The 57,671-nt window shown below is 71.5% G+C and carries 46 protein-coding genes and 3 pseudogenes (2 of these 49 cut by a window edge); 37 read left to right on the top strand and 12 right to left on the bottom strand.

The window, feature by feature from the left end:
* Positions 1 to 655, bottom strand: the 5' portion of a protein-coding gene (locus ACIO1C_RS17370; RefSeq protein WP_401864101.1) for an NADP-dependent oxidoreductase. It extends 329 nt beyond the left edge of the window; only the first 655 of its 984 coding nucleotides appear in the window; its start codon is at positions 653 to 655; the stop codon falls past the left edge of the window.
* Positions 656 to 1,014: 359 nt separating this feature from the next.
* Between ACIO1C_RS17370 and ACIO1C_RS17365 the strand changes: the two genes are divergently transcribed.
* A complete protein-coding gene (locus ACIO1C_RS17365) occupies positions 1,015 to 1,608 on the top strand; it encodes a TetR/AcrR family transcriptional regulator (protein ID WP_401864100.1) in 594 nt (197 codons plus the stop codon).
* A gap of 142 nt (positions 1,609 to 1,750) precedes the next feature.
* On the opposite strand, the gene ACIO1C_RS17360 is transcribed toward ACIO1C_RS17365, so the two are convergent.
* Together ACIO1C_RS17360 and ACIO1C_RS17355 are read right to left on the bottom strand one after the other, a co-directional pair.
* The gene (locus ACIO1C_RS17360; RefSeq protein WP_401864097.1) at positions 1,751 to 2,968 is read right to left on the bottom strand and encodes a hypothetical protein; all 1,218 of its coding nucleotides are present in this window, start codon (positions 2,966 to 2,968) and stop codon (positions 1,751 to 1,753) included.
* A 260-nt stretch (positions 2,969 to 3,228) separates the two neighbouring features.
* The gene (locus ACIO1C_RS17355) at positions 3,229 to 3,792 is read right to left on the bottom strand and encodes a TetR/AcrR family transcriptional regulator (RefSeq protein WP_401864094.1); all 564 of its coding nucleotides are present in this window, start codon (positions 3,790 to 3,792) and stop codon (positions 3,229 to 3,231) included.
* Positions 3,793 to 3,804: 12 nt separating this feature from the next.
* Between ACIO1C_RS17355 and ACIO1C_RS17350 the strand changes: the two are divergent.
* The 4 genes and pseudogenes from ACIO1C_RS17350 to ACIO1C_RS17335 all read left to right on the top strand — a co-directional run bounded on the left by ACIO1C_RS17350 (position 3,805) and on the right by ACIO1C_RS17335 (position 7,904).
* Positions 3,805 to 4,759: pseudogene (locus ACIO1C_RS17350) on the top strand (SDR family NAD(P)-dependent oxidoreductase).
* 211 nt (positions 4,760 to 4,970) lie between these two features.
* A complete protein-coding gene (locus ACIO1C_RS17345) occupies positions 4,971 to 6,215 on the top strand; it encodes a serine hydrolase domain-containing protein (protein WP_401864091.1) in 1,245 nt (414 codons plus the stop codon).
* Between the two features lie 176 nt (positions 6,216 to 6,391).
* The gene (locus tag ACIO1C_RS17340; protein WP_401864088.1) at positions 6,392 to 6,847 is read left to right on the top strand and encodes a MerR family transcriptional regulator; all 456 of its coding nucleotides are present in this window, start codon (positions 6,392 to 6,394) and stop codon (positions 6,845 to 6,847) included.
* 13 nt (positions 6,848 to 6,860) lie between these two features.
* Positions 6,861 to 7,904 carry an SDR family oxidoreductase gene (locus ACIO1C_RS17335; RefSeq protein ID WP_401864085.1) on the top strand — a complete coding sequence of 348 codons (1,044 nt, stop codon included), beginning with the start codon at positions 6,861 to 6,863 and terminating at the stop codon, positions 7,902 to 7,904.
* Between the two features lie 76 nt (positions 7,905 to 7,980).
* Here ACIO1C_RS17335 and ACIO1C_RS17330 read toward each other — a convergent pair whose 3' ends face one another.
* Positions 7,981 to 9,237 carry an SGNH/GDSL hydrolase family protein gene (locus ACIO1C_RS17330; RefSeq protein ID WP_401864082.1) on the bottom strand — a complete coding sequence of 419 codons (1,257 nt, stop codon included), beginning with the start codon at positions 9,235 to 9,237 and terminating at the stop codon, positions 7,981 to 7,983.
* Positions 9,238 to 9,380: 143 nt separating this feature from the next.
* Between ACIO1C_RS17330 and ACIO1C_RS17325 the strand changes: the two genes are divergently transcribed.
* The 3 genes and pseudogenes from ACIO1C_RS17325 (at position 9,381) to ACIO1C_RS17315 (ending at position 11,160) form a co-directional block, all read left to right on the top strand.
* Positions 9,381 to 9,680 carry a DUF4235 domain-containing protein gene (locus ACIO1C_RS17325; protein ID WP_327234021.1) on the top strand — a complete coding sequence of 100 codons (300 nt, stop codon included), beginning with the start codon at positions 9,381 to 9,383 and terminating at the stop codon, positions 9,678 to 9,680.
* A gap of 205 nt (positions 9,681 to 9,885) precedes the next feature.
* Entirely contained in the window at positions 9,886 to 10,545 is a 660-nt protein-coding gene (locus ACIO1C_RS17320) for a CatB-related O-acetyltransferase (RefSeq protein ID WP_401864159.1), read from the top strand.
* 31 nt (positions 10,546 to 10,576) lie between these two features.
* A pseudogene (locus tag ACIO1C_RS17315) lies at positions 10,577 to 11,160 on the top strand (alpha/beta fold hydrolase).
* A gap of 43 nt (positions 11,161 to 11,203) precedes the next feature.
* Here ACIO1C_RS17315 and ACIO1C_RS17310 read toward each other — a convergent pair.
* Positions 11,204 to 11,470 carry a helix-turn-helix domain-containing protein gene (locus ACIO1C_RS17310; protein WP_401864079.1) on the bottom strand — a complete coding sequence of 89 codons (267 nt, stop codon included), beginning with the start codon at positions 11,468 to 11,470 and terminating at the stop codon, positions 11,204 to 11,206.
* A gap of 107 nt (positions 11,471 to 11,577) precedes the next feature.
* On the opposite strand from ACIO1C_RS17310, the gene map reads away from it, so the two are divergent.
* Together map and ACIO1C_RS17300 are read left to right on the top strand one after the other, a co-directional pair.
* Positions 11,578 to 12,396, top strand: coding sequence for a type I methionyl aminopeptidase (map, locus tag ACIO1C_RS17305; protein WP_401864076.1), 819 nt, complete (start codon positions 11,578 to 11,580; stop codon positions 12,394 to 12,396).
* A 151-nt stretch (positions 12,397 to 12,547) separates the two neighbouring features.
* A complete protein-coding gene (locus ACIO1C_RS17300; RefSeq protein WP_401864073.1) occupies positions 12,548 to 13,651 on the top strand; it encodes an MBL fold metallo-hydrolase in 1,104 nt (367 codons plus the stop codon).
* 91 nt (positions 13,652 to 13,742) lie between these two features.
* Here ACIO1C_RS17300 and ACIO1C_RS17295 read toward each other — a convergent pair whose 3' ends face one another.
* Both ACIO1C_RS17295 and ACIO1C_RS17290 read right to left on the bottom strand, forming a co-directional pair.
* A complete protein-coding gene (locus ACIO1C_RS17295) occupies positions 13,743 to 16,544 on the bottom strand; it encodes an AAA family ATPase (RefSeq protein ID WP_401864070.1) in 2,802 nt (933 codons plus the stop codon).
* Between the two features lie 143 nt (positions 16,545 to 16,687).
* On the bottom strand, positions 16,688 to 19,579 hold the full coding sequence (locus tag ACIO1C_RS17290; protein ID WP_401864068.1) for an AAA family ATPase: 2,892 nt from the start codon (positions 19,577 to 19,579) through the stop codon (positions 16,688 to 16,690).
* A gap of 234 nt (positions 19,580 to 19,813) precedes the next feature.
* Here ACIO1C_RS17290 and ACIO1C_RS17285 point away from each other — a divergent pair, with 234 nt between their 5' ends.
* The 12 genes from ACIO1C_RS17285 (at position 19,814) to ACIO1C_RS17230 (ending at position 34,733) form a co-directional block, all read left to right on the top strand.
* Positions 19,814 to 20,611 (top strand): alpha/beta hydrolase, encoded by a 798-nt coding sequence (locus tag ACIO1C_RS17285; RefSeq protein ID WP_401864066.1) that lies wholly within the window; start codon positions 19,814 to 19,816, stop codon positions 20,609 to 20,611.
* 78 nt (positions 20,612 to 20,689) lie between these two features.
* Positions 20,690 to 21,724, top strand: a complete 1,035-nt coding sequence (locus tag ACIO1C_RS17280) for an alpha/beta fold hydrolase (RefSeq protein ID WP_401864064.1) — start codon at positions 20,690 to 20,692, stop codon at positions 21,722 to 21,724.
* A gap of 120 nt (positions 21,725 to 21,844) precedes the next feature.
* Complete coding sequence (locus ACIO1C_RS17275; RefSeq protein ID WP_401864061.1) at positions 21,845 to 22,768, top strand: alpha/beta fold hydrolase; 924 nt, start codon at positions 21,845 to 21,847, stop codon at positions 22,766 to 22,768.
* A gap of 174 nt (positions 22,769 to 22,942) precedes the next feature.
* Entirely contained in the window at positions 22,943 to 23,386 is a 444-nt protein-coding gene (locus tag ACIO1C_RS17270) for a hypothetical protein (protein ID WP_401864060.1), read from the top strand.
* 87 nt (positions 23,387 to 23,473) lie between these two features.
* Positions 23,474 to 24,484: a phosphate ABC transporter permease subunit PstC gene (gene pstC / locus ACIO1C_RS17265; RefSeq protein ID WP_401864058.1), complete on the top strand. Its 1,011-nt coding sequence runs from the start codon at positions 23,474 to 23,476 to the stop codon at positions 24,482 to 24,484.
* 12 nt (positions 24,485 to 24,496) lie between these two features.
* A complete protein-coding gene (gene pstA / locus ACIO1C_RS17260) occupies positions 24,497 to 25,726 on the top strand; it encodes a phosphate ABC transporter permease PstA (protein WP_401864056.1) in 1,230 nt (409 codons plus the stop codon).
* Complete coding sequence (locus ACIO1C_RS17255; protein ID WP_401864053.1) at positions 25,723 to 27,498, top strand: phosphate ABC transporter substrate-binding protein PstS; 1,776 nt, start codon at positions 25,723 to 25,725, stop codon at positions 27,496 to 27,498. Before pstA ends, ACIO1C_RS17255 begins: the two co-directional genes overlap by 4 nt.
* On the top strand, positions 27,495 to 30,050 hold the full coding sequence (locus tag ACIO1C_RS17250; protein ID WP_401864051.1) for a hypothetical protein: 2,556 nt from the start codon (positions 27,495 to 27,497) through the stop codon (positions 30,048 to 30,050). Before ACIO1C_RS17255 ends, ACIO1C_RS17250 begins: the two co-directional genes overlap by 4 nt.
* A gap of 248 nt (positions 30,051 to 30,298) precedes the next feature.
* A complete protein-coding gene (locus ACIO1C_RS17245) occupies positions 30,299 to 31,261 on the top strand; it encodes a hypothetical protein (RefSeq protein WP_401864049.1) in 963 nt (320 codons plus the stop codon).
* A 164-nt stretch (positions 31,262 to 31,425) separates the two neighbouring features.
* Positions 31,426 to 32,820 (top strand): hypothetical protein, encoded by a 1,395-nt coding sequence (locus ACIO1C_RS17240; RefSeq protein WP_401864047.1) that lies wholly within the window; start codon positions 31,426 to 31,428, stop codon positions 32,818 to 32,820.
* Between the two features lie 108 nt (positions 32,821 to 32,928).
* Positions 32,929 to 33,849, top strand: a complete 921-nt coding sequence (locus ACIO1C_RS17235) for a sortase (protein WP_401864044.1) — start codon at positions 32,929 to 32,931, stop codon at positions 33,847 to 33,849.
* A 41-nt stretch (positions 33,850 to 33,890) separates the two neighbouring features.
* A complete protein-coding gene (locus ACIO1C_RS17230; protein ID WP_401864041.1) occupies positions 33,891 to 34,733 on the top strand; it encodes a phosphate ABC transporter ATP-binding protein in 843 nt (280 codons plus the stop codon).
* A 102-nt stretch (positions 34,734 to 34,835) separates the two neighbouring features.
* Here the strand turns inward: ACIO1C_RS17230 and ACIO1C_RS17225 are convergent, their stop codons facing one another.
* Both ACIO1C_RS17225 and ACIO1C_RS17220 read right to left on the bottom strand, forming a co-directional pair.
* Positions 34,836 to 37,607, bottom strand: coding sequence for a molybdopterin-dependent oxidoreductase (locus ACIO1C_RS17225; RefSeq protein WP_401864039.1), 2,772 nt, complete (start codon positions 37,605 to 37,607; stop codon positions 34,836 to 34,838).
* A gap of 41 nt (positions 37,608 to 37,648) precedes the next feature.
* Positions 37,649 to 38,479, bottom strand: coding sequence for an FAD binding domain-containing protein (locus ACIO1C_RS17220; protein ID WP_401864036.1), 831 nt, complete (start codon positions 38,477 to 38,479; stop codon positions 37,649 to 37,651).
* A gap of 212 nt (positions 38,480 to 38,691) precedes the next feature.
* On the opposite strand from ACIO1C_RS17220, the gene ACIO1C_RS17215 reads away from it, so the two are divergent.
* The 4 genes from ACIO1C_RS17215 (at position 38,692) to ACIO1C_RS17200 (ending at position 42,114) form a co-directional block, all read left to right on the top strand.
* Complete coding sequence (locus ACIO1C_RS17215; RefSeq protein WP_401864034.1) at positions 38,692 to 39,597, top strand: AraC family transcriptional regulator; 906 nt, start codon at positions 38,692 to 38,694, stop codon at positions 39,595 to 39,597.
* A gap of 102 nt (positions 39,598 to 39,699) precedes the next feature.
* Positions 39,700 to 40,386, top strand: a complete 687-nt coding sequence (locus ACIO1C_RS17210; RefSeq protein WP_401864031.1) for a hemerythrin domain-containing protein — start codon at positions 39,700 to 39,702, stop codon at positions 40,384 to 40,386.
* On the top strand, positions 40,383 to 41,363 hold the full coding sequence (locus ACIO1C_RS17205; RefSeq protein ID WP_401864028.1) for an LLM class flavin-dependent oxidoreductase: 981 nt from the start codon (positions 40,383 to 40,385) through the stop codon (positions 41,361 to 41,363). Before ACIO1C_RS17210 ends, ACIO1C_RS17205 begins: the two co-directional genes overlap by 4 nt.
* 109 nt (positions 41,364 to 41,472) lie before the next feature.
* Entirely contained in the window at positions 41,473 to 42,114 is a 642-nt protein-coding gene (locus tag ACIO1C_RS17200; protein WP_401864025.1) for a CGNR zinc finger domain-containing protein, read from the top strand.
* On the opposite strand, the pseudogene ACIO1C_RS17195 reads toward ACIO1C_RS17200, so the two are convergent.
* Positions 42,068 to 42,786, bottom strand: a pseudogene (locus ACIO1C_RS17195) (poly(A) polymerase); the annotation flags it as partial. The gene ACIO1C_RS17200 and the pseudogene ACIO1C_RS17195 overlap by 47 nt on opposite strands.
* Before the next feature lie 521 nt (positions 42,787 to 43,307).
* Between ACIO1C_RS17195 and ACIO1C_RS17190 the strand changes: the two are divergent.
* A complete protein-coding gene (locus tag ACIO1C_RS17190; protein WP_401864022.1) occupies positions 43,308 to 43,925 on the top strand; it encodes a hypothetical protein in 618 nt (205 codons plus the stop codon).
* A 75-nt stretch (positions 43,926 to 44,000) separates the two neighbouring features.
* Here the strand turns inward: ACIO1C_RS17190 and ACIO1C_RS17185 are convergent, their stop codons facing one another.
* The gene (locus tag ACIO1C_RS17185; protein WP_401864019.1) at positions 44,001 to 44,618 is read right to left on the bottom strand and encodes a TetR/AcrR family transcriptional regulator; all 618 of its coding nucleotides are present in this window, start codon (positions 44,616 to 44,618) and stop codon (positions 44,001 to 44,003) included.
* Between the two features lie 430 nt (positions 44,619 to 45,048).
* Here ACIO1C_RS17185 and ACIO1C_RS17180 point away from each other — a divergent pair, with 430 nt between their 5' ends.
* The 10 genes from ACIO1C_RS17180 (at position 45,049) to ACIO1C_RS17135 (ending at position 56,980) form a co-directional block, all read left to right on the top strand.
* Complete coding sequence (locus tag ACIO1C_RS17180) at positions 45,049 to 47,340, top strand: glycoside hydrolase family 3 N-terminal domain-containing protein (protein ID WP_401864016.1); 2,292 nt, start codon at positions 45,049 to 45,051, stop codon at positions 47,338 to 47,340.
* A 266-nt stretch (positions 47,341 to 47,606) separates the two neighbouring features.
* On the top strand, positions 47,607 to 50,147 hold the full coding sequence (locus tag ACIO1C_RS17175) for a glycoside hydrolase family 3 N-terminal domain-containing protein (RefSeq protein WP_401864014.1): 2,541 nt from the start codon (positions 47,607 to 47,609) through the stop codon (positions 50,145 to 50,147).
* 72 nt (positions 50,148 to 50,219) lie between these two features.
* Positions 50,220 to 51,116, top strand: a complete 897-nt coding sequence (locus ACIO1C_RS17170) for an aminotransferase class IV (protein ID WP_401864013.1) — start codon at positions 50,220 to 50,222, stop codon at positions 51,114 to 51,116.
* 13 nt (positions 51,117 to 51,129) lie between these two features.
* Positions 51,130 to 51,663 carry an NUDIX hydrolase gene (locus ACIO1C_RS17165; protein ID WP_401864010.1) on the top strand — a complete coding sequence of 178 codons (534 nt, stop codon included), beginning with the start codon at positions 51,130 to 51,132 and terminating at the stop codon, positions 51,661 to 51,663.
* Positions 51,653 to 51,952 carry a hypothetical protein gene (locus ACIO1C_RS17160; protein ID WP_401864007.1) on the top strand — a complete coding sequence of 100 codons (300 nt, stop codon included), beginning with the start codon at positions 51,653 to 51,655 and terminating at the stop codon, positions 51,950 to 51,952. The genes ACIO1C_RS17165 and ACIO1C_RS17160 overlap by 11 nt, the downstream gene beginning before the upstream one ends.
* Positions 51,953 to 52,006: 54 nt before the next feature.
* Positions 52,007 to 53,350 (top strand): FAD-dependent oxidoreductase, encoded by a 1,344-nt coding sequence (locus ACIO1C_RS17155; protein WP_401864005.1) that lies wholly within the window; start codon positions 52,007 to 52,009, stop codon positions 53,348 to 53,350.
* Positions 53,351 to 53,401: 51 nt separating this feature from the next.
* Complete coding sequence (locus tag ACIO1C_RS17150; RefSeq protein ID WP_401864002.1) at positions 53,402 to 54,406, top strand: ATP-binding cassette domain-containing protein; 1,005 nt, start codon at positions 53,402 to 53,404, stop codon at positions 54,404 to 54,406.
* The gene (locus ACIO1C_RS17145) at positions 54,403 to 55,269 is read left to right on the top strand and encodes an ABC transporter permease (protein WP_401863999.1); all 867 of its coding nucleotides are present in this window, start codon (positions 54,403 to 54,405) and stop codon (positions 55,267 to 55,269) included. Before ACIO1C_RS17150 ends, ACIO1C_RS17145 begins: the two co-directional genes overlap by 4 nt.
* Positions 55,270 to 55,272: 3 nt before the next feature.
* On the top strand, positions 55,273 to 56,157 hold the full coding sequence (locus tag ACIO1C_RS17140) for an ABC transporter permease (RefSeq protein WP_401863997.1): 885 nt from the start codon (positions 55,273 to 55,275) through the stop codon (positions 56,155 to 56,157).
* A gap of 1 nt (position 56,158) precedes the next feature.
* The gene (locus ACIO1C_RS17135; protein ID WP_401863994.1) at positions 56,159 to 56,980 is read left to right on the top strand and encodes an HAD family hydrolase; all 822 of its coding nucleotides are present in this window, start codon (positions 56,159 to 56,161) and stop codon (positions 56,978 to 56,980) included.
* Positions 56,981 to 57,031: 51 nt separating this feature from the next.
* Here ACIO1C_RS17135 and ACIO1C_RS17130 read toward each other — a convergent pair whose 3' ends face one another.
* A protein-coding gene (locus ACIO1C_RS17130; RefSeq protein WP_401863991.1) for an alpha/beta hydrolase family protein crosses the window boundary here: on the bottom strand, positions 57,032 to 57,671 show its 3' portion. The gene runs 1,331 nt beyond the window's last position; 640 of the gene's 1,971 nt are visible here — the last part of the coding sequence; its start codon lies off the right edge, out of view; its stop codon occupies positions 57,032 to 57,034.

Raw genomic sequence — 57,671 nt, 5'->3', positions numbered from 1 at the left:
CGTTGCCCCGGCCGAAGTGGTCGAGGTACGCCGTGACCGGGTGCGGTGCCGCGCGTTGGATGCGGCCGACGAGGCCCGGGCCGTACTCGACGGGGATGGCGCCGAGGGATTTCAGGAACGGGAAGCTGCCGCGGCTCGCGGTGGCCAGGACGGTGGCGCCCCGGAGCCGGGCGAGTTGGACGGCGACGGATCCCACCCCTCCGGCCCCCGCTGACACCACCACGGTGTCCTCGCCGGACAGAGCCAGTGCTTCGAGCCCGGCATGGGCGGTCGCCCCGACGCCCGGGATGACCGCCGCCTGTTCCCAGGCAAGCCCGTGAGGTTTGCGGGCAAGCCTCGCCGGCTGTGCCAGGACGAACTCGGCCTGCGCGGCGCGTGGCTGGAAGCCCATCACCTCGTTGCCCGGCTCGAACTCCGTCACGCCGGGGCCGACGGCGTGGACGACGCCCGCGTAGTCGTTGCCCTGCCCCTCGGGGAAGTGCGCGGGCCACCGGTCCGCGAAGGCGCCTTCACGGATGCCGATCTCTCCAGGGTTGACCGCGGCCACCTCCACGGCCACGAGTACTTCGCCCGGCCAGGGCTCCGGCTGCTCGACGTCAACGACCTCCAGCACCTGAGGGCCTCCGTAGCGGCTGAAGCGCACCGCCTTGGGCATCAAGATCACCTCTCCACGATTTCGGGTGCGGCGTCGGAAACACTGTCGGCGTACGTGTCGCTTACGGGCCGGATCCGGCCCGTAAGCCACGGACCGGACCGGCGGCCGCCGGGCGGCTCAGCGGGCCGCCCCGTCCCGCAGGGCGAGGGGTCTGCCGATTGCTCCGGCTCCGATGACTCCCATGGGCATGACCCGCTCCTGAGCTGAATGGGTACGGTGGAGTAGGCGGTGACCCGAGTGAGCTGTCCATCAACTGCCACGAGGGAATGCGCCGCACTTCCGAACCGTTCGGTTACAAAGTAGAGCGCGGACCGTCTCGGCTGTATTCCGAGGCAGTGAGCTTTTTGGGGGCGTTTTCCATGGCCAGGACGGGACGGCCCCGCTCCTTTGACACCGACGACGCGCTCGACGCGGCGATGCGCCTGTTCTGGGCCGCGGGATACGAGGGGGCCTCGCTCACCGAGCTGACCGAGGCGATGGGCATAAACCGGCGCAGCGTCTATGCCACCTACGGCAACAAGGAGACCCTCTTCCGCAAGGCGGTCGACCGGTACCTGGACGGCCCGGGAGCATTTGTGGCGAAGGCACTGGAACAGGCCACCGCCCGACAGGTCGCTTCAGCGGTGTTGCACGGCTGCGCCGACGCCTACACCACACCCGGCTTCCCCAGCGGCTGCCTGCTGGTCCAGTCCGCACTCGCCTGCGGCCCGGAGGGCGAGCCGGCCCGCCGCGACCTCGCCGCCCGCCGGGAAACCGGCATCGGCGTCCTGCGCAAGCGCTTCGAACGCGCCCAGGCCGACGGCGACCTCCCACTCGAAGCGGACCCCGACAGCCTGGCGCGCTACCTCACCGCGATCGGCCAGGGCATCTCGGTTCAAGCCACCGGCGGCGCCGGCCGGGAGGACCTGCACCGAGTGGCCGACCAAGCCCTCAGCACCTGGCCGAGCGCCTGAGCGCCTGAGCGCCTGAGCGCCCGAGCGCCCGAGTGCCTGACGACGCTGGCCCGGCCCAGCGCGGTGAGGCGGGCCGGTGGAAGGCAGGTCGGCCGGGGGTGGGGGTCAGGCCCGGGGCGAGGGCCACGTGGATGCCTGTGGGTCAGCCGGGGTGTCTGCTGAGGGTGTAGGCCATCCTGGCCAGTCGGGACCGCTTCGCCTTGGACGAATAGGCGTACAGGAAGGGCCACTGCGGTCCGTCGAACGCGCTCGGTGCCCAACCCATCTGCCGGGCCAGGCCCGAGCCCAGCTGGTACGCCCCGGCCGCCATCCCGGCGATGCCCAGGGCGTTCCCGGGCGCCAGTACGAAGTCCACCGCTCCCGCCGCCAGGGCGATGCTGCCGACAGCCGTCGCCAGAGGCCGCTCGCGCAGCTCGCCGAGCGGGTCGCTGAAACGTGCTGTGCCCACCGCGCGGCGCAGTTCGCGGATGATCAGACCGTCGAGTTCACGCCGGGGATGGTGCCGATAGCGCTCGCACACCTCGGCGATCCACCGGACCAGTTCCTGGCGGCCCTCGCCGCGGAGGAACGTGTCGAGATCGCGGGGGCCGGCCTGGACGTCGAGGAGGCGGAGGACATCGAGCAGTTGCACCGCCAGTTCCGCCGCCAGATCCGGGGGAGGCGCGGTGGGCGTCGGTGCCGGAGGGCCGCCGGCCGTCCCGGCCCGGGTGATCAGCCGGACGAAACGGCGGTCCGCCCGGCTGAGCAACAGCGGAGCCCTGGCGCCCGAGAGTTCGAACGCGGCGCCGTGGTTGTAGGCGTCGCGCAGGATCAGCTTGGCGACGTCGAACGGCGCGCCGTCGGTGTGCAGCCTGGCGGCTTCGCGTGTTCCTTGGGGGATACGGTGAGCGGCGCCCGCGCCCCGGTAGGCGCCGTACCAGTACGTGACCTGCCCCGGATCGAGCGCCAGGCGCTCCGCCGCAAGCTCCGCACCCCGTTCCGGTGGCGCCGCGAGCACTCTGCGCTCGCTTTCCGGCAGCGCTTCGTCGTTGCGCAGGATGGACAGCAGCGCCGCGTCGATCTCGTTGTCCCAGCGGGCGGCCTCCCACGGGTGCCGGTCGCGGTGCGCGGGGTCGGTCAGCCACGGTTCGCGGGCCTGGACACGGATGAACCCCTGCTCGACGTAACGGACGAAGGCTTGCGCCGGGATCTGGCTCGCGTGGCGGATCAGCACGCTGGACGGGGCCCACAGGTTGAGGGGCTGGCTGAGCGCGAGCAGGCTGTGGAGGCTCCGGTACCCCGGCTCGCCGTACTCGCTGAGGTGACAGAAGGTCGGGAAGACCGAGCCGGCCGTGCCGGGGAAAGCGGCCGCGCCGGTCATGCGGCCGGCGCGGGGCGTGGGATGGCGACGTGCCGCTCCGCTGTGCGCGTGTGGTCACCCGACGCCCGCCGCCGGAGGCGCTCCGCGGCCCTGCTGCGCATGTATCCCCCTTGTAGCCGGGCCGTGTTGGTGTCTGCCCGGACTTGAGAGTACGCACGCGGCGGGGCGTACGGGCAGGGTTTCGCCCGGTTGAGGCGCTTCGACGGAGCGCCCGCCTTCGTACGGTGCCGTCCTCGGCGGAGGAGCGGATTCGCTCGGTCTCAGGAGAGGGGCCAACTGCGCAGGGTGGCGTCGGCCAAGTCCTGGAGTTCGTCGCGGTCGACGCCGCTCGCGGCTTGTACGGCGAGGCCGTAGGCGAAGGTGGTGAGGTGGCGGGCCAGGAGGGCCGGATCGGTTCGCGGAGGCAGGTCGCCCTCGTCCACGGTGCGCTGGAAACGGTCGCGGACGCTGGAGTAGCCGTTGTTGCGCCAGGTGACCAGGAGGTCACGGACCTCCTGCCCGGAGTCGCTGGTGGTCAGGGCGCCCTGGACGCCCAGGCACCCGTGGGGATGGGCCGGGCGGGTGGTGGTCCGAATGGTGCCGGCCAGGATCGCGGTGGCGACGCCGAGGGCCGTCGGCTCCTCCAAGGCCCGGGCCAGGTACGGGCTCGGGCCTTCGGTGTAGCGCTCCAGGACCTTGCGGAACAGCTTTTCCTTGTTGCCGAAGGCCGCGTACATGCTGGTGGTGGAAATGCCCATCGCGTTTGTCAGGCCGGCCGTGCCGGCCCCCTCGTAGCCGTACTTCCAGAAGAACAGCATGGCGCGGTCGAGGTGCTCAACGCCCACACGTTCGACGGTATGGACGAGTTCATCGGCGACCGGACCACGCTGAACGGTGAGCCGGCCACCCGGGACGACCTCATCGCCGTTCAGAGGCACGACGTGGACGCGGTCCCGGACCTCCACTGGGAACTCAAGGAACTGCTCTTCGACGGTGACCGCCTGGCCGCGCGTCTGGTCAACACGGGAACCCCGGTGAAGGAATGGCTCGGCGTGGCTCCCACCGGCGCCTCGTTCGAGATCGTCGAGTACGCCATCCATCAGATCCGCGACGGACGGTTCGCGCACATGACCGCCCTGCACGACGCCGGTGCGAACAAGGGCATCGGCTTCGAGACAGCCAGACAGTTTCTGGCGTTGGGCCACGTCGTCTACATCGGCGCTCGGGACGTCGAACGGGGTGAGAAGGCCGCGGCGGCGCTCGGCGCGCGATCTCTGCAACTCGACGTCACCGACGACGCGTCGGTGAACCACGCGCCGGCGGCGATCGACGCGGCCGAGGGGCGGCTCGACGTCCTGGTGAACAACGCGGGCATCCTCGGGCACGGAGTGGTCGACGGTCCCACGGCACTCCGGGCCTTCGACACCAACGCGGTGGGAATCGTGCGGGTCACGGAGGCGGCGCTTCCCCTCCTGCGCAAGTCCTCGAACCCGACCGTGGTCACTTTCCAGCAGTGCCGGGTCCTTCTGGGCGGTGACCCGTCCGGACCGGCCGGAGTTCAACCTGCCGCTGGCGCTCTACTCCGCGTCCAAGTCCGCGGCCACCATGCTCACGGTCCAGTACGCCAAGTCCCAGCCGGGCATCCGGTTCAACGCGGTCGAGCCCGGCACCACGGCGACCGACCTGACCGCGGCGTTCGGAATCGGAGAGACGCCGGAGGAGAGCGCCAGGGTCGTCGTGCGTTTCGCGACTCTCGACGCGGACGGTCCGACCGGGACCTTCCAGGACGAGAACGGCGAAGTGCCCTGGTAGCCGTGTGGGCTCGTTCCTCCCGGTACGGGCCCCGCACCGGACCCTGCGACCGGTACGGCCGGGCGGCTCCGACCGTCCTCCGAGCGGCGGCGCCCCCGTGCGGCGCCGAACGGGTGGATTCGCCGGAACACATTCGGATGCGGGGCGCTCGTGAGGGGTGCCGGTGGTGGTGTGGGGCCCTCCGAGCCCTGACTGGAAGAGGTGCCACGGTATGCGACGTACTTCCCGCCGCCGGCTGCTCGCCGCGACGTTGTTCGTGGCGTCCGTTCTGATTCCGTTGACGGCGGCTCCCGCCGCGACCGTCCACGCCGTGAGCGCCGACCGGCACGAGGGGGACCTGTACGAGAGGGAGCGGCACGAGAAGGAGCGGCACGAGGGGGAGCGGCACCCGGCCGGTGGTCTCGGGCCCGAGCTGACCGCCCGGCTCGACAAGGCGATCGAGGACACCCGTCGGCAGGCGGGCATTCCCGGGGTTGTTGTCGGCCTGTGGATGCCGGGCAGGGGCAGCTACGTCCGCGCGACCGGCGTCGCCGACACCGTCACCCACGAGCCGATGACCGTCGACCCCTTCGTACGGATCGGCAGCGAGACCAAGACCTTCACCGTCACCGCGCTGCTCCAGCTCGTGGACGACCACCGGATCCGACTGGACGACCCGATCTCCCGCTACGTCCACGGGGTGCCGGACGGTGACCGGATCACGCTCCGCCAGCTCGCCGAGATGCGCAGCGGCCTCTTCCCGTACACCTCCGACGCGGACTTCACCCATGAGCTGCTGAGCGACCCGGAGCGTTTCTTCACCCCGCGTGAGGTGCTCGCGTACGGCTTCCGGCACGCGAACACCTTCGCTCCGGGGGCGCAGTTCGAGTACTCGAACACCAACCTGGTCCTGCTCGGCCTGGTGATCGAGAAGGTGACCGGTCACCGGCTCGCGGACGTCATCGACCGGGAGGTGCTCCGCCCGGCGGGTCTGCGCTCCACGCTGTTCCCGCGCGGAGCCGAGTTCCCCGAACCGCACCCGCACGGCTACACCGACCAGACGCTGAGCGGAGCGGTCGCCGACGCCACGGACTGGAATCCCAGTTGGGCCTGGGCCGCCGGGGCGATGATCTCGAACCTGCACGACCTGCGCCGCTGGGCGGACGTCGTCGCCACCGGGAAACTGCTCAGCCCGCAGACCCAGGCGCAACGCCTCAAGACGCTGCCGACCGGTTTCCCCGGTACCACGTACGGCCTCGGCATCTTCGAGACCAACGGATGGATCGGGCACAACGGCTCCATCCCGGGGTACGAGACGGTGACGGTCTATCTGCCCTCGGAGAAGGCCACCCTGGTGATCATGATCAACACAGACTCGACCGTTGACGGCCAGGAGCCGTCCACCCTCCTCGCCCGCGCGGTCACGGCGGTCGCCACCCCCGACCACGTCTACGACGGCGCCGTCGTGACCCCCTAGGGCGTGTGGAGCCGTTCGACGGGTCGGGCAGGCCGCTAGCTGCGGCTGACTTTCCGGCGGGAACGCCCCTGAGCTGCGGCTTCGGGGCGTTCCTGCGGCTTGTTCACGCCGATGGGCGGTACTTCGCGCGCGCGGGAGCTTGACTTCAAGCGCTTCAAGTGGCGGAGGCTTCCCTCATGGCGGCAGTGACCGGAGAGCGGACAGTGGGTCTGACCATTCAGGAGATGGCGCGGCGGTCGGGTTTCAGTGAACCCACGTTGCGCTACTACGAGAAGATCGGCCTGCTGGGAACGGTCGGCCGGGACGAGTCCAGTGGACATCGCCGGTACGCGCCGGCCACCGCGGCCCGCGTCGACGCACTGTCGTGCCTGCGTTCGGCGGGGATGACGGTCAGCGGGATGCGCCGCTACCTGGACCTGCTCGCCCAGGGGTCCTCCGCGGCGGCCGACCAGCGGGAGCTGTTCGCCGCGCAGGCGCGGAAGCTGGCCGCCGACATCGAACAACTCCAACTGCGCCTGACGTATCTGCGACGGAAAGCGGATATGTGGGACGCCCGCGTCCGCGGGGACGCCGCGGCCGAGAACCAGGCGGTCGAAGACGTCATACGCGTCGTGGAAAAATTCTCACACTGAGGGGCTCCACAGCATGGACACTGTATTGGTCACCGGCGGTACCGGCTTCCTCGGCGGTCACTCCGTCGCCCGGCTGCTGCGCGAGGGGTACCGGACCCGGGTGACGGTCCGGGAGTCCGGACAGCGGGCCGGGGTGCTGGCCGCGTTGCGGCGGGCCGCGGTTGATCCGGCGGACCGGCTGGAGTTCGCCGTCGCCGACCTCAGTGCCGACGCCGGCTGGGAACAGGCCATGGACGGTGTCGGGCACGTGCTGCATCACGCCTCGCCCTTCCCGTCGACCCCGCCCGAGACGGAGGACGAACTCATCCGGCCCGCCCGTGACGGCGCGCTGCGGGTCATCTCGGCGGCCCGCAAGGCCGGGGTCCCGCGGGTCGTGATGACCTCCTCCTACGCCGCGGTCGGCTACACGCTCAAGCCCGGCAACCACTACACCGAGGCGGACTGGACCGACCCGGACACCGAGGGTCTGCCCGCCTACCACAAGTCGAAAGTCCTGGCCGAGCGCGCGGCCTGGGCCGATGTCCGTCACCACGGCGGGATCGAGTTGGTGGTCGTCAACCCCACCGGGATATTCGGCCCCCAGCTGGGCGACCGGCCCTCCGGCTCGGTCGGCCTGGTGCGGGGCATGCTGACCGGGCGGATGCCGGTGGTGCCGGTCATGTACTTCGGAGTTGTCGACGTACGCGACGTCGTGGACCTGCACCTGCGGGCCATGCTGCACCCCAGGGCGGCGGGTGAGCGCTTCATCGCCGTCAGCGGAGCGTCGATCAGCTTCTTCGGCATGGCCCGGATCCTGCGGGAGCACTTCCCCGCCGCGGCCGACCTGCTGCCCTCCGCCGAACTGACCATCGAGCAGGTACGCGAGGCCGCGAAGACCCGGCCCGCGCTGCGGGACGCCGCGACCCTGCGGGGCCGGATCCCCGTCATCAGCAATGACAAGGCCCGCTCGGTGCTGGGCTGGGAACCCCGGGAGGTCGCCGAGACGATCGTGGCGACCGCGGAGAGCCAGATACGGCGCGGCCTGACCCTCCAGGAGAACCCCGGCCCCCGGTCGTGACGGGGCCGGCGGCGTCCGGGCCGGGCCTTTCGGACCGTGCGGGTGGACGTCGCCGACCCCGCCTCGGGGCCTGTCTCTAGCGCGAGCACCTCAGCGCGTTCACGTTCACCGTGTCTGCCATCAGTTTCATCCCCGCGTCGTTCGGGTGCAGGTGGTCGCCCGCGTCGTATGCGGGGAGCATCTTCGTCGGCGCCGAGGGATTCCGTATCGCCGCGTCGAAGTCGACCACCGCGTCGAACGCGCCGCTGCGGATGAAGCGGTTCACCTCCTGGCGGACGGCCTCACCGTTCGCGTTCCACTCGGGCCAGCCCTCGTACGGCATGACGGTCGCGCCCACGACACACGCGCCCCTCGCCCGGGTCCGGTCGATGATCTGCCGGTACGCGGTGATCAACTGGGCGGCCGTCGGGGCCGGGTTGGCCTTGATGTCGTTGACGCCTTCGAGCAGGATCACCGTACGCAGACCCCGCTGCGACAGGACGTCCCGGTCCAGCCGCTTCAGCGCGCTCACGCCGGCACCGTCGGTCAGCACCTTGTTGCCGGAGATGCCTTCGTTGGCCACGCCCTTGAGGGTGGTGCCCGTGGTGGCCTGGAGCCGGGCCGACAGCAGGTCCGGCCAGCGGCGGTTCGTGTCCGGCGTGGAGTTCGAACCGTCCGTGATCGAGTCGCCCAGGGCGACCACCGCTCCGGTGCCCGCCGGTGCGTCGGCGACCACGGCGTCGAGGTAGTAGCGGAAGCCCGTGGTCTGCGTGTAGGCCGTCGCGGCCTCGGCCGCCGCGTGGTTGCCGGCGGGGGCGATGTACGAGGTCTGACGGCCCATCTGGTGACCGGTCGCGGTACCGGCCGCGCTCTGGACGTAGATGCTGACCGCGAGATCGGCCTGCGCCCGTACCGTACCGGGCAGCGGGTCGCTGTACACCGACCCTCCGGCCGGTACGGTGACGGCCGCCGCCCCGCCGAAGGTCAGGGCCCGGTTCGTGCCGGGCGCGACGGCCGCCCCGGACGCGCGTACCCCGACGTAGGCGCGGCCGAAGGTGACCGGCTGCTCGCCGAAGGCGTTGGAGAGGCGGATGCGCAGGGCGCTGCCGCCCGTGCTGGTGCGGATGACGAGGCGGTGCGTCCGCCCCGCCACCGCCGCGTCGAGCCGGTCGGCGCTCGCACCCCAGGTGACGACCTGGGTGGTCGCCGCGGCGGACGTGGCCCGGGAAACGGTCTGCGACCCGGTCGGCGATTCCGCCTGCGAGACGGCCGGGGTCGCGAGGGCGGCGGTGAGTGTCAGAGCGAGAAGGGTGCTCGCGCGGCGGGCGCGGCGCAGTGACTGCGGTCTGTTCATAGCGGGTGAGGTCCCTCTCATCGTGGCCATGAGCATGTCACCTCACTGCACGGGCGGAGTCTGCTCCCGGTTCAGGGCGGGCCGCCGCCGGTTCACGACGAGCCGCTCCGTGTGCTTCCGCTCCGCGCGGGCATCCGTCCGGAGTGACGAAGAAGAAGCGGAAACTCACCCTCGCGTACAAGCCGGTCGGCTTTGTCCTCGGCTGGGCCGGCGGCGCCCTGGCCGGACTCGCCTTTCAGCAGACCTGGAAGGTCCTGCGCCACGAGGACGACGCACCGGACGCCCTGGACCGCGATCGCGGCTGGGGCGAGGTCCTGCTGGCGGCCGCGGTCCAGGGCGCGATCTTCGCGGTCGTACGGAGTGCGGTCGACCGGTCGGGAGCCAAAGCGATCGAGCGGGCGACGGGTACCTGGCCGAGCGACGGCGGAGGCGGCAGGGACTGACCTGCGGCCCTCTCCGGCCGCGAGGTCGATGATGCCTGCGGATGGCCGATGATGCCTGTGGGTGGTCGATGACGCCTGTGGGTGGTCAATGTCGCTTGTGGGTGCCGATTAATTCGGTGTTCCGCGTGGCTCGGTGGCGCGATCATAGGGCCGGTTACCGACACGCCACCCCAGGGAATCGTTCACCATGCCTGTGCCCGCGCCGATGTCCGTGCCCGCCGACCCGTCCGTGCTTCATCCGATGCCCGACCAGCCGAGGGTGGTGCTGCTCAGGCCGCTGGTGACGTCCCCGCTGATCGAGGTCGGGGAGTACTCCTACTACGACGACCCGGACGACCCAACCGCCTTCGAGACGCGCAACGTGCTCTACCACTACGGTCCTGAACGGCTCGTCATCGGCAAGTTCTGCGCACTGGGCACCGGAGTCCGGTTCCTCATGAACGGCGCCAACCACCGCATGGACGGCCCGTCCACGTTCCCCTTCCCGACGATGGGCGGATCCTGGGCGGAGCATTTCGACCTCCTCACGGGGCTGCCGAACCGGGGCGACACGGTCGTCGGGAACGACGTCTGGTTCGGATACGGCACGACGGTGATGCCGGGGGTACGGATCGGGCACGGCGCGATCATCGCCTCCGGCGCGGTGGTGACAAAGGACGTGCCCGACTACGGAATCGTCGGCGGCAACCCGGCGGGCCTGGTGCGCATGCGGTACAGCGACGACACCATCGCCCGGCTGCTCGCGGTGGCCTGGTGGGACTGGCCCCCGGAGCACCTCACCGACCATGTGCGGACGATCATGTCGGGGAGCGTCGCCGACCTTGAAGAGGCCAGGCCGGGCGGCGCGTGGCGCGGGCAGGGCTGACGGTGGAGCCGACGTACGAAGGAGATTCCCGATGACCGATTCCGCCGGTCCGGCCGCCCCGACCGCCGGCAGCCTGCGCGTGAACGGCGCGACGCTGCACTACGAAGTCCGCGGCCACGGTCCGCTTCTGCTGCTGATCCCCGGAGGGACGGGCGGCGAGCCCGCCCGGGTCTTCGGCGCCAGCTCGGGCGGGATCGCCGCCCTGCACCTGCTGACGGCCCATCCCGAACGCGTGGAACGCGTCGTGGTGCACGAGCCTCCGGCGGTGATGGTCCTGCCGGACGCCGCCGAGCATCGCCGGGCTCCTCGCGCGTGTGGGGGAGACACTCCGTACAGAAGGGCTCATGCCCGCCATGGCCGTGTTCGCCGAGGGGCTGAAGAAGGACGGTGACACCGCCGGGCCGAAGCCCGAGGTCGAGCTACCGCCCCGGGCGGCGGCGAGGGCCGAACAGACGAGGGCAGGCCTGCCCGCGCGGCGAACTCGCCCACGGTCCGGCCGCGCTCCTGGCCGACCGTTTCGGCACGGACCTCGTGCACTTTCCCGGCGGTCACATCGGCCTGACCACGCACCCCGACCGGTTCGGCGCACTCCTCCGCAAGACACTCCGCGCCTGACGGCCGCGCGGAGCACGACGGCTCCGTACCGCGAGGGCCGTGGCTAGGACGCCTTGCTCAGGGCGGGGTCGGTGCGCCAGATGAAGGCCAGGTCCGACAGGGGTACGCCCAGAACCTCGCTGAGGCGGACGATCGTGCCGAACGCGGGGGTCGGCAGGCGGCCGGTCTCGATCTTGCGGAGGGTCTCCGGGGAGATCTCCGCCGCCAGGGCCACTTCGACGGGGCTGCGTCCGGCCCGGGCGGCGCGCAACGCCGCCCCGAGACGTCGGCCCGCCTCGATCTGTTCGGGGGCGAGCGGATAGCGAACCATGCGCTCATGCTAGGTGGGTGGGTGTTCGGCGGCAACCATCCTCCCTGGCTGGTATAAATATACCTGTCAGCGTGCCGGAGGGTGCCCCGGAGAAATCGAGGATTGCAGTGATCGAGCTCAAATCTCCCCAAGACATCGAGCGTATGCGCGTCACTGGACAGTTCCTCGGGCAGGTGCTGGCCGAGCTGGGTGACCTCGCCGCCGTCGGGGTCAACCTGCTGGACCTGGAGCACCACGCGCGCCGCCGGATCAAGGAGCGCGGCGCGGAGTCCTGCTACTGGGACTACGCGCCCTCGTTCGGCAAGGGCCCCTTCCGTAACGTGGTGTGCCTCTCGGTCAACGACGCCGTACTGCACGGGCTGCCGCACAGCTACAAGCTGCGCGACGGGGACCTGCTGACCATGGACATGGCGGTACGCGTCGACGGCTGGGCCGCGGACTCGGCCCACTCCGTCGTCGTCGGCACCCCGTCCGACGACGACCTGCGGCTGATCGAGGCCACCGAGGTCGCCCTGGAGGCCGCGATCAAGGTCGCGCAGCCGGGCAACAGGCTCGGGGACATCTCGGCGGCCATCGGCGGGGTCGCCGCCGAGTACGGGTACCCGGTCAACCTGGAGTTCGGCGGTCACGGGATCGGGCGCACGATGCACGAGGACCTGCACATCCCCAACGACGGGCGTCCTGGGCGTGGTTGGAAGCTGAGGCCCGGTCTGACGCTCGCGATCGAACCCTGGTTCGCGGCCGGCACCAACAAGATCGTCTACGACCCGGACGGCTGGACGATCCGCTCGGCCGACGGCTCGCGCACGGCTCACTCCGAGCACACCGTCGCCATCACCGAGTCCGGCCCGCTCGTGCTCACCCGCCGCCCCGAGAGCGGCACGAGGCCGGCGGGCGGGCGGAAGTCGTCGGCGACCGGACGCTGACGAGGACGGGTTCGCGGTCGGTACGGACTGGGGTCTTTCCCCGGTGCGAGTCCGGGCGCCCGGTGGTGTGCTGATGGGGCATCAGCCATCGACGGAGGGGCGGACGCCGCGTCCGGCGTCCCACGCCCCGGAACCCCGGAAGGCCCACACCATGAACGCAGAACCCGTACTTCCCGGCCCGCGGAACCGTCGGGCCTTCGTCAGGACCGCGGGCGCCGCTCTGACCGTGCCCGCGGCCGTGGGCCTTGTCGGTGGTACGGGCTCCGGCACCGCGAGCGCCGCGGCCCCGGCGGCCGGGGCGTCGCCCGCCCTCCCGGACTTCGCGCCGGTCCCGGCCGGCGCGCTCGGGCCCGCGCTCAACGCCGCCGGATACTATGTCGGCCGTATCGACGGCAGCCTGTACTGGGTCACCGACGGCTTCTACCAGTCGATGTTCCTCAGTACGAGGGACGGCGTCGTCCTCGTCGACGCGCCTCCGACCCTCGGGCACAACCTCCAGCGCGCCATCGACGACGTCACGAAGGTCAACGGCCGCCCGAACAAGGTGACCCATCTGATCTACTCGCACTCCCACGCCGACCACGCCGGCGCGTCCTCGATCTTCGGCAAGAACGTCATCCGCGTCGGCCACAGCGAGTGCCGCCGCCTGCTGGTCCGCGACGCCGACCCGAACCGCCCGGCCCCGACGGTCACCTTCGACAAGCGTCACACCCTGCGCGTGGGGGGAGAGACCCTGGAACTGGCCCACCACGGACCGAACCACTCCCCGGACAACATCTTCATCTTCGCGCCCGCCCACGCGACTCTGATGCTCGTGGACGTGCTCTACCCCGGCTGGGTCCCGTTCAAGAACCTCGCCGTCTCCCAGGACATCCCGGCGTGGCTCCGGTCCCAGCACATCGCGATGGACTACCCGTGGCGGACCCTGGTCGGCGGGCACCTCGGACGCCTCGGCGTGCGCGCCGACGGGGACCTGCAACTCGCCTACACAGCCGACCTGGAGTCCTCCGTCCGGAGGGCGATGAACCTCGACCCGACGCCGTACTTCGAGAAGTACGGACCTTCCGGCAACGCGTGGGCGATCTTCCGGACCTATCTCGACGCGGTCGCCGAGCAGGCCGCCGCGCCGGTCATCGCCAAGTACACCGGCGTCCTGGCCGCCGCGGACGTCTACACCCTGGACAACGCCGCGACCCTGGTCGAGTCGTTCCGGATCGACAACGGGATCCTCGGCCCGTTCAGCACGCACCTCTGAGGACGCACCTCTGAGGACGCACGTCTGAGGCCCGCCCCCGGGCGGGGGCGGCCCCGGCCAGCGGTCGGGCGCCGCCCTCCCCGTACCCCGGTCAGGCCTCGGCATCCAGTACGGACGCCAGTTGACGCCGTGAGGTGATGTCGAGCTTCCGGAAGACCTTGTTGAGGTGGTACTCGACCGTCGACGTGGTGATGAAGAGCCGCCCGGCGATCTCACTGTTGGTCGTCCCGGCCGCCGCGAGCCCGGCGACATGCCTCTCCTGCGGAGTGAGATCGTGGTCGGTCCGTTCGTTCCGCCTGCGGGCGCGCTCACCGGTCGCCAGGAGCTCCACCCGCGTCCGCTCGGCGAACGCGGCGGCGCCCATCCCGGTGAACATCTCGTATGCCGTCCGCAGGTGGACCCGCGCGTCGGCGCGGCGCTTGCGCCTCCGCAGCCACTCACCGAACAGCAGGTGCGTCCGCGCGAGATCCGTCAGCATCCGGGTCCGGCCCAGCAGTTCCACCGACTCGCGGTACTGCTCCTCGGCCCGCTCGTCACCGCCCAACAGCGCCCCGCAGCGCGCCAGCAGGCCGAGCGCCCAGGGAGTGCCGCTCGTCGTCGCCCGCTCCTCCAGCCGGCCGTACGCCTCCGCCGCCGTGCCAGGGGCTCCGGCCCGGATCGCGGCCTCGACGATGTTGGGGAGCATCAGATGGCCCCCCGAACCGGGATCGGCGCCGACGCCGCGCACCGGGCCGGGCGCCGCTCCGAGCGCCGCGTCGAGCGCCTCCTGGTAGCGGCCAAGACCGAGTTCGAGCAGGGTCAGAGCCCGGGTCGCCTGGTCCGCCAGGACCCCGAGACCGAGCTGTCCGGCGAACCGGAGCTGGAGTGCCGCCGCCGCCCGCGCCTCGGCCTCGCGGCCCTGCCAGGCGAGGAGTTCGGCGCGCCGCAGGGGGGTTCCCGCCTTCCGGCCCATGGCCTCGATGAGGTCGTCCACCTCGTCGTGGCGGGCCTCGGCCTCCGTGAACCGGCCGGCCCACAACTCGGAGGTGGCCAACGCGACGAGGGTGATGGACAGCGAGTAGAGCGCGCCGTGGTCACGGTCGGCCTGGCTCAGCCGGTACAGCAGCTGATAGCGGCGCCCGTCGTCCCAGAGCGCGTCGGCGGCGATGGCGATCATCGCGGCCTGCGGGCTGTTCGTCTGCGGGAGTTCGCCGGCGGCGCACAGATCCGTGAGAGCCTCGCGCAGCAGCGGCGCGGCTCGCCCGAAGTCCTCGGCGACATGGGTGGCGAGCGCGGCCGTCAGACGGCCGGCCGCCGTGACGTCGACCTCCGGCCGGCGGGAGGCACCGACAACGGCACGCGCGACCTCGGTCACCGAGGTGCCGGTGACGTAGCCGCCGGCCATGATCGCCGCCTGGAGGCCCTCGGAGAGCATGTCCCAGCCCAATTGCGGGTCGAGTCCGCCGAGTTCGGCGACGGCTCCGAGAAGGATCTCCGGCACGGTCGCCATGCGCTGATGGAGCAACTCGATGGTGCCCCGCAGCCGTTGCGCCTGGGCGCGGGAGCGTGGGTCACGCAGATCGGGTGCGGTGCGTTCGAGGAGCGTCCTGGCCAGAGCGGGGTCGCCCGCGGTGATGTTCGCACTGGCCGCGGCGAGCAGGCGTACGGCCCTGGCCTCGGCGCCGGAGGTCAGCTCGGCGGCCCGCATCAGGAACGCCGCCTGCGTGGAGAATCCGCCCCGACGCCTCGCCTGCTCGGAAGCGCCGTCGAGTTCGAGCGCGACCTGCTCGTCGAGGCCGATGACGGACTGCGCGCGGTGCCAGGCCCGCCGGTCGGGATCGCGGAGCGGGTCGCTCACCGCGGCGAGCCCCGCGTGGATCCGCCGGCGGTCCGCCGCTTCGGCCCCCAGATAGACGGCGGAGCGGATCAGTGGGTGACGGAACCCGATGACGTGGTCCCGGGTGAGGATGCCCGCGGACATCGCCGGGTCGGCGGCCCCCGCCGAGACGCCGAGATGTCCGGCGGCCCGCCAGAGCAGGAACGGATCCTCGGGTGGCGTGGCCGAGAGGATGAGGAGGAGTGACTGCGTCTCGGCCGGCAGCGTCCTGACCTGCCGCAGGAAGTGGCTTTCGAGGAGCCTCCCGACCGGGAGGGGCGCGGGCAGTGGCGCGGTGCCCGCCAGTTGCTCGGGGGCGAGTGTGCCGGCGAGTTCGATCAGTGCCAGCGGGTTGCCGCCCGTACCGGCGACGATCCGGCCGGCCACCGCCGCGTCGAGGCGTCCCGCCCCGGTCGCCGACAACAGCCTTCTGGCGTCTCCCTCCGGCAGTCCGGCGACCGTCACGGTGGGAAGCCCGTCGAAAGGCCCCGCCCCGTCAGGGCCCTCCCGGCCGGCGAAGACCATCCCGATGGCGTCGGCGTGCAGCCGGCGGGCGGCGAACGCCAGCGCTTCGGCCGATTCCCGGTCCAGCCACTGCACGTCGTCGACCACGCAGAGCAGCGGTTGGACCGTGGATGCCTCGGAGAGCAGGGTGAGGGCCGCCATGCCGACGAGGTAACGGTCGGCGGGGACTCCGGCGACCACGCCGAACGCCGAGCCCAACGCCTCGCGCTGCGGGGCCGAGAGGCTGTCGAGCCGGGGCAGGCAGGGCCGCAGCAGCCGGTGCAACGCCGCGAAGCCGAGACGTGTTTCCGATTCCACCCCGGCGATCCTGACGACGCGCAGATCGGCACAGCTCTCGGCGGCGTGGTCGAGCAGGCGGGTCTTGCCGATCCCGGGTTCTCCGACCAGGACCAACGAACCGCTCTGTCCCTCACGGACACCGTTCAGAAGATCCGCGAGGAGCCGCCGCTCCTCTTGGCGGCCCGTGAGCGGGACCTGACGGCCACGGGTCCCGACCGGTACGTATCCAGTCATGTCCGTGCCACTCCCTGGAAGCTGAGGCGCGCGCACCGGTGCCGGGACGGCGTGTTTCCCAGGGAAGCACCGGGGTGCGGCGCGGCACACTGGGGACGAACCCTAAGGCGTGTCCTGGCCAGGGCTGTCCGGTGCCGGGGCCGTCAGCCGCCCGCCTCGCGGGCGCGGAGGGCGACCGCGAGATGGCGGCGCGACGAGATGCCGAGCTTGGCGTAGATGTGGGACAGGTGGTACTCAACCGTCTTCTGGCTGACGTAGAGCTCCGCCGCGGCTTCCTGATTCGTCCGCCCGCCCGCTATGACGTACGCCACCGACAGCTCGCGTTCCGTCAGGGACAGCAAGTGGCTGGGAGCGTCGTCGGGCGCGGTGAGCCCGCTCGCGGCCAGATCCGCGTCACAGCGCCGGACGAAGGGGGCGGCCCGCAGCGCGCTGAACCGGCCGTGGGCCGTGTTCAGCCACGTCGCCGCGTCGCGCCGTGACGCGGAACCGGTGGCCAGCAGCAGCCTGCCGTACGCGTGCTCCAGCCTGGCGCGGTGGAACGGCGCGGCATCCGCGTCCCCGTCCGCCCCGGCGAGGGCGGCGAGGGTCTGCTGGTAGATCACCAGGGCGTCCCGGGGACGCCCCTGGGCCACGGCGAGCTGTCCGGCGAGTCCGGCCGTCACCACCCGGAGGTAGCCGGTGCCGTCGAATACCTCCCGCAGGTCGCGCAGCGCCAGCTCGGCGCTGTCCAGCTGACCGGTGCCCGTCAGCGCTTCGACGAGCAGCGACTGCTGCCACAGCCAGAAGGGCTTGTAGCGCAGGCGGATCCCGCCGGCCTCGGATTCCGGCGGTGCGCCGGGCGGACCCGCCGCGTTGTCGGGCGGGCCTGGCGTGTTGTCGAGCAGGTCCGGCGGGCTGTCGAGCAGGGGCCGCAGAGAGCGCAGCATCGCCGGGAAGTCGGCTCGGGCCTGTGCCAGCGTCGCACCGGCCAGGGCCGCGTAGACGATCTCGGTGGAGGCGCCGAGGGTCCGCGCGAGGTGGGTGAGGCTGTCGATGTGCTGCTGGACGCTGTCCCACTCTCCCCGGCCGGCCCGGACGCAGACGGCCGCGAAGCGGGCCGCGGCGTCCCCGAACAACTGGTCGTTGGTGTCCGCGACGACGAGTGCCTGATCGGCGGTGGACTCGCTCTCGTCCCACTCGCCGGACAGGTACTGGACCACCGAAAGCAGCGAGAGCGTGAGAGGGCTGAGTTTGGACCCGGCGCCCTGCCGGTCGCGCTGGGCCACGACACGGAGATCGGCGCGCGCCGCCGAGAGCCTTCCGAGGAAGAGACGGAGGACGCCGCGGGTGGCCAGCGTGTCGAGGCTGTCGTTCCGTACGGCGGAGCTGTCGGCCGGCAGGTGGGAGAGATCCTTCAACGCCGCACGCGGACCCTGGTCCCAGAGCCGGCCGGTGGCCAGGACCGCGCGGGTGAAATCCGTGGTGGTCGCGTCGAGCCCGCCGATCGCGAGGGTGCGACGGGCGATCTCCACGGTCTCCGCCCCCCGGCCGTGCCACAGGGTGATGTTGGCCAGGAAGGTGCCGGCCAGCACGGCGACCGAGTCGGCCAGCGGAGCTGACAGAGCCTCCCGCCACGCCCGGGTCAGGTGCGCCTCGGCGCTGGGGAACTGACCCGCCATCATGTCCAGGATCCCCAGGACGCACCCGCGCAGCGGCCCCGGCGAGCAATCCTCGACCTGCTGCCGCAGCTTCGCCGACCAGGCCGGCTGCATGGTGAGCAGAGACTGGGCGCACGCCCCGAGCAACCGCCGTTCGCGGTCGGCGAGGTCGCCGGAGAGCGACGAGGCCCACAACAGCCGGGTGGCGGCGAGGGCGTTGCGTCCGGCGGTGGCCTCGTCCGCCCCGGAGCGCTCCAGTTCGCCGGCGAGCCGGGAGTCGGTGGCGGTGGCCGCGGCGACCCGGTGCGCCCAGCCGGCGGCCGTGCTCACGACGGCCGACGCGCCGGCGTGCAGGACACGACGCCGTTCCGGAGTGAGCGCGGCGTAGACGGCGTCGCGCTGGAGGGCGTGCACCAGAGCGACCGGGCTCTGCTCTTCCATCGGCCACCACAACGCCAGCCCGGCGGCGAGGGCGGGGCCGAGCGCGCGTGCGGGGTCGGTGAGCCCGGCGAGCCGGCCGGCCGTCGACAGCGGGACCCGGGCGTCGAGAACCGCCAGCGCCTCCAGCAGGTCGCGGGACTCCTTGGGGAGACGGTCCAGTTGGGCCCGGATCCCGACCTGGAGTGACCGGGGAACCGGCCATCGCTCCAGCACCCCGCCCCGCAGCGCGCCGGCCGGCACCTCGGCCAGCACAGTCCTGACGTACAGCGGATGCCCCTGGGTGTGCACGTACAGCCGCTCGATCAGGCCCGGCGCCAGTCGGCCGTCGACCAGGCCCCGCGCCAGTCGCCCGACCTCACTGTCGCCGAGCCCGCCGAGTTCGAGTTTCACCGCCCGGTCCGAGGACCGCAGCAGTCTGTCGAGGGTCCCGGCGGAACCCTCCGCGTCCGGACGGGTCACCAGGACCGTCAGAACCCGGTCCGCCCACAGTCGGCGCAGTGCGAAGCCCAGCGCCTGTACGGACAGCCGGTCCGCCCACTGGACGTCGTCCACCACCACGGCGACGGGGCGTCCGGACGCCTGGAGCGCGCCCAGCAGCAGGAGGAGCTGTCCGCCGATCGCGTGCGGAGCCGCCCCGGCAGGGGGTTCCTCCGCCAGCAGGGGGAACCGCCGGAGCAGTTGTGCGTCCACGCGCCGGGTCAGCTGCCCGATCACACCGCTCCGGAGGTCGGCTTCCGAAGGGTCGCCGACGGCCCACAGGACGGTGAAGTCGTCCAGCGTCGCGGTGAACCGGCGTACGAGGGCGGTCTTGCCGATCCCGGCCTCGCCCTCGATCACAGCCAGCCAGGAATCGCCGGCCCGTACCTTTTCCGTGCACTCCAGAAGCCGCTCGGACTCCCGCACCCGACCGACGAACAACTCGTCCGGGGCGTCGCGTACGACCTTTCCGGTGTTCACCGCATCAACCTCGTTCTGGCCGCAGCGTATGAACAGTGCAGAGTCTGGGCCCGAATCACTCTACTCAGCGCGGACCGGGAAAGGAGCCGCGGGCCGGGCCCCGGGGCGGCGCGGGCCGGACGCCACTTCGCGGGCACGCCGGCGGACGACTGTGGTCTTTCCCCGATACGAAGGAGACGGTACGGGTGGTGTCCTGACGCGACAGGCGGGACCCACCCGCCTTGAGAGGCAGCCATGACGTCACCGACACCCGTCATCTTCATTCACGGACTGTGGCTGCACGCCACGTCCTGGACCCCCTGGACCGAGCTGTTCGGGCAGGAGGGTTACGCCGCCTCCGCGCCGGGGTGGCCCGGCGACCCGGACACCGTCCAGGACGCCCGCGACAACCCCGAGAGCATCGCCGACCACGGGATCGACGACGTGGTCGAGCACTACACCGCGATCATCCGCAAGCTCGACACCGCGCCGATCCTCATAGGACACTCCTTCGGGGGCATGATCGCGCAGAAGCTGCTCGGCCAGGACCTGGCGGCGGCGGCCGTCGCGATCGACGCCGCGCAGATCAAGGGCGTCCTGCCGCTTCCGCTGTCGGCGCTGCGGGCGACCCTGCCGGTGTTCAAGAACCCCGCGAACAAGCATCGCGCGGTGTCGCTGACCGCCGAGCAGTTCCGGTTCGCGTTCGGCAACGCCATCCCCGAGGCGGAGTCGGACGCGCTGTACGAGCGCTGGACGATCCCCGCGCCCGGCAAGCCCCTGTTCGAGGCCGCCGCTGCGAACTTCAACCCGCACTCCCCGGCCAAGGTCGACACCGCCAACGCGCTGCGCGGCCCGTTGCTGCTGATGACCGGGGGCAAGGACCACACGGTGCCCGAAGCGGTGACCCGCGCGACGCTCAAGCAGTACCGGCATTCCGACGCGGTCACCGACATCACCGATTTCCCCGGCAAGGGTCACTCGCTGACGATCGACGCCGGCTGGCGTGAAGTCGCCGAGTCCGCTCTGACCTGGCTGCGCCGGCAGTCCCTCTGAACCATCCGCGCCACCGAACGGACCCGGCCACGGACCTCGTCCGTGGCCGGGCCCACCCCCCCCACTCTGGAGCAACTGATGCGATCCTTCCGTGCCCTCCTCAGACCGCGTGGCCTGGCCCTGCTCGCCGCGGCGGCGGCTTTCGGTCTCACGGCCACCGCTGTCACGGCGCAGGCCGGCGCCGCGCCGTCCACGTCCGCGGCGTCCCACGCCACGAGGTCCGCCACCGCCTCCGCCGTAGCCCCGAAGGAGCGGATGCCGGCCGGCTTCACCGAGCACAAGGCCCGGGTGGGCCGGCTCGGCGTCCACTACGTGATCGGCGGTCACGGCCCGACCCTCGTCCTGCTGCACGGCTACCCGCAGACCTGGTACGAGTGGCGGCACATCATGCCGGCGCTCGCCGAGCACCACACCGTCATCGTCCCCGACCTGCCGGGTGCCGGACGCAGTGACGCCCCGGCGGCCGGCTACGACAAGAAGACGATGGCGGAGGACATCCACGGCCTGCTCGTCCGGCTCGGCCGCGACAAGAACGTCGACATCGTCGGACACGACATCGGCACGATGGTCGCCTACGCCTATGCCGCCGCACATCCGGCCGACGTCAGGAAGCTGGTGCTCAGCGAGGCACCGATCCCCGACCCGAGTCTCTATACCTTCCCCTCGCTGACCGCCGACGGTCCCGGCGCCTGGCACTTCGGCTTCTTCGCCCTCGCCAACGGTCTGCCCGAACAGCTCGTCCGCGGCCGCGAGACGATCTGGACCGGTAAGTTCATCGCCGAACTCGAAGTGCGGAAGGGCGCGGTCACCCCGGACGAGATCGCGGTGTTCGCCGGGTACCTGAAGGACAGGGCACACCTCGAAGCGAGCTTCGAGTGGTTCCGTACCCTGCCGCAGGACATGGCGGACAACGCCGTCCACCGGAAGACCAAGCTCAGGATGCCCGTCCTGGCGATCGGAGCCGACGGCAGCCTCGGGTCGTTCGTACCCGATCAGGTACGGGAGTACGCGACCGACGTCACCGGCGTCGTCGTCAAGGACTCCGGCCACTGGCTGTACGAGGAACACCCCGCCGAGATGACCACGCTTCTCCTCGACTTCCTCGACGCCTGATCCTTCGCCGCTCGCCGCTCGCCGCTCGCTCCCCGCCGCTCGCTCCCCGCCGCTCGCGGAGTTCGCGGCGCCGGGGCGGTCCCCCGTACCCCTTCCACCGATCCGAGTAGGAGCACTGCCATGTCCGGAAACGCGGCCACGCCCGAAAACGCTCACACCCCCGAGAACGCCCCCGGCGACAGCCGCCGATGGACCCGGAAGCGCATGGTCGTACCCGCGCTTCTCGCGCTCACCGTGCTGGTCGTCCCGGTCGTCGCCACGGCCGCTTCGGCGACGCCCGAAGCACCGGCCCGGGTGTCCACCACGGCCAAGGCTCCGGCCTCGACCACGGCGAAGCCGACCGTGGTCCTGGTCCACGGCGCGTTCGCCGACGCCTCCAGCTGGGACGGCGTCGTCAAGCGTCTCCAGCGCCAGGGCTACCCCGTCGTCGCCGTCGCCAACCCGCTGCGTGATCTCGGCGGCGACTCCGCCTACACCTCCAGCGTGCTCGACGGCATTCCGGGACCGGTGGTCCTGGTGGGCCACTCCTACGGCGGCGAGGTCATCACCAACGCCGCCGTCGGTCACCCCAACGTCAAGGCTCTCGTCTACGTCGCCGCCTACGCCCCGGACCAGGGCGAGTCGGGCCTGACCCTGACCGGCAAGTTCCCCGGCAGCAGGCTCGGCGCGAACCTCGTCACGCACGCGTTCCCGGTGCCCGGCGGGGGCAGCGACGTCGAAGGTACGGTGAACCCCGTCGCGTTCCACGAGGTGTTCGCGGGCGACCTGCCGAAGAGCAGGGCAGCCGCGATGGCAGCCACCCAGCGCCCGGTGGCCCTCGCGGCGCTGGGCACGCCCAGTGGTGTCCCGGCGTGGCGGACCATTCCGTCCTGGTACCTCGTCGCCGGGTCCGACCTGGCCATCCCGGCGGCCGCCGAGCGTTTCATGGCGAAGCGGGCGGGCGCCCACACGATCGAGATCAAGGGCGCGTCGCACGTCGTCATGATGTCCCACCCCGACCGGACCACCGACCTGATCACGGCGGCGGCCAAGGCCACTTCCTGACCCGGCGCGCGGGACGTTCCCCGGCCCGGCGTCAGGGTCCCCATGGGGACATAGGGGCAACATTCGAGTGAAGTGTTCGGCCGGTGATCGATTGAAACCGCAACTGTCCCGTTCGTCTCAATAAGTTGCTCCTGCCGTTCCCAACCCCGGGAAGGGCGGGGGGAGCTGAGGGTCATGAAGAGATCGGACGGCTTAGGCAGAGCCGCCGTGGGCGGGGCGCGGTGTCAGATCGACACCGATCCGGCGGGCGGGTTCGGCTGGCGGCTCATCGCGCACAACGGCCGGGTGGTCGGGGTGTCCGCGGGCAGCTTCACAGACAGCCGGGCCTGCGCGCGGGCGTTCGGCGAGATGTGCGCCCAGGCGGACAAGGCGGCCGGGGGCGTTCATCACGGACCGGGCGGTGACGGGTGGGCCTGGTGGTTACGCCTGCCCGACGGAACGGCCGTCGCGGCGTCCTCACGTACGTACGAGAGGTACTCCACCTGCCGTGCGGCGCTGGGCCGGTTTGTCGGGCTGCTCGGGCAATTCGCCGCTCTGGAGCAGGAGTTGGCGGATCCAAAGGAGTTGGCGGATCCAAAGGAGTCGGGGGAGGCGAAGGAGTCGGGGGAGGCGAAGTGACGGAGATGAACGGAAGTTGCCCCTAGGGCACACCTCGTTCACACACCGGAGCACACGTGTCAATGACCCGCCCCGAGGGTGACCGGTGTGACGACACACATCGAAGAGCGCCCCGGGGAGGGGTCCGCGGGGCCCAGACGCCTGTACTCGGATCCCGGGCTGCCGGACCGGATCTTCCGCGGTGTCGCACGCTCCGGCGGCGGATTTGTGCTCGCCGTGATGCTCCTGGTCGGCGGCTTCCTGCTCTACCGCGCCTGGCAGGCGCTCTCCCGGGCCGGCTGGTCCTTCCTGACCACCGAGACCTGGGAGCCGGACGCCGGACGCTTCGGCATCGCGGCCGTCCTGGTCGGCACGGTCCTCATCGCCCTGGTGGCGATCCTGGTCGCCGTACCGCTCGCGGTAGGGGGCGCGCTCTACATCTCGGAGTACGCCCCGCCCCGCATCCGGCAGACCCTCATCGGTGTGGTCGACCTGATGGCCGCCGTGCCCTCCGTGGTCTACGGGCTGTGGGGGCTGTTCTTCTTCCAGAACCAGGTGCTCGGCACGGCCCGCTGGCTCTCCACGTACGTCGGCTGGATCCCCTTCTTCGCCGTCGACGGCGCCGACCCGCGCGACCCGCTCGCCAACGCGACCGTCTACGCCTCCTCGACCCTGATCGCGGGCATCGTCGTCGCGCTCATGGTCGCGCCCATCGTCTGCTCGGTGATGCGTGAGGTGTTCTCGCAGGCCCCGGTGGGCGAGCGGGAGGGGTCGTACGCGCTCGGCGCCACCCGCTGGGGCATGATCCGCAGCGTCGTCCTGCCGTTCGGCAAGGGCGGCATGATCGGCGGGACCATGCTCGGGCTCGGGCGGGCGCTCGGCGAGACCATCGGCGTCTATCTCGTCATTTCGCCGATCTTCGACATCCAGTGGCACGTGCTCCAGAGCGGCACCAGCTCGATCTCCTCGCTGATCGCCCTGCGGTACGGGGAGGCCAGCGAGTTCGGCATGTCCGCCCTGATGGCCGCAGGCCTGGCGCTCTTCCTGATGACCCTCGTCGTCAACTTCGCCGCGTCCTCCATCGTCGCCCGCAGCCGCTCCGGCGCGGCGAGCGAGTAGGGAATCCCCGTCATGACCACAGCACCTCCGCGCCCGCGCACCACGCCGGCCGCCGAACGCCCGCCGCCCGCCGACGCGTTGGGCGAGCGCCGCCGCGACACGTCGCTGACCCGTGGCAGCGATGTATACGCGCTGGTCGGCGCCGCCGCCGCGTCGTTCGCGCTCACCGGCCTGTTCTTCACCCGGCTGCTGCCCTTCAACGGCACGGTGGGCTTCGTGGTCGTGGCGTACCTCCTGTTCCTCGGGATCTACGCGCTCCTCGTGTCGTTCGACGAGTCGGGACCCGCCGTCCGCGACAAGGTGGCCGGGGTGGTGATCCAGAGCCTCGCGCTGCTCATGCTCGTGGCGCTGGTGTTCGTGGTCGTCTACACCCTCTTCGAGGGCCGCGAGGCGCTGCCGCACCTGAACTTCTACACCGAGGACATGCGCACGGCCGGCCCGCTCGACCCCCTGTCCGCCGGGGGTGTCCTGCACGCCGTCGTCGGGACGCTGGAGCAGATCGCCCTGGCGCTCGCCTTCACCGTCCCCGTCGGCCTGGTGTGCGCGGTCTTCCTCAACGAGGTGCCCGGCCGGTTCGCCCGGCTGGTGAGGACCGTGGTGGAGGCGATGACCGCGCTGCCGTCGATCGTCGCCGGCCTCTTCATCTACGCCACCGTGATCCTGACGCTCGGCCTCGGCCGGTCCGGGTTCGCGGCCTCGCTCGCGCTCGCGGTGATGATGCTGCCGATCATCATCCGCGCCTCCGACGTGGTCATCCGGCTGGTCCCCGGCACGCTGCGCGAGGCGTCGTACGCCCTCGGCACGTCCCGCTGGCGCACGGTGTGGCACGTCGTCCTGCCCACCACCCGGTCCGGACTGACCACGGCGGTGATCCTCGGTACGGCGCGGGGCGTCGGGGAGACCTCCCCGGTGCTGCTGACGGCCGGATTCACCGCCGAGTTGAACGCGAACCCCTTCAACGGGCCGCAGGTCTCGCTCCCGCTGGCCGTCTTCGAGTTCGTCAAGTCGCCCGAACCCACCATGGTGGCCCGGGGATTCGGCACGGCGGCGGCCTTGATGACCCTGGTCCTGCTGCTGTTCATCCTCGCGCGGGTGATCGGCGGCCGTAATTCAGGACGGCTCAGCCGCGGCCAGGAGCACCGCCGCGTCCAGGCGTCCCGCAAGGACGCCCAGCGGTTCGCCGCGCGCGACAGGGCGCACGCCGCCCCGAAATCCGTCACAGATCCAGGGAGTTCCCAGTGAGAGCCGCACCGCTCACCCGCACGCTCGTGTTACTCGCGGCGCTGGCCTGCGCGTTGGCCGCCGTACCACCACCGGCGTGGGCCGAGTCGTACACCAAGCTCAGCGGATCGGGGTCGACCTGGAGCTCGAACGCGCTGGACCAGTGGCGGCGCAACATCGGCGCGAACATCGGGCTCACCGTGAACTTCTCGGCGTCCGGCTCCTCCGTGGGCCGGGAGGAGTTCAAGAACGGCGTCTCGGACTTCGGCGTCTCGGAGATCCCGTACGGGCTGACCGAGGGCCGGACCACGGACGTGCCGCCGACCAAGCGCAGCTACGCGTACATGCCGATCGTGGCCGGTGGCACCTCGTTCATGTACAACCTCAAGATCGGTGGCAAGAAGGTCACCAATCTGCGGCTGTCGGGTGAGGTGATCACCAAGCTCTTCACCGGCAGGATCACCATGTGGAACGCGCCGGAGATCAAGGCCGACAACCCCGGCCTCACCCTTCCGGCCCGCCGCGTCGTCCCGGTGGTGCGCTCCGACGGCTCCGGTACGACGGCGCAGTTCACGACCTGGATGGCCAAGAAGCACGGCTCGCTGTGGAACGACTACTGCCGCAGGGCGGGCCGGTCCACGCCGTGCGGGATGACGTCGTACTACCCGGTGGTCCCCGGGTCCTCGACCGTCGCCAAGTCCGGCTCGCTGGGCGTGTCCGGCTTCACCAAGCAGTCCAGCTTCGAGGGCGCGATCACGTACGTGGAGTACTCGTACGCGATCAAGACCGGCTTCCCGGTCGCCAAGATGCTGAACAGCGAGGGGTATTACGTCGAGCCGACGTCGTCGAGTGTCGCGGTGGCGTTGCAGCAGGCCCGTATCAACGAGAACAAGAACTCGCCGAACTACCTCACCCAGATCCTCGACGGCGTCTACGTCAACCGGGACCGCAGGTCGTACCCGCTCTCCAGCTACAGCTACATGATCATCCCGACCTCCACGGAACTCGGCTTCACGACCGGCAAGGGCAAGTCGCTGGGCACCTTCGCCAACTACTTCCTCTGTGACGGCCAGCAGCAGGCGGAGGAGCTCGGCTACTCGCCCCTGCCGATGAACCTGGTGCAGGCCGGCTTCAGCCAGGTCCGGCGCATCCCGGGCGCGCCGGTCGCGGACATCAAGATCAGCAGCTGCCGCAACCCCACTTTCTCCTCCGACGGCTCCAACACCCTCGCGAAGAAGGCCCCTTACCCCAAGGAGTGCGACAAGCGGGGTCCGACGCAGTGCTCCACCGGCACGGCGGGCGCGGCCCGCGAGGAGACACCGGTCGTCCCGGCGGCCCGGGGGGACGGTGGCGGTGGCGGTGGTACGAACTCCGGTGGCGCGAGCGGTGGTTCGGGCTCGGGGACCGCGAGCGGCGGTTCGGGCTCGGGGACCGCGAGCGGCGGCAACGCGAGCTCCACAGGCGGGAGTTCCGGCTCGGGCGGTGCCACGGACTCCGGCGGGAGCGGTACGGGCGGCTCCCCGGACGGGTCGGCCGCAGCCGCGGCGGCCGGTGGCACGGGGGACGGGGGAGCGGTCGACCCCGACACGGGTGAACCGCTGGGGAGCGAGGCCGGGACGGGTGACGCGAGTGTGGTCGGTACGCCGGTCACCCTGGCGTCCGGGGGATCCATGGGCCTGCGCGGCGCGCTGATGGCGCTCTCGGCGGCCCTGTTGCTCGGCGTGGTCGTGGGCCCGCCGGTCGTGGCCCGCGCACTGGCCGGGCGGGCCCGGCGCAGAGGGGACGAACGATGAGACGCGGACCTGACCCGGCACAGGGGGGACGGGCGACGGGACGCGGTCCCGGCCGGCGCGCGGGGGACGGGCGACTCGGCCGCCGTGGGGCGGCGGGCGTGTGCGCGCTGCTCGGGGCCCTGGTCCTCGCGGTGCTGCCGCTGCCGCCGGGCGGTGAGGCGCAGGCGGCGGGGCAGGAAGGTGCCTCCTCGGCGCTCACCGTCCAGGGCAGGAAAGGGACGCTGGACGACTTCTCCGCTCTCAAGGTGACGGTGGGTCAGACGAAGGACCTGCGGTCGCAGGGGGTACGGGTGAGCTGGACGGGCGGGAAGCCGACCACGGGGTACCCGTCGTACAACTACCTCCAGGTGATGCAGTGCTGGGGCGACGACCCGGCGGGCCCCGACCGTGAGCAGTGTGTGTTCGGGGTGGCGAAGAAGGGGGACAAGGGCGGCGGCCTGGTCGCGCTGCGGCAGCTCGACGGGGATCCCGCGGAGACCGAGTACGTGAACAACGGCACCGCCGAGTCCTTCGTGCCGTTCCGCCCGGCCAACGGCGAACCCGCCACCACGGGCAGCCGCGACTTCACGTACTTCAGCAATCTCGACACCAACGAGGAGCTGTTCGGCATCACCCGGGCCGACGGTACGGGAGACCTGGTCTTCCCGGTGCAGACCGCCCGGGAGGCCCCGCATCTGGGCTGCGGCGAGCGCCTCGGCTCCGGTGCGTCCCAGAAGGTCAGGAACTGCTGGCTGGTGGTGGTCCCGCGCGGCGAGCACGACGTCGACGGTACGGGGGGCAACAACCAGATGCTCCAGAGCTCCCCGCTCTCCACGTCCAACTGGGCCCAGCGGCTGGTGTTCCCGATGGGCTTCCAGCCCGTGGGCGACGGCTGCGCGCCCGACAAGGCCGAACGCCGCATGATCGGCTCGGAGATGGTCACCGACGCCATCACCTCCTGGCAGTCCCGGCTCTGCGCCGGCGGGGAGACCCGGTTCACGTTCAGCCAGTCCGGCGAGGACTTCGCGCGGTCGCAGATCACCGAGCCCACGGACTCCGCCCCCGGGCTGGCCTTCACGATCGACCCGGTCAAGGCGCCGAAGGGCGCCGCGCCCGTGGTGCACGCGCCGGTGGCGCTGAGCGGACTGACGGTCGGGTTCTTCTGGGAGCGCGAGGGCCAGACCGCGGTCCAGGACATCAAATTGACCCCCCGCCTGCTCGCGAAGATCCTCACCGCGTCCTACATCAACGACGTGCGGCTGATGACGGGCGCCGAGTCGAAGGTCCCCGTACATCTCGCGGGCAACGCGGCGTCGATCGTCGTGGACCCGGAATTCCTGAATTTGAATCCTCAGTTCAAGGAAGGCGCTCCGAATCCGCTCGCGAACGCCGGAGCGATCATGCTGATCGGGGATGTCTCCGACGTGAACAGTATTGTCTGGCGCTATGTCCAGAGCGATCCCGAGGCGCGTTCCTTCCTCAAGGGCGAAGCGGATCCGTGGGGCACGAAGGTCAATCCGTACTACAAGGAACTGGACCTTGACTCGAAGGCTCCGGTCGATTTCCCCAAGGTCGACCCGACCGAGACCGAACTCACCAGCGACGGCAAGCACATCACGTACGGCCAACTGGACTGGGCCCCCTATGTGGCGGACATGCACCAGGGGGCGCTCTTCGTCCGCCGGGGGAGCAACGGCGGGAAGTCCCGCATCGAGCAGGACACCTCGGCGCCCGAGGGGGTGAAGCTGGTCGGCGTCCCGCCGACCCACGGCAGCCGGCGGGCGTACGGGATCGTCGACACGGCCTCCGCCGCGCGCTACCAGCTGGGGGTCGCCGCGCTGCGGACGTCCGACGGCCGGTTCGTGAAGCCCACGGACGCGTCGATGCTGAAGGCCGTCGGCGCGATGAAGGACACGGCCGTGCCCGGCGTCAAGGCGGCCGACCCCGGCCGGGCCAAGGACGGGGCCTATCCGCTGACCACGCTGACCTACGCGGCCGCGTCGACGGGCCTGGAGAAGCCCGTACGGCAGGACTATGCGCGCGTGCTGCGGTACGCCGCAGGTCAGGGGCAGGTGCCCGGGTACGGGCCGGGTGAGCTTCCGCCCGGGTACGTCCCGCTGCCGGCCGCGCTCCGGCGGCAGACCGAGGCCGCGGCGGACCGCCTGGAGAAGGGCGACCCGGACGCCGGTGGCCCGGACGACCCGGCGGAAGGCGCCTCGTCCGGCGGCGGGGACGCGGGTAACGGCGGGGACGGCGGGGACGGCGGCGCCGGGTCCGGCTCCGGCTCCGGCGGAGCCGGGGGAGGCACGGGAGGCGGTACGGCCGGTTCCGGCGACGGCGGCGGGGCGGGCGAGGGGTCCGGCACCGGAGGCGGGACCGGGAGCGGCGCGCCGTCCGCCCCGGCCGACTCCGCGGCCGACAAGAGGACCGTCGCGCGGTCGGGCGGTGTGACTCCCGGCGGGGTGCTGGGCGTCATCCGCTGGGTCCTGCTCGGCGTCCTCGTGGCGGGCGGCGCCGCCGCGCTGGCCGGGCCCGTACTGCTGCGCCTGTCGGTGCGCCGCCGGTCCACCTGACGGCTCTTCGGAGAGGAATTCCCGTTCCGGCCGGGACGGGAATTCCCTTTCCTTTTCCGTTCCGCCGATCTTTTTGGAGATGCGTAGGCAATGCGCACGTAACCTGATCCGCCGCCGGAGTTGGTGGCCGTCCGCATCTCCGTAAGGAATGGTTTGCGGTGGCCGGCCGACGGGCCGGTGGCTGTGAAATCCGGATTCTGCTTGTACGTCCATTCCTTGCTGTGCTTGCTCCACGGAGGAGAACAGAAGTGAACGTCAAGTCCTACGCCCGTATCGGTGCCGTCGTCGGCACGGCCGCCCTCGGCCTCGGCCTGCTGACCTCTCCCGCGTCCGCCGACCCGCCGTCCGTCCGCGTCCTCGCGGGCACCGGCTCCGACACCACCCAGGACGTGCTGAACGGCCTGGGCAACACGGTCGACAGCGGGGCCACGATCGCCTCGTACAACGCGACCGGCTCGATCAACATCCAGACCCGCGCCAGCGGTTGTGTGATCGCCCGTCCCAACGGCTCCTCGGCCGGCATCGACGCGCTCCGTACCGCGGTCGACACCGCCTCGGGCTGCCTCGACTTCGCGCGCTCCTCCCGTACCCCCGCGGACACCACTACCACCGACCTGACCTGGATCCCGTTCGCCAAGGACGCGGTCTCCTATGCGTACCGCAGCGGCAGCGGTCTGCCCACGAACCTGACGACGGCGCAGCTGAAGTCGGTGTACGAGTGCACGCTCACCACGCTCAACGGCGTCGCCCTGACGCCGCTGCTGCCGCAGGCCAGCTCCGGCACGCGGCAGTTCTTCCTCAGCTCCATCGGCGTCACCACGCCCGGTGCCTGCGTCACCAGCGGTTCGCAGGAGAACGACGGCACCGTGCTGGACACCGCCGGTGACATCGCGCCGTACTCGGTCGCCCAGTACTACGCCCAGGGCCGGGGCATCGCCGGTGTCCCGAACCGCCGCGGCTCCGCGCTGCTCGGCTCGGTCAACGGCCAGGCGCCGCGCGTCGGCACCGCCCTGAACGCGAGCTTCCCGTACCTGCGCGACGTCTACAACGTCGTCCCCACCAACAAGCTGACCGTCTCGCCGATCTCGACGACCTTCGTCGGCTCGACGTCCAAGGTCTGCAACGCCGTGACCACCGCCGCCATCGCCAACTACGGCTTCGGCGGCCTCGGTTCGGCCTGCGGTTCCACCACGCTCAAGGGCGAGCGCTGATCACCGCCGCTCCCTGACCGCGCCACGGCCGGGCACCCCCAGGGTGCCCGGCTCCACGGCGTATCCGCCGACCGACACGATCCCGTGGGGGAAAACAGATGTACCGCCTGGCACCACACAGATCACCCGTCAGCCTGCTGACCTGTTGCGCACTGCTTTTCGGCATGCTCGCGGCGGTGCTGGCGCTGTCCACCCCCGCGCGGGCCGACGAACCGATCGGTACGTTCACCCTGGCGCCCGCCACGGGCAGCACCGCGGAGGTGTTGTCGGGGACTCTCACCACGAGCGCGGCCTGCCCGGCGCCGGTCGACCCCGCCTCGCCGTACCAGAACCTGCGGGTCGAACTCGCCAACGAGGACGGCTCGTACCGCGAACGTGTCGCGACGTCCACCGACGGCGCGCCCTTCGACGGGGCCGGTCCCGTGGTGGCGGACCTCGCGAAGACCAGCCCGGACGGGCCGCCCAACGTCTCGCTCGACGAGGCCGCGCTCTACATCGACCGCGTGGACGCCGACGGGAAGATCCTCGACGGTGACTACGTGCTGGCGGCCGGCTGCGCGCCGGCGGACAACGTCGTGAACGGATACTTCAGCGCCGTCATCCGGGTGACCGCGGGCTCCTGGAGTCTGGTGCAGGTACGGCCCACCCAGACCGCGCTGACCGCCACCCCAGCGGAGGGCACCGCCGGCGCGACGATCGAACTCACGGCCACCGTGACGCCGGAGGACGCGGCCGGATCGGTCGTCTTCCGCAGCACCCACGGCACCGCCGCCGAGCTGGGCTCCGCCGTGGTCACGGGGGGGAAGGCCAAGATCAGCACGACGTTGCCGACAAACGCCAACCCGGCGTTGTACGAGGCCGTGTTCACGCCGGCCGACACCGAGGCCTTCACCGAGTCGACCGGCACGCTCGGCGTGCCCGTCACCGCCCCCTCCCCGACCCCCAGCGACACGCCCACGGGACCGGAGGAGCCCGCCGATCTCGACGTCATCGACGAGGCCGGCACGACCCTCGACCCCAACCCGACGCTCGAAGCGGGCCAGAAGGTGTACGTCACCGCCCGGGGCTACGCCAAGGACGCCACGGTCAAGGTCGCTCTCGCCGAGTCCGGGGCGGCGCTCGCCGACGCGACCGCGAACGCCGACGGCACGGTCGACAAGTACCCCTTCACCGTCCCCGAGGACATCGTCGACGGGGAGCACACGCTGACACTGGCCGAGGACGCGGCGGACGGTCACAGTGTCGCCTTCGCCTTCACGGTCGGCGGCGGGGGCGACCCCGACCCGGAACCGTCGGACGACCCGGGCGAGTCCACCACCCCGGAGCCGAGCGACACCGATGGCGGCTCGTCGGGCGGGGACAGTGGCGGGAACGGCGACAGCGGGGGTACGTCCGGTGGCGGCGGTGACTCCTCCGGCGACGGGGGATCGCTCGCGTCCACCGGCACCGACGCGCTCGCCGCCGGGCTCGGCGCGCTCTCGCTCGTCACGGCGGGTGCCGCGTGTGTGTTGTTCGTCCGCCGCCGGGGTCTGCTGAGTTTCACGGCCCCGAGGCACTGAACCACACCACAACCCACCCCCCGTCTCACCCCCCCGTCTCACCCCCCCGTCTCACCCTCCGTCCCACCCCCATCTCCCACCCCTCCGCCCCGCGAGGAGCGCACCCCCGTGACCGTGCTGTCCCCGCCGCCGCCCCTCGCGACGGCCCCGCCCCAGCCACCGGAGCCCGCCGCGCCGGCCCGGCCGCCCGCCAAACCGGGGCTCGCGCTGCTGGGCGCGATCCTCTCTGTCCTGGCGGCCGTGCTGCTGGGCTTCGTCGCGAGCCTCACCGTCGTCGGGCACCTCCAGCACGCGCGCGACCAGGAGGTGGCGTACGACGAGCTGCGCAAGCAACTCGCCCTCGGGACGGCCCCGGTGGGGCAGCGGACGTACGACAACAAGCCGCTCGCGATGGGCGCGCCGGTCGCCCTGCTGAGGATCCCCGTGCTCGGCCTGCGCGAGGTGGTGGCCGAGGGCACCACCTCGGGCGTCCTGATGTCCGGGCCCGGACACCGCCGCGACTCCGTATTGCCCGGGCAGGCGGGCACCTCCCTGATCATGGGCAGGCAGTGGGGGTACGGCTCTCCGTTCGTGCGTCTCGACCGGCTTCCCACCGGGGCGGTGGTCGAGGTGACGACCGGCCAGGGCAAGGCGGTGTACCGGGTGACGGGGGTACGGCGCCCCGGCGACCCGCTGCCACCGGCGATCGGCGCGGGCGAGGGACGCCTGACGCTCATCACGGCGACCGGCGACGCGTACACCCCCTCCGGACTCCTGCGGGTGGACGCCGAGTTGACCAGTCCGGTGCAGCCCGCCCCGCCCCGCTCCGGACGGATCGACGCGGCGGAGGAGGCCCTCGCGGGCGAGGGCGGCGCCTGGCTCGCGGTCTTCCTCTGGTCGCAGGTGCTGCTCGCCGCCGCGCTGCTCACGGTCTGGGCGCACCGGACGTGGGGCCGGTGGCAGACCTGGATCTGCGCCGTGCCCGTACTCGCCGCGACCGGCCTCTCCGTCGCGTCGGCGGCCACCCGTCTCCTCCCGAACCTGCTGTGAATCTCCGACCCGGAATGAAAAAAGAGGAGTTGAACGAGACCATGACCACCACCCCGGATCTGCTCGACACACTCGCCCTGCCACCGGTACGGGGTCTGACCACCGGCGGCCCGGCCACGCTGGAGGCGTCGGCGATCTCCGCGTGGTTCGGTGACCACAAGGTCCTGGACCGGGTCTCGCTGACCATGCCCGCCCGCGAGGTCACCGCCCTCATCGGCCCGTCCGGCTGCGGCAAGTCGACCTTCCTGCGGATCCTCAACCGCATGCACGAACTGATCGGTTCGGCCTCGCTGGCGGGCCGGGTGCTCCTCGACGGCGACGACATCTACGACCGGGGCCGGCGCATCACCCGCGCCCGCCGTGAGATCGGCATGGTCTTCCAGAAGCCGAACCCGTTCCCCGCGATGACCCTGTACGACAACGTCCTCGCCGGTCTGAAACTGAACGGCATCAAGGCCCCCCGGGACGGCAAGGACGACCTGGTCGAGGAGTGCCTGACCAAGGCGGGCCTGTGGCGCGAGGTGAAGGACCGCCTCCGCCAGCCCGGCGGCGCGCTCTCCGGCGGCCAGCAGCAACGCCTCTGCATCGCACGCTCGTTGGCGGTGCGCCCGCGCGTCCTCCTGATGGACGAGCCGTGCTCGGCCCTCGACCCGACCTCGACGCGGCGGATCGAGGAGACCATCCACGACCTGAAGCACGAGGTGACGATCGTCATCGTCACCCACAACATGCAACAGGCGGCCCGCGTCTCCGACTCGTGCGCCTTCTTCCTCGCGGAACAGGGCACCCCGGGCGCGATCGTCGAACACGGCCCGACGGACGACATGTTCAACCGCCCCCGCGACGAACGGACGTCGGACTACGTGAACGGCCGCTTCGGCTGACGGGTCAGCGGCACGGGTCCCGGTCGTCGTCCTTCGGACGCGGGCCCCCCTGCTCCGGGGTCTTCCAGCCAGAATGGGCCGGACCGGCGTCGATCACCGCCGTCAGCTCCGCCGGCTCGACGCCGTCACCCCCGCGGCGTCCAGGGCCAGCCACACCCGGTCCCGGGTGAGGGGGAGTTGGGTGAAGCGGAGGCCCGTCGCGTCGCGCAGGGCGTTCGCCAGGGCGGGCGCGACCGGGTTGAAGGGGCTCTCGCTCATCGATTTGGCGCCGAGGGGGCCGATGCTGTCGGCGGTCTCCATGAAGTGGACCTCGGTGCGCGGGACATCGGCGTACTGGGGGACACGGTAGCGGCGGAAGTCGGCGGTCTCGACCTCGCCGCGTTCGTCGACCCGTACGTCCTCGAAGAGCGTGGCGCCCAGCGCCTGGGCGACTCCGCCCTCGACCTGGCCGCGGCACTGCATCGGGTTCATCACCGTGCCCGCGTCGGCCGCGTGCACACTGCGCAGGATGCGGATCTCGCCCGTGCCGGGGTCGACGGCGACGCGGAACCACTGGGCATTGAAGGCGACCGAGCGCGGGGCGCCCCCGAAGTGCCCGTCAGCGGCCAGGGTGACGCCCCGCGCCCGGGCCGCCTCGTACAGCTCCTTCAGGAGCAGCCTGCCGCCCCGGTGGACCACCGCCTCCTCCGTGAGCCGGCAGTCGGCGCGCGGTACGCGCAGGTGGCCGGCGGCGAAGTCGAGGAGCAGGCCGGCGAGGGCGCGGGAGGCGCGCAGGGTGGCCTTCCCCGCGACGACGATGCCGGTGGAGGCGAAGGCGCCGGTGTCATGGCGTACGACGTCGGTGTCGGACTGCCGGACGGTGATCCGCTCGACGGTGGTGGCGAGTTCGCCGGACGCGATCTGCCGGTGGACGGTGGTGGTGCCGTTGCCGAACTCGGCCGTGCCGACGGCGAGATCGAAGGTGCCGCCGGGCAGCAGGGTGGCGCGGGCATCGGCGAGGTGGCCGCCGGGAGGGCCGGTGGCGATCATCGCGAGGGCGGTTCCCTCGCCGACCAGCCAGCCGTCCGGTACGGTCTCGTTCCCGCCCCCCTCGGCCCCGGCGCCGGTCACCGGCTCGGCCCGCGCGCGCCGGACCACACCGAGGCACTGGTCGAGGCCGTAGCTGGCGACGTGCAGGTCCTCGTCCCAGCCGCCGGGAGTGATCAGCGGCTCTCCGGGCCCGATGATGTTCTTCGCCTTGAACTCCAGTGGATCCAGGCCGAGCCGTCGGGCGAGTTCGTCGAGGGCCGACTCGACCGCGAACATGACCTGGCCCAGTCCGTAGCCGCGAAAGGCACCGGCCGGGACGGTGTGGGTGTAGACGGCGAAGGCGTCGACCTTCTTGTTCGGGGCGCGGTAGACCGCCAGCGACTCGCCGACGCTGTGGAACATCACCGACGGGCCGTGATTCCCGTACGCGCCCGTGTTGGACACCACACGCAGCCGCATCGCGGTCAGTGTGCCGTCGCGGCGGGCGCCGACCTTGAGGCGGACGGTGAACGGGTGCCGGGTGGTGGAGCCGTAGAACTGCTCGGCCCGGGTGTACTCCAGCTTCACCGGGCGGCCCAGCCGCAGCACCGCCAGCGCCACGATGTCCTCGACCAGCATCTCCTGCTTGCCGCCGAAACCGCCGCCGACCCGGCCCGCGACCACCCGTACCCGCTCCTCCGGGAGGTCGTACAACGCGCACAGCGCACGCCGCGTCAGGAAGGGGGTCTGTGAACTGGTGCGTACGTTCAGCCGGTTGTCCTCGTCCAGCCAGGCGAGGGCTCCGTGCGTCTCCAGGCTGGCGTGCTGGACGCGCTGGGTGCGGTACGTGTCCTCGTACACGGCGTCGGCCTCGGCGAAGCCCGCCTCGACGTCGCCGATCTCGCCGTGTGTCTCGCCGGCGACGTTGTCCCGGGGGCGTGCGATCCGGGCCGTCTCCGGGTCCTTGTCGTGGACGACCGGTGCGCCGGGACGCATCGCCTCCTCCGGGTCGATGACGGCGGGCAGCACGTCGTACGTCACCTCGACGCGGCGGCAGCCCTCCTCGGCGGCGGCCTCGCTGTCCGCGACCACCGCCGCCACACGCTGGCCGATGTGGCGGACGGTGTCGTCGAGGACGCGGGTGTCGGCCGGGTCCTCCTCGGGGTGTTCATGGCGCGCGGTGGAGAAGTGCCCCTGGGGAGCGTCGTGATGGGTCAGGACGGCGTGCACACCGGGTACGCGCAGGGCGGCGGAGGTGTCGACGGCGAGGACGCGGGCGTGGGCGTGCGGGGAGCGCAACAGCTTCATGTGGAGCAGGCCGGGCAGGTCGACGTCGAAGGTGTAGCGGGCGGTGCCCGTCACGACCTGCGGTCCGGCGGGCGCCGGCAGGTTGCGGCCCACGGCCTCGCCGGGCGCGGGAGCCTCGGCGTGGCGCACCCCCCGTACCGCGTCCTCGATGGCGCGGTAGCCGGTGCAGCGGCACAGATTGCCCTTGAACGCGCGGGGCAGGTCGGCGCGTTGGTCCTCGTCCAGGGCGACGGTCGTCATCAGGAACCCGGTTGTGCAGAAGCCGCACTGGAAACCCTGCGCGTCCAGGAACCGTCTCTGTACGGGGTGGAGTTCGCCGTTCTCCGAGGCGAGGCCCTCGACCGTGGTGACCGTACGGCCGTCGGCGCGGAAGGCCGGGTAGAGGCAGCTGTGCACGGGCTCGCCGTCCACATGGACCGTACAGGCCCCGCAGTCGCCGGCGTCGCAGCCCTTCTTCACACCGAACCAGCCGCTGTCGCGCAGGTAGGTGCGCAGGCACTGGCCGGGGCGCGGCTCGTGTGTGAACGGCCGGCCGTTCACCTCGATCCCGAAGCTCACTGGGCGGTCCCCGCTTCCTGGCGCTTCTTGGATGTCCCCGCTCACCGGGTGTGTTCCTCGGCCGGTGACAGTTCCCGGCGGATCTCCTCCGCGTACCTGAATGTCATGTGCCGCCGCCACTCCGGCAGCCCGTGGATGTCGTCGAACCACTCGTCCCCGGCGACGGCCCCGCCGATCGCGGTACGTACCTCGTCCGCCGTGGGCGGCAGCGGGAACCACAGCCGGACCGGGCGGACGGTCGAGGCGGTGACCGTGATCGCGAGGGAGCGGTCGACGGGGTCGAGCGCGCCGACGACCAGCACACCCGAGCGGCCGAGCCCGTACAGCGACGCCTGCCGGAAGGCCGTACGGCGGGCGAGGGCCCGGGCGGGCAGGGTGACGGACCGCAGCAGCTCACCCTCGGCCAGCACCGTACGGCCCGCGCCGGTGACGAAGTCCGTGACCGGGACCCGGCGCAGGAGACCGGCCTGGGAGCGCAGCAGGCACACTCCGTCCAGCGCGACGGTGAGGGAGATCATCGGACCGGCCGGGAGGGCGTTGCAGAGGTTCCCGCCCACCGTGGCCATGTTCCAGATCTTGAAGGAGGCGAGGAAGGCACGGCAGCATTCCTCGAACAGCGGCGCGGCTTCGGCGCTCAGCTCCTTCGCGAACCGGGACAGCTGGGCGATGGTGCAGGTCGCGGCGATCTCCAGCGAGCCGTCCGGGTGCGTGCCGACCGGGGTCCAGCCGGTACGGCTCAGGTCCACCAGCCGCCGCAGGTGCGGCTGCGGCTCGGAGAACAGGTACGTCCCGCCGCCCAGCCAGGCATCGCCCGGCAGCCAGGGCGCGGCGTCGCGCGCGTCCCGTACCTCCGTCACCGTGTTCAGGTCCATGACGGTCAGTGAACCAACCCGGAGGGGCTCAGGACGGCTGGTTCATCACACAGAAACACGGACTTTTCCGGCGAGCCCTCTGGAGCGACGCCGGAGGCGGCAGGAGAGTTACGTTGGGGTGCGGGCGTGGTCGGCTCCGTACGCGGTGAACCCCGCCCTCCCTGTCACACGTTTCCACTCTCGGAACGGCATCGACGCCCCGAGGAGGGACAGTGCCCCTGCACACCCCGACGATCGACACGATCGGCACGACGGAAGCCCGCTTCGCCTCGACCTACCGCGAGGTCCGGCTCGGTCCCGTGGGCCTCGGCGACGTCACCTTCCCGCACGACTGGGCCGTCGCCTGCGACGACGTCGGCGCCCACTACTACGTCCACCTCCCGCTCGCGGGCCGCTTCGACTCGCGCCACCGCGGCGTCGAGCTGACCCATACCCGCGAGGCCACCGCCGTCTTCCGGCCGGGCGGGGGATCGTTCGCCGGCCGGTGGGCCGCGGGCTACCACGCGCTGTGCGTACGGTTCGACCTGCCGTCCATGAATGCCGCGCTGGCCCGGCTCCTGGGCGACCGCACACCGGCACGGATCACCTTCGGACACACCATGAACACCGCCGCCGGCTTCGGGCGCGGCTGGGCGGACCTCCTGCTGTCGGTCAACCGGCAGTCGGCCGCGCCGGACAGCCTGCTCCACCAGCCGCTCGTCGCGGCCCCGCTGGCGGAGAGCATGGTGAACGGCTTTCTTCTGGCCGCGACACACTCGTACTCCGAGCAGCTGAGGACACCCGTGGGCGCCGCGCGCCCGGCCGCGGTCCGCGCGGCGGTCGACCTCATCGAGGCCGACCCGCGGGCGCCCCTGACCGTGTCGCTGCTGGCGTCGTCCTGCGACGTCAGCGTCCGTACGCTCCAGAACGGTTTCCGCCGGCACCTGGGAATGCCGCCGATGGCCTATGTACGAGAGGTCAGGCTGCGCCGGGCGCACGAAGAACTGCGCGCCGCCGACCCCTTCGCCGAATCCGTCGCCGCGGTCGCGCGGCGCTGGGGCTTCCGTCATCTCGGCCGGTTCGCCGCCGCGCACGAGGCCGCATACGGCCAGACGCCATTGAGGACGCTCCGCGGATAATCAATTTCGCTTTCCGGACAATTTCCCGGAAAATGAGCGGCGCCCAGTTAGTGTTCACATTCGGAAAGCACAAAAAACGCGGACACTCTCAGGGAAACGAACATGAATAACGAGCCCTATGCCGATGTGCGTGACATGTATCTGGCGCATTCCATGTTCCGTCGCGAGATCGGCCTCGCGCCCGACCTCGTACGCGGGGTGGCGAGCGGCGACGCCGAGCGCGCGCGGATCGTCGCCGACCACCTCGACCTCGTGGACACCGTGCTGCGCCATCACCACCACGGCGAGGACCTGCACCTGTGGCCCAGGCTCCTGACCAGGGGCGGCCCGGACGCGGCGGCGGTCGTACGGGTCATGGAGGACCAGCACGAGGCGATCGAGCGGGCCAACGGTGAGGTACGGGACCGGTCGGCCACGTGGCGGGTCACCGTCGACCCGGAGGACGGCGCGGCGCTCACCGACGCGCTGCGGCGGCTGCTGGACCTGCTGGTCGAGCACCTCGCGGTCGAGGAGGACCAGGCACTTCCGCTGATCGAGAAGCACATCACAGCGGCCGAGTGGGGGCAGATGGTCGCCGAGGGCGGCGCCGATCTGGCACCGGAACACATGGCGCTGATCTTCGGGATGATGGCGTACGAGGGCGACCCCGAGACCGTCAGGGACATCGTGGCGGGCATGCCGCCGGAGATCCGTCCGGTCATCGCGGACCTTGCCGCGCAGGCGTTCGCGCGGCACGCGGTGAGGGTGTACGGCACGCCGGCGCCGCCGCGGACGGGGGCGCGGCGATGAGCGGCCACCGGTACGACAACGGCCGCACATACGGGCGCGACCACGGTCACGACCTGATGTTCGGGGCCCTGCTGGAACCGCCCGCCGACCGGCCGCGGGACGTCCTCGCCCTCGCCGACCTGATGGAGGCCGTCGGACTCGACGTGGTGACGCTCTCGGACCATCCGTACTGGCCGGAACGGCTCGACACCATGATCCTGCTGGCCGCCGTCGTGGCCAGGACGGAGCGCATCACGGTGATGTCCAACATGGCGAACCTCCCGCTGCGCCCGCCCACCACCCTCGCCCGCACCGCCGCGACCCTCGACATCCTCAGCGGCGGTCGCTTCGAACTGGGCCTCGCCACGGGGGCCCAGCAGATGTGGGACCTGGTCGTCGCCGAGGGCGGTCCGCGGCGGAACGCCGGCGAGTCGGTCGACGCGCTGGAGGAGGCGGTACGGATCATCCGCGCCCTGTGGACCTCGGACAGCGCGGTGAGCTTCGAGGGCGGGCACTACCGGCTGGCCGGGGTGAAGCCGGGGCCACGTCCCGTGCACGACCTCGGCATCTGGCTGGGCGCGTACCAGCCCCGGATGCTCCGCCTGGTGGGCGCGGTCGCGGACGGCTGGGTGCCCAGCTCGCCGTTCCTGCCGCCGGAACACCTGCCGGCGGCGAACCGGGTCATCGACGAGGCCGCGCTGGAAGCGGGACGCTCGCCGGGGGAGGTGCGGCGTGGGTACAACATCGAGGGACGATTCGCGCCGGATTCCGGCTCAGGTTTCCTGGACGGGCCGCCGCGGCTGTGGGTCGAGCAGCTGGCGGACCTCGCCCTCTCCCACGGAATCAGCGCGTTCTTCCTTTACCGCGCGGAGTCCCCGGACGTCATCCGGCAGTTCGCGGCGGAGGTCGCCCCGGCGGTGCGCGAGATCGTGGCGGCGGAGCGGGGGAACGGCGCCGGGCCCGTAACGCCCGTAACGCCCGCAACGCCCGTGAAGTAGAAGCGGCAATCGCAAGGGAGAGGAACGGGTCATGCCATTCGTGAATGTCAAAGGAATTCACTGAATATTTCGGCGCGCATGACGTACGTAAAAAAGTTACGATTACGTCATGAGGTACGAGGAGGAAGACACCCTCACTCAACGGGACCGTGGCACGACCGGGCGTTTCGATCTCGCCCTGGCCCCCGCCGGCCTCCGCCTGGTGCAGGACCTGGTGAACACCTCCCTCTACGCCTGGAGGGGACAGCCGGGCCTGGATCTGCTGGCCGACCTGCCGAGAGCCCGCGTCTGGCTCGACCGGGCGGTGGCGGACTGGTCGGCCGAGTCGGGACTGCGGGCCCCCGCGATCGACCTCCGGGAGGCCGACCTCGACGGCCTGCGGGAACTGCGCGAGTCCCTGCGCCACGGCCTGCGCGCGACGGCGGAGAACGCCGGGACGCTGCCACCGGGCGAGCGGGGCTTCCGCCGGATGGGTTCCGAGGTCCGGCTGGACATCACGGCGGACGGCGAGGTGGAGTACACCCCGTCGCGGGGCGGAGCCGACGGCGTGAGCGCTCTGGTGGCGATGGAGATGCTGCTGGCCCGCACGGCGGGCACCTGGAACCGCCTCAAGACGTGCGCCCAGCCGGGGTGCGGCGCGTGCTTCTACGACTCCTCACCCAACCGCTCGCGCGCCTGGCACTCCACGAAGACCTGCGGAAACGTCAGCAATCTTCGGGCTTCGAGGGCGCGCAGACGCCAGGTGACGTAGGTCGGCGCGGTGTCGGCAGGGCGCCGCCCTCTGCTGTGTGGGTTTCCACGCCGGGTAGGCCCTTGCTCCACCTTGTGGTGATCCCGGTGAGGCGGGACGCGGGTGGTGGTGTGAACCTTCGCGTCGGGGGCCCGTACGGTCAGGACCAGCCAGGCGGCGTGCCTGCGGTGCAGGGGTGGGGGAGTCCGGAGCCGGGGCAGCGGGTCGGTGCCGGTGCTCGCCGCTGTCTCCGCGATCTCCCAGGCCCGGTAGAGCTCGCTCCTGGGTCAGCAAGTCCCGGAATCCGGGGCCGACTTGCGCGGTGCACAGGCGCACCGGGGATGTCGGGGTCAGGATCTGGACCGGGGTGGCGGGGGGTGTGAGGATCTGGACCGGGGTGGTGGGGGTCGTCGGGATCTGGGCCGTGGTGGTGGTGTCGGTGGGCGTGAGGGCGATCGGGTCGCGCCAGTCCCAGGCGGCCCACGTCGCGAAGAAGTGCCGGAGCAGGGCGGCGTGGGGGAGGCCGCCGGCCTCGCGGGTCGTGCGGGCCGCGAGTACCGACCAGGCCAGACCCGGCAGTCCGCCGAACGGGGCGGAGTCGAGTCCGCGCGCCTTCGCCCACTCCTTGACCTGCCCGGCCAGGAGGGCGAAGCCGGTGTGGTGGTCGCCGACGGCGGCTCGTACGGCGTCCGAGGTCGCCCCCGGCGACCAGGGCAGATGTGGTGTACGGGGGTAGTGGACACGCTCGGTCCTGGCCATGGTCACGACCGCGGCCAGGCGTTCGTGCCGGAGGCACCGGGTGAACTCGCCTGCGGCTGGGGCGACTTGGATGCCTCAGCCGACGGACGTCCGTCGGCGCCGCTCTGGTACGTCAGCACGTCGGGCAGGTCGGTGTGTTCGCACTGCATCCTGCCCAATCCCCCAGTGAGCTGTCTGACCCCGGCTCGCGGGTGCCTGACCGATACGTGACCGAGGAAGAGAGAGCCGACTGTAGCCGAGGCCCCCGGCAGAGGCCCGCGCATTGTTTTCGCCCGAGCGGTGTGGCCGGGCCGCGACGTACCGGCGTGCGCTCCAACTGCCCCCGGTCCGCGCCTTCTTCGGCGCTCAGTCGCACCGGCCGCACGGGTATCCGTGCCGCACAGCGGACCGGGACCTTGGCAACACCGGCACAGGTGCCCACCGGCCGCGCCACGTGGTCGAGTTAGGTTGTGGCCATGAATATGGACGCCTTCGCGCCGGGATTCATCAGCGACACCTGGCCCGGTACCAAGATCGACTCGATGCCCGGACCGCCCCCGCTGATCGACCGGGCCGGAGATCTGGTGGTGGTCGACGGGATCGTACGGTGGACGACCCCCGAGTACGAGAACGAGGGAGGCGGGCGTGCCCACAGGGTGCCGGACGGGACGTACCCCGTCTACGCGGGCAGTGTCGCGTGGGACGACGGGGAGTCTGGGCTCCGGTACTACGTGACCTCGCTCTTCATACCCCTCGCGGAACCCGAGGAGTTGGCCAAGTCGAGCTGGGACGACGGTTATGACGACCGGGGGCCGGAGTTCGAGAACTACGCCTGTCTGTGGAGCGAGCGCGCGAGTCGTGTGACGCAGCCGCATGAGGGGGACGAGAAGAACGAGATCCTCCGCGTGACGGAGAGGGCGCTGCTGTCCGGTCAGGCCCTCGCGGAGCGAGGCAACTGGACCAACGACGTCGTCGATCCGGAGAGCGGCGCGAACATGCTGGGGTTCCCGGTGTACGTCGGCATCAGCATGACGGGGTTCGAGGCGACGAGCGAGGACGGCCGGCTCGTCGGCCTTCTCTTCACCACCTGGTGAACTCCTCGCGGGGAAGCCTGAGACCGGCTGTCAGTACTGTCGTCGCCCCGGCCGCGCCCGTACCCCGGGCACTGCCTACAGGGCCACCGTCAGCTGTGTCCTCAGGTGTGCGCGCAGTACCCCCGCCATGTCCGTGGCGCAGCCGCTGAGCAGCCACTGCACCTGTAGCCCGTCCATCAGGGCGATCAGCTGCTGCGCCGCCGCGTCCGGTGCGATGCCGTCGCGCAGAATGCCCTCGTCGGACGCCTGGGCGTACGCCTGTGCCGTGGACGCGACCGAGTCCCGGTAGCGCTCCACGAAGTAGGCGTGCGCCGGGTGTTCGGGGGAGGTCGCCTCCGCCGCGACCACCGAGAACAGTTCCACGATGCCCCGGCGGGTGGCGTTCAGCTCCGCCAGGTCGGCGAGCCGCCGCAGCCGGTCGACCCCCTTCGCGCCACCCAGCGCCAGCCACTCGCCGTCCACTTCGTCGCGGTGCTCCAACACCGCGAACAGGAGGGACTCCTTGGTGGGGAAGTGGTGCAGCAGACCGGGGTGCGAGATGCCGCAGCGCGACGCGATCTCCCGCAGGGAGGCCCCGCGGTAGCCGACCTCACCGAACAGGGCCATGGCGTGATCGATGATCTCACGCCGCTTCGCGCGGCCCTTCGCGTAGCCGCGGGCCTTCGCGTGGCCACGGTGCGGTTCGGCGGTCACTCGCCACTCTCCCCTGTCTCGCCGGTGCGCCGGTGCGCCGGTGCGTCCGTGCGTCCGTGCGTCGGTCTCGTCGGTCTCTTCGGCCGGTCTCGCGTTCTCGTCGGACAGCTCTCACGCCCCTCGGATGCCCCGGGCCGGACGGCCCCGAGCAGGTTCGCACACCTACATACTTACCACTAGGTCGGTATTGGGCTACCGTGAGTCGGAGTGGCCTGAGCAAGCCGTTCCGACCCGGGAGACCACCGACCATGACCACGACCGCGGTCTGCCCCACGCCTGGCCCGGTGACCGGCGAAGGACGACGACCACCGACGTCGCGGGGCTCCCCCACCGTGTCCTTCCGCCGCGGACACGACGTGAAGCGGAACCGCCGCCGCCCCGTCCGGGTGTCCGCTCGACACACACATTCGACGTTGTGAAAGGAACTGCTGTGGGCTCCTTGCCGCCCTACCTCGACCCCGGACTTCCCGTCGCGGAGCGGGTCGACGACCTCGTCGGCCGTATGACCCTGCCCGAGAAGGTCGGTCAGATGCTCCAGCTGAACGCGAAGGACGGGGTACGGGGCCACATCGAGGACATGTACGCCGGGTCGATCCTCCACGCCTCGCCCGAGCGCGTCCTCGAAGCCGCCGAGCTGACCGGGCGGACGCGCCTGCGCATCCCGCTGCTCGTCGCGGAGGACTGCATCCACGGGCACTCCTTCTGGGAGGGCGCCACGATCTACCCCACGCAGCTCGGCATGGCCGCGACCTGGGACCCCGACCTCGTGGAGCGCATCGCCAGGGCCACGGCCGTCGAGGTCGCGGCGACCGGCGTCCACTGGACCTTCTCCCCGGTGCTGTGCATCACCCGCGACCTGCGCTGGGGCCGCGTGAGCGAGACGTTCGGCGAAGACCCCTTCCTCATCGGCGAGTTGGCCTCCGCGATGGTGCGCGGCTACCAGGGCGACGGGCTGTCCGACACGACGGCGATCCTGGCCTGCGCCAAGCACTTCGCGGGCTACTCGGAAACGCAGGGCGGCCGGGACGCCAGCGAGGCGGACATCTCGCGGCGCAAGCTGCGCTCGTGGTTCCTGCCCCCGTTCGAGCGGGTCGCGCGCGAGGGCTGCCGTACGTTCATGCTCGGCTACCAGTCCATGGACGGCGTGCCGATCACGGTCAACGACTGGCTGCTGAACGACGTGCTGCGCGACGAGTGGGGCTACACCGGCACGCTGGTGACCGACTGGGACAACGTCGGCCGCATGGTGTGGGAGCAGCAGGTGTACGCCGACCACGCGCAGGCCGCCGCCGCGGCGGTCCGGGCCGGCAACGACGTGGTGATGACCACGCCCCAGTTCTTCGAGGGCGCGCAGGACGCGGTCGCGGCGGGCACGCTCCAGGAGGCGGAGATCGACGCGGCCGTACGCCGTGTCCTGACGCTCAAGTTCGAGCTGGGGCTCTTCGAGAACCCCCGGCACCCCGACGCCGTCCGGCAGGCCGAGATCATCGGCAGCGCCGGCCACGCCGAGCTGAACCTGGAAGCCGCCCGGCGCTCGCTCGTCCTGCTCACCAACGACGGCACCCTCCCGCTCGCCGGGGGACTGGTGGCCGGCGAGGAGGGCCGCGCCGTCGCCGCCCCCGGCGCCACGCCCCGCACGGTCGCCGTCGTCGGGCCCAACGCCGACGACGCGCAGACCCAACTCGGCGACTGGGCCGGGTCGTCGGGCCAGGCCGACTGGCTGCCGGACGGCCAGCCGCGCCACATGATCCGTACCGTCCTGGACGGGTTCCGTGAGCACGTACCCGCCGACTGGACCGTGTCGTACGCGCGCGGCGCCGACATCGTCACCGTCGGCCCGGACCCCGAGGGGGAGTTCTTCCCCGACGGGCAGCCCCGGCCGCACGTCGTGGTCCCCGTGGAGCCGGACGACGCCCTGATCGCCGAGGCCGTCGCCGCGGCCGAGGCCGCCGACTATGTCGTCGCGGTGGTGGGTGACCGTATCGAGCTGGTCGGCGAGGGCCGGTCGACCGCGACCCTCGAACTCATCGGCGGACAGGTCGCGTTGCTCGACGCGCTCGCCGCCACCGGCAAGCCGCTCGTCGTCGTGGTGATCAGCTCGAAGCCGCTCGTCCTGCCGCCGTCCGCGCTGGGCGCGGCGGCGATCCTGCACGCCTTCAACCCGGGCATGCTCGGCGGCCGCGCCGTGGCCGAGGTGCTCCTCGGCCTCGTCGAGCCCTCGGGGCGCCTGCCCATCTCCTTCGCCCGGCACGCCGGCCAGCAGCCCACGTACTACAACCAGGTACGCGGCCAGCACGGCAGCCGGTACGCCGACCTCACCCAGAGCCCGGCGTTCGTGTTCGGCGAGGGCCTCGGCTACACCACCGTCGAGTACTCCGACCTCAAGGTGCTCACGACCACCCTGGGGGCGGCCGACGCGGTGCGCGCGCGTGTCGTGGTGACCAACACCGGCACCCGTCCGGCGCTGGAGACCGTCCAGGTGTACGTCAGCGACACCATCACGTCCGTCACCTGGGCGGAGAAGGAACTGAAGGCGTACCAGCAGGTGTCCCTCGCACCGGGCGAGTCGCGCGAGGTCTTCATCGAACTGCCCGTCGCCGCGTGCACCCTCGTGGACGCCGGAGGCGACCGCATCGTCGAACCGGGCGCCTTCGAGCTGCTCGTCGGCCCCTCCTCCCGTGAGGAGGCGCTGCTCCGGGCGGGCTTCACCGTGGAGGGCTGACACGCGTCAGGCGGCCCCCTTCCCGGTGCCGGGAAGGGGGCCGCCGATTTGGCGTGCCTGGTGCCGCGCCGCAGGTCAGAAGGGCGGCGGCTGCCTCAAATGGGCACGGCGGATGCCTCAATTAGACTTTGTACAAACAAGATTGACAAGGCATCAGTCGAATGCGAGGGTTCATCCGCGTTGAGCCCGAGCCGGTCAATGAGGACCGCGATCCGTCGGGCGGCCCCCGGTATCGCACGGCGTTTCCGCACGTTTAGGAGAAGTACGTGAACCAGTTGACGCATCTCCCGGCGTGGCCGTCATTACGGTCGGACATCGCCCCCGACCCGGCGCTCGAACAGGCCATCCGCGGCATCCTCGCGCGTATGACGGCCGAGGAGAAGATCGGGCAGATGATCCAGCCCGACCTGGTGGAGCTCACCGCCGACGACGTACGGACGTACCGGATCGGCTCGGCGCTGAACGGCGCGGGGCGCTGGCCGGGCGGAGACCGGCTAGCAGGTGCCGAGGCCTGGGCCGAGACGGTCGGCGGCTTCTGGGAGGCCGCACAAGAGGCGTACAAGGACCGGCCGTTCACGATTCCCTTCATGTGGGCGAGCGACGCGGTGCACGGCCACAACAACGTGCACGGGGCGACGATCTTCCCCCACAACATCGGTCTGGGCGCGGCGCACGACGCGGACCTGATCCGGCGCATCGGCGCGGTCACCGCGCGCGAGATCGCCGCCACCGGCATCGACTGGACCTTCGCCCCGACGGTCGCCACCCCGAGGGACCTGCGCTGGGGCCGCTGCTACGAGGGCTATTCCGAAGACCCCGAGATCGTTCATGTCTACGCGCGTGCGATGGTCGAGGGCCTCCAGGGCGACGCCGAGGGCCTGCGTACCGACTCCCGGGTCATCTCCTGCGTCAAGCACTGGGTGGGCGACGGCGGCACCTTCGGGGGCGAGGACCGGGGCATCGCGCGGTGCAGCGAGGACCTCCTGCGCAACATCCACGCCATGGGTTTCTTCTCCGGCATCGAGGCCGGCTCCCAGTCCGTGATGGTCTCCTACAGCGGCTGGGAGAGCGAGGACCGTTCCGAGGAGCGCGCCCACGGCAGCGCCTACCTGATCACCGACGTCCTCAAGGACGCGCTCGGGTTCGACGGCATCGTCGTCGGCGACTGGGACGCCCACCCCTACGTGGAGGGCTGCACCCAGGGGGACGCCGGGAACGTGATCAAGGCCGGGGTCGACATCCTCATGATCTCGTCCCGCGAGAAGTGGCAGGCCGTCTACCGCGACGCGCTGGCGCGGGTGAACTCCGGCGACATCCCGATGTCCCGCATCGACGACGCCGTACTGCGCGTGCTGCGGGTCAAGATGCGGGCCGGCCTGTGGGACAAGCCCAGGCCCCAGGACCGGTCGCTGGCGGGCCGGGAGGAGATCCTCGGCGCACCCGAACACCGCGCGCTGGCCCGCGAGTCCGTACGGAAGTCGCTCGTGCTGCTCAAGCACGAGAACGCCGTCCTGCCCCTCGCCCGCACCGCCAGGGTCCTGGTCACCGGCAGCGCCGCCGACGCCATCACCAAGCAGACGGGCGGCTTCACCGTCACCTGGCAGGGCGACGACGTCACGCTGGACGACTTCCCCGGCGGGGCCACGCTGGCGGGCGCCGTCGCCGGGGTCGTCGGCGAGGGCCACTGCACGGTCGACCCCCTTCTGGACCACGCGGACCCGTCCGGGCACGACGTCGTCGTGGTCGGCATCGGCGAGGACACCTACGCGGAGATGCTCGGGTCCATCAGCCCGTGGCACACCGTCGAGTACGCCGCGCTCAAGCCGTCCTACGCCCGCGACCTGGAGATCCTGCGCGAACTGCGCGCCGCGGGCGCCACGGTGGTCACGGTCCTGTTCAGCGGCCGCCCGCTCTACGTGACGGAGGAGATCAACCTCTCCGACGCCTTCGTGGCCGCGTGGCTCCCCGGACCCGCCGCGCAGGGCATCACCGACCTGCTCTTCACCGACGCCGAGGGGGAGCAACCGTACGACTTCCGAGGGCGCTTGAGCTTCAGCTGGCCCCGCGGCCGGCGTACGACGACCTCGCACCGGGTCCCGCCCCACATCCCGGACTACCAGGTGCCGCCCGGGGAGGAGGAGCCCGTCGGCAAGCACGCGCCGCTCTTCCCGTACGGGTCCGGGCTGACCCTGCGCGGCCCGGCCGCGACGGACGGCCCGGGGCCGTACCCGCTGCCGCTGGATGAGGACGACGACGCCCCGCCGGCCGAGCTGTTCACCGGCGACACGCTGGTGGTCGGGCCCGGCGACCCCGCGTACCTTTTCGAGGTCAGCGCCACCGCCAACGGGCCCCAGCCGATCCCCTCGGACGGCCGGCACGAGACCGTCTTCATCACGACGGAGCCGGTCGGGACACCGGGCGGGCGCGACGGGGTGTCCCTGACGTTCAAGGGCACCAGGACGTTCGTGTACGCGCAGGCCCACGGAGGCCGGCCGGCCGACCTGCGGGATCTGGTGGCGCGGGACGGGACGCTGTCGTTCGGCGTACGGGTCGTCGATCCGCCGGCCGATCCGTTCTACCTGGCCTGCCACAACGACTACCCGCGGCAGCCCGCACTCGACATCTCCGCCCGGCTGAACGCGCTGCCCGCCGGGGAGTGGACGCGGATCTCCGTACCGCTGTCCGAACTGGCCGCCGGCGGGATCGACTTCGCCCATGTCGACGTGCCTTTCCTGATCTGTACGGAAGGAAAGGCACGCCTGGAGATCAGCGGGATAGAACTCGCGGCCGCGCCGCGAAACGTCTGAACGCACGCACTGCCGAACGACCGAACGGCTGAACTACCGAACGACTGAACTACCGAACGGCTGGGGGAAGTCATGGGTGACAGAGTCATGTGGTTCAACGGATCCGTCGTGCCCTGGGAGGACGCACGGGTCCATGTCTGGGACGAGTTGGCGCTGCGCGGCGCCAACGTCTTCGAGGGAATGACGGCGTTCTGGGACGCGGAGCGGGACCGCCACCTGATGCTCGCCGCCGAGCAGCACGTGGACCGCCTCTTCAACTCCGCGCGCATCGCCGACATCCCGGCGCCGGAGACCCGGGACGAGGTCTTCGCCGCGCTGGCCGAGGTCGCCTCCCACCACCCTGGGAAGGACGTCTACCTGCGGCCGACGTTCTACGCCGCGCGCGGGCGGTCGACCCTGGCGCCCGAGAGCGAGGGGGCCATGTACATCGGCGGATTCGAGTTCGCCCCGGTGGCGCCGCCGCGGGTACGGGCCGTGGTCAGCGCCCACCGCCGCTTCGGCGGACCCATCGGCCCCCTCGCCAAGTCCGGCGGTTCGTACCTGGACTTCCGGGTGTTCGAGCGGGAGAGGACCGAGCGGGGCGCCGAGCACATCTTCATCCTCAACGAGGACGGGCACGTCGCCGAGGCGGACGGCGCCGCCATCCTGATCGTCCGCGACCAGGAGATCATCGTCCCCTCCGTGGACACCGGCGTCCTGGACTCCATCACCAAGCGCATCCTCCTCGACATCGCGCGCGACCTCGGCCACCAGGTGACCGAACGCCGCGTCCTGCGTGAGGAGTTGTACGACGGACAGGTCCTGCTCGCCGGGACGCTGCTGGGGATCCGCCTGGTCGACAGCACGGACGGCGTCGCTCCCCGTGACCCCCGGGCCACCGGCCGGGCCCGCGAACTGGCCGCCGCGTACGACGAGTTGTGCCGGGGCGGGCATCCCCTGTCCAAGACCTATCTGACCCCGCCGGCCTGAGCCGGTGGGAGCCATGCGTGAGATCGGAAGCGAGACGGTCCACCGCAATCCCTGGTTCTCCATCCTGCGCAAGCGGTACGAGGACGGCCTGGGGGACCGGCACACGTACTTCATGGTCAGCAAGCCGGACTCCGTCCTGGTGGTCGTACGGCACGAGGAACGCTTCGTCGTCGTGGACCTGCCGCGGCAGACCTTCGGCGGCGCGCGCAGCGTCGAATTCCCCCAAGGGGGCATCGAGGCGGGGGAGTCACCCGAGTCCGCCGCACGGCGCGAGGTGCTGGAGGAGACCGGCCTGCGGGTGACGGACCTGCGGCACCTCGGGACCTTCGCCGAGAGCAGCGGCTTCTCGACGACCTCCTGCCACGCGTACAGCGCGCGTGCCGTGGCGGAGGCCGGCCCCACGGACCGGGATCCGTTCGAGGAGGGCATGACCGTACGGACCCTGTCGTGGCCGGAGCTGCGCCAACTGGCCCGCGACGGCGGGATCCAGGACTCCGCCACGCTTGCCGCGCTGGCCCTGGCGGAGGTGGTGGACGATGACCGTTGACACCACGGAGATCTCGGTCGCGCTCTTCATCGACGTACGGATCAGCCTCGTCAGCGGGAACGTGGTGGCCCGGCACCCCGGCGCGTCGTCGGACGCGCAGGACCGGCTGCTGCTGGCGGGGCTCGGTCCGCTGCGCTCCGTATCGCCTCGCGGCAACGCGGGCCTGCTGCTGGAGACGGCCCGGGGCGAGTGCTGGCTGGTGGGCCTCTCGGAGTCGTCCGGGCTGGTCGCCTCGGTCGAACACGTCAACCCGTTCGCGGACACGCCCCGGACAGGCGGCCACGCCTAGACAGGCGGACACGCCCGGGACAGGTCGGTGCCTGAATCCAGGACAGGGACAACAGTGACACGCAGCTATGACGTCGTGGTCGCGGGTGCGGGCATGGCGGGAATACTTACGGCACTGGGACTGACCGCACGCGGCGCTCGGGTGCTGCTGGTCGAGGAGCGGCGGCTCGGCGGGGGCCAGTCGGGGCAGTCGCACGGATACCTGCACCGGGGCTACGCGTTCGGCCCGAACGAACCACGCCTGCCACTCCTGTTCGAGCGCGCGCGGGACCACTGGGACGCCCTCACGGCCGGCCTGACGCCCGTCACGCCGGGCTCGGTGGTGTCGTTCTCCAACCCGGACGCGTCACGGCGCGCCCAGGAGCACTGGCAGGCCTCAGGCCTCCCGGTCCGCCCCGTGGAACCGCCGCCGTGGCTCGGCGACGGGTTTGTCTCCTCGTTCAGGAGCGAGGAGGAGACCTACGACTTTGGCCCTGTCCTGCGCTGCCTCGGCGAGCGGACCGCGGCCACCGGCATCGACCTCGCCCGGGGCAGCATCAGCCGGACGGCGGACGAACCGGGCGGTGTGCTCAGCGAGTTCGTCCGTCCGGACGGCACCACCGAGACGATAGCGAGCCGCGCCGTGGTCGTCGCGGCCGGAGCGGGCGCGCCCGGCATCCTCGCCCGCTCGGGCCTGCCGCCCGTCGTGCGGTGCCGGAAGTCCTTCATGCTGGTGCTGCGCGGGCACCTGCCCGTCATCAGCGCCGTCTTCCCCGAGCGTGAGGAACACGGACTCTTCGTCGCCGGCCGGACGGGGCACGAGAGCGGGACGACCTGGCTCGTCTCCGACTTCCAGTCGTTCGACAGCGCGCGGGGCGCCGGGGGACAGCTGGCCGGCTGGTGGGCGCACCGCGTCCTGTCCACCCTGCGCGGGGTCGTCAGGCCGGGCCCGCTGGCGGGCGTGCGGCTGATCTCCGGGTACGCGGCGGTCAAGTCGGGGCTGCTGCCGAGCAGCGGCACGGTGGCGGACGAGTTCAGCCACGACTTCCTCGGCGGCCGGGCCGTGGTGGTCAGCCCGTCGAAGCTCACCCTCGCGCCGCTGGCCGCCGAGAGCGCCGTGAAGTCGGTGTCGGCCGTGCTGGGGATACCGTTCACCGGCGTCGAATGGGACCGCGTGACGGTGCCCGTGTCACCGTCCGTGTCGACAACCCTGACGACGCCCGCGTTGTCGTCCCCGCCGACGTCCGTGTCTCCGTCCCCGCCGGCGCCCGCGTCGCCGCCGGGCCCGGCCGCCGCCGACTCCGTACTGGTCAGCTCCGCCGGAGAGCTGTGGGAGACCGACCTGCACGCCCTCAAGGACCCCGACCTCCTGGGTGACCTCCCGGGCATCGCCGCGCTCAGCTCGCTCTACGCGCACTGACCCGCGCCCCCCTGACACACCCCCACCCACCCCCCACCGAAAGGAACCGGAATGCCGCACGAATCGGCGGCCATCGTGACGCGTGGCCTGACGAAGACGTACAAGGTGAGGCGCCCGACCACCGGGCGCTTCGCCACGTTCAGGTCGCTCATGAGCCCGGCGAGGGACGAGCGCACCGTGGTATCCGATCTTGATCTGACGGTCGGCCGGGGCGAGTTGGTGGGCCTGCTCGGCCCCAACGGTGCCGGAAAATCGACGTCCATCAAGATGCTGACCGGGATCCTGACCCCGACGTCCGGCGAGGTGTACGTCGACGGACGTGTCCCCCACCTCAACCGGGCGGACAACGCCCGGGCGATCGGCGCGGTGTTCGGGCAGAAGACCCAGCTCTGGTGGGACCTGCCCGCCCGGCACTCCTTCGGCCTGATCCAGGACATCTTCGACATCGCCCCCCGCGACTACGAACGTCAACTCCACGACGTCGACCAGGTGTTGGGCATCTCCGAGTTCTGGGACACGCCGGTACGGCTCATGTCGCTCGGGCAGCGCGTCCGCTGTGACATGGCGGCCGCGGTCCTCCACGACCCCGCGATCCTCTTCCTCGACGAGCCCACGATCGGCATGGACGTGGTGGCGAAGGAACGCACCCGCGCGTTCCTCCTCCAGCAGGTCCACGAGCGCGGCCGGGCGGTTGTCCTCACCACCCACGACATGACCGACGTGGCCCGGCTGTGCGAGCGCGTCCTGCTGATCAACCACGGCCGGCTGGTGTTCGACGGAACCCTCGACGGCATGAAGCACCAGTACGGCGCGAGCAGGACGGTCAACGTCACCTTCGGCGAACCGGTCGCCGAGGTACGGGTGGCGGGCGCGCGCGTCCTCTCCCACGAGGGGACACGCGCCACGCTCGCCCCCGAGGACGGCCACACGCCGGAGGACGTGGTGCGGGCCCTGATCGCCGGGTTCCCCGTGGTCGGCATGACCGTGGAGGAGACCGACCTGGAGGAACTCATGCGGAACGCCTACGAGGCCAAGAACGAAATCCTCGTCCCGTGAGCGCCGCGGTCACCACCGGAGCGGGCGGCCGGGCGGGTGGCAGCCCCGGCGGCAGGCCGGGCGGCGGGCGCGCCTGGCGGATCTGGCGGATCGTGCCGCTCTACCAGACCATCGCCTACCGGGGCCGGTTCTTCCTCGCCCCCTTCATGATGGGCGTGCAGGTCTACCTGTACTACCTGCTGTGGACGGCGGTCTACGAGGGCAAGGAGTCGGTCGCCGGGCTCGACGTCCACCAGGCCGTCACGTACGCGGCCCTCGCGATCCTCGTCGGGCGGATCCGGTGGAGCAACCGTATGGTCACCAAGGACAACCTGCCCCAGCGCACGCGCGAGGGCACGGTCATCTACTGGTTCCTCCGGCCGATCTCGCCCGGCCGCTACTACATGTACCGGGCCATGGGCGACATGGGGTACGGCGCCGTGTGGGCCCTCATCGGCTACCTGATCGCCCTCGCGGCCGGCGTGATCCGGCCGCCCGCGTCCGCCACGGTCGGACTGGTCTTCGTCGTCAGCCTCATTCTCGGGCAGATGATCCTCTACTACCTCGGCCAGCTCGTCGACCTCGCCACGTTCTGGCTGACCTCCAACAGCGGTCTGACCCGTATGTACAGCTTCGTGCAGGACCTCCTCTCCGGGGTGTTCGTCCCGCTGTGGTTCCTGCCGGGCTGGCTGCTCACCACGGCGTCGGTGCTCCCGTTCGCCGCCACCATCAACGTGCCCATCTCGATTTACGTCGGCCGCATCCCGCTCGCCGACGCGCCCGAGAACCTGCTGCGTGAGGTGTGCTGGGTGGTCGCTCTCGCCGTGCTGACCAAGTTCGTCTGGTCGCGCGCGGCCCGGCGCGTCACCTCACAAGGAGGCTGAACCATGACCACCACGGTCGACGCCCCCCGGCCCTCCCGGCCCACCCGGCCGCGCGCCGCCGCCGGGGCCCGCGTCCGCCGGACGGTCCGTGTCCTGCGGATCGTCCTGCGGACCACCGCGGTCAACATCCGGGGACGTCTCGAATACCCCGGCGACTTCGCGTTCGAGATCATCTTCGGCATCCTCTGGCAGACCTCGACGCTCGCCTTCGCCGCCGTCCTCATCACCCGCTTCGACGGTCTCGGCGACTTCCCGAACGGCGGGGTCCTGCTGATCGTCGGCATGCGGCTCATGTCGCACGGACTGTTCACCATGGTCTTCGGGAACCTCTCCGACCAACTGCTCGAACTGGTCGAGGAGGGCCGGGTCGAGGGCTACTTCCTCCGCCCCATGTCCGTCCTCACCCAGATCCTGATCAGCCGCTTCAACATCAACGCCCTCGGTGACTTCTTCGTCGGCGTCACCGTGTGCGCCATGGCCGTGGCCCAGGCCCCGGTCGACTGGGGCATCGGCGCCGTGCTCTACCTCGGCGCCGCGATCGTCGGCGGGGTCTTCCTGGAGGCCGCCGTCCAACTCCCGCTCGCCGCGCTGCTGTTGCGCTCGCCGTTCGCGCACGGGGTGGGCAAGTGGATCGACGACATCATGGCGACGATCGGCAACTACCCGCTGTCGATCCTGCCCGTCGTGCTGCGCGGGATCTTCACGTACGTCCTGCCGCTGGCCTTCGTCGCGTACTTCCCCGTCCTCGTCCTCCTGGACAAGGAACCGGAGCACGGGCCGCTCGCCTGGCTCACCCGGTGGTCGCCGGCGGTCTGCGTCCTGCTGTTCCTCGCCGCCAAGCGCTTCTGGAACTGGAACCTGCGCCACTACCAGAGCAACGGAGGATGAAGTGACCGGCGCCCCCGCCCCGTTGCCGTACGCCCTGATCGCCACCGACCTGGACGGCACGCTCCTGCGCTCCGACCGTACGATCGGCGCGCGGACCCGGGCCGCCCTGTCCCTCGCCACCGAGCGGGGCGCGCGGCACATCGTCGTCACCGGCCGGTCCGTCTCCTGGACCCGGCACGTCCTCGCGGACCTCGGGTACACCGGGCTCGCCGTCTGCGGGCAGGGCGGTCAGGTGTACGACACCGCCGCGCACCGGCAGTTGACGTCCGTCACGCTGGACCGGCGGTCGGCCGGACGGGCGGTCGCCCTGATCGAGGCGGTGACAGGACCGCTGATCCTCGCCGCCGACCGGGCGGGACTGGACGGGGTGGTGGTGGCCGCGCCCGGCTACCTGCACGACCTCGCCGGTGAGACACCGCTCGTCCCGGACGCGGACGAGGAGGAGCTGTGGGCGCACCCCGTCCGCAAGTTCTACGTACAACACCCGACCCTCACGGAGGACGAGCTGGCCTCGGTCGCGGTACGGGTCGCCGGGGACCTGGTCGGGGTGGTCAAGGCGGGCCCCGGCGAGGTGGAGCTGCTGCCGAAGGGCCTCACCAAGGCCACCGGCCTCTCCTTCGCCGCCCACCGCCTGGGCCTGGGCGGCGCCGACACCATCGCGTTCGGGGACATGGCGAACGACATCCCGATGCTCGACTGGGCGGCGTACGGGGTGGCCATGGCCGCCGCGCCCCCCGAGGTGAAGGCGGCGGCCGACGAGGTGGCCCCCGGCAACGACGAGGACGGTATCGCCGTGGTCCTGGAGCGCTTCCTGGGCGTGTGAGGACCAGGCGGCCGTACGGGGTCCCCCGCCGGGCCCCGTACGGCCGCCGGCCTACGAGGATTCCGCCGGAAGGGAGGGCGTGAAGCCGAACACGTCGCCGTACAGCGCCAGTTCGGCGTGGAGCGCGGTGACGGTGTTCGCCGCCTTCCGGAATCCGTGCCCCTCGCCCTCGAAGCGGAGGTAGCGGCACTCCCCGCCGGTCTCCGCGATCCGTTCCGCCATCCGCAGGCTCTGGGCGGGCGGGCAGACGCGGTCGTCCAGCCCCTGGAGGAGCAGGAACGGCGCGCGGATGCGGTCGGCGCCGGCCAGCGGGGAGCGCCGCTCGTAACGGTCCTTCGCCTCCGGCCAGGGACCGATCAGCCCGTCCAGATAACGCGATTCGAAATCGTGCGTCCCACCGGCGCTCCAGATCACCGGGTCGAGGAGCGGGTAGTAGATCCCGGCGGCGGCGTACAGCTCCGGCTCGGCGCACAGCGACGCGGCGGCCGTCCAACCGCCCGCGCTCGCGCCCCGGATGGCGAGTCCCGCCGCGTCGGCGAGCCCCTCGGCCACCAGCCCCCGGGCCACGGCGGCGCAGTCCCGCACGTCCGTGACACCCCAGTCGCCGCGCAGCCGCTCCCGGTAGGCGCGGCCGTAACCGGTGGAGCCGCCGTACTGCACGTCCACCACACCGATGCCCCGGCTGGTGAAG

Origin of the sequence: Streptomyces sp. NPDC087420, from assembly GCF_044744165.1 — a bacterium.
Classification (GTDB): domain Bacteria; phylum Actinomycetota; class Actinomycetes; order Streptomycetales; family Streptomycetaceae; genus Streptomyces.
This window is presented reverse-complemented; position numbering and strand designations above follow the sequence as displayed.

What these genes read in the sequence shown, in the direction of transcription:
- ACIO1C_RS17220 (WP_401864036.1), bottom strand. Translation starts at nt 38,479, where the DNA reads ATGGACCTGAACACGGTGACGGAGGTACGGGACGCGCGCGACGCCGCG.
- ACIO1C_RS17340 (WP_401864088.1), top strand. Translation starts at nt 6,392, where the DNA reads ATGGCGGCAGTGACCGGAGAGCGGACAGTGGGTCTGACCATTCAGGAG.
- ACIO1C_RS17170 (WP_401864013.1), top strand. Translation starts at nt 50,220, where the DNA reads ATGGGTGACAGAGTCATGTGGTTCAACGGATCCGTCGTGCCCTGGGAG.
- ACIO1C_RS17240 (WP_401864047.1), top strand. Translation starts at nt 31,426, where the DNA reads ATGCTCGCGGCGGTGCTGGCGCTGTCCACCCCCGCGCGGGCCGACGAA.
- ACIO1C_RS17365 (WP_401864100.1), top strand. Translation starts at nt 1,015, where the DNA reads ATGGCCAGGACGGGACGGCCCCGCTCCTTTGACACCGACGACGCGCTC.
- pstA (WP_401864056.1), top strand. Translation starts at nt 24,497, where the DNA reads ATGACCACAGCACCTCCGCGCCCGCGCACCACGCCGGCCGCCGAACGC.
- ACIO1C_RS17280 (WP_401864064.1), top strand. Translation starts at nt 20,690, where the DNA reads ATGCGATCCTTCCGTGCCCTCCTCAGACCGCGTGGCCTGGCCCTGCTC.
- ACIO1C_RS17165 (WP_401864010.1), top strand. Translation starts at nt 51,130, where the DNA reads ATGCGTGAGATCGGAAGCGAGACGGTCCACCGCAATCCCTGGTTCTCC.
- ACIO1C_RS17190 (WP_401864022.1), top strand. Translation starts at nt 43,308, where the DNA reads ATGAATATGGACGCCTTCGCGCCGGGATTCATCAGCGACACCTGGCCC.
- ACIO1C_RS17270 (WP_401864060.1), top strand. Translation starts at nt 22,943, where the DNA reads ATGAAGAGATCGGACGGCTTAGGCAGAGCCGCCGTGGGCGGGGCGCGG.
- ACIO1C_RS17250 (WP_401864051.1), top strand. Translation starts at nt 27,495, where the DNA reads ATGAGACGCGGACCTGACCCGGCACAGGGGGGACGGGCGACGGGACGC.
- ACIO1C_RS17285 (WP_401864066.1), top strand. Translation starts at nt 19,814, where the DNA reads ATGACGTCACCGACACCCGTCATCTTCATTCACGGACTGTGGCTGCAC.
- ACIO1C_RS17210 (WP_401864031.1), top strand. Translation starts at nt 39,700, where the DNA reads ATGAATAACGAGCCCTATGCCGATGTGCGTGACATGTATCTGGCGCAT.
- ACIO1C_RS17310 (WP_401864079.1), bottom strand. Translation starts at nt 11,470, where the DNA reads ATGGTTCGCTATCCGCTCGCCCCCGAACAGATCGAGGCGGGCCGACGT.
- ACIO1C_RS17345 (WP_401864091.1), top strand. Translation starts at nt 4,971, where the DNA reads ATGCGACGTACTTCCCGCCGCCGGCTGCTCGCCGCGACGTTGTTCGTG.
- ACIO1C_RS17150 (WP_401864002.1), top strand. Translation starts at nt 53,402, where the DNA reads ATGCCGCACGAATCGGCGGCCATCGTGACGCGTGGCCTGACGAAGACG.
- ACIO1C_RS17205 (WP_401864028.1), top strand. Translation starts at nt 40,383, where the DNA reads ATGAGCGGCCACCGGTACGACAACGGCCGCACATACGGGCGCGACCAC.
- ACIO1C_RS17300 (WP_401864073.1), top strand. Translation starts at nt 12,548, where the DNA reads ATGAACGCAGAACCCGTACTTCCCGGCCCGCGGAACCGTCGGGCCTTC.
- ACIO1C_RS17160 (WP_401864007.1), top strand. Translation starts at nt 51,653, where the DNA reads ATGACCGTTGACACCACGGAGATCTCGGTCGCGCTCTTCATCGACGTA.
- ACIO1C_RS17360 (WP_401864097.1), bottom strand. Translation starts at nt 2,968, where the DNA reads ATGACCGGCGCGGCCGCTTTCCCCGGCACGGCCGGCTCGGTCTTCCCG.
- ACIO1C_RS17200 (WP_401864025.1), top strand. Translation starts at nt 41,473, where the DNA reads ATGAGGTACGAGGAGGAAGACACCCTCACTCAACGGGACCGTGGCACG.
- ACIO1C_RS17320 (WP_401864159.1), top strand. Translation starts at nt 9,886, where the DNA reads ATGTCCGTGCCCGCCGACCCGTCCGTGCTTCATCCGATGCCCGACCAG.
- ACIO1C_RS17140 (WP_401863997.1), top strand. Translation starts at nt 55,273, where the DNA reads ATGACCACCACGGTCGACGCCCCCCGGCCCTCCCGGCCCACCCGGCCG.
- ACIO1C_RS17275 (WP_401864061.1), top strand. Translation starts at nt 21,845, where the DNA reads ATGTCCGGAAACGCGGCCACGCCCGAAAACGCTCACACCCCCGAGAAC.
- ACIO1C_RS17335 (WP_401864085.1), top strand. Translation starts at nt 6,861, where the DNA reads ATGGACACTGTATTGGTCACCGGCGGTACCGGCTTCCTCGGCGGTCAC.
- ACIO1C_RS17295 (WP_401864070.1), bottom strand. Translation starts at nt 16,544, where the DNA reads ATGACTGGATACGTACCGGTCGGGACCCGTGGCCGTCAGGTCCCGCTC.
- ACIO1C_RS17330 (WP_401864082.1), bottom strand. Translation starts at nt 9,237, where the DNA reads ATGAACAGACCGCAGTCACTGCGCCGCGCCCGCCGCGCGAGCACCCTT.
- ACIO1C_RS17230 (WP_401864041.1), top strand. Translation starts at nt 33,891, where the DNA reads ATGACCACCACCCCGGATCTGCTCGACACACTCGCCCTGCCACCGGTA.